General features: G+C 38.9%; 40 protein-coding genes, 1 tRNA gene and 2 pseudogenes. 23 read left to right on the forward strand and 20 right to left on the reverse strand.

The genetic code is table 11. From position 1 onward, the window contains the following. Positions 1–1,205, reverse strand: a 1,205-nt coding sequence (locus PL9631_RS04015; RefSeq protein WP_197046261.1) for an RNA-guided endonuclease InsQ/TnpB family protein, incomplete at its 3' end; no start/stop codon positions are given. 266 nt (positions 1,206–1,471) lie between these two features. Further along, positions 1,472–2,947: a phosphoglucosamine mutase gene (glmM, locus tag PL9631_RS04020; RefSeq protein ID WP_083617302.1), complete on the reverse strand. Its 1,476-nt coding sequence runs from the start codon at positions 2,945–2,947 to the stop codon at positions 1,472–1,474. 196 nt (positions 2,948–3,143) lie between these two features. Here glmM and PL9631_RS04025 point away from each other — a divergent pair, with 196 nt between their 5' ends. The 5 genes from PL9631_RS04025 to PL9631_RS04045 all read left to right on the forward strand — a co-directional run bounded on the left by PL9631_RS04025 (position 3,144) and on the right by PL9631_RS04045 (position 13,063). After that, positions 3,144–4,817: a hypothetical protein gene (locus PL9631_RS04025; RefSeq protein WP_083617304.1), complete on the forward strand. Its 1,674-nt coding sequence runs from the start codon at positions 3,144–3,146 to the stop codon at positions 4,815–4,817. Between the two features lie 46 nt (positions 4,818–4,863). Further along, positions 4,864–6,741 carry a GtrA family protein gene (locus PL9631_RS04030; protein ID WP_083617306.1) on the forward strand — a complete coding sequence of 626 codons (1,878 nt, stop codon included), beginning with the start codon at positions 4,864–4,866 and terminating at the stop codon, positions 6,739–6,741. 6 nt (positions 6,742–6,747) lie between these two features. Beyond that, positions 6,748–8,979, forward strand: a complete 2,232-nt coding sequence (locus tag PL9631_RS04035) for a hypothetical protein (RefSeq protein WP_083617308.1) — start codon at positions 6,748–6,750, stop codon at positions 8,977–8,979. Between the two features lie 236 nt (positions 8,980–9,215). Then, the gene (locus PL9631_RS04040) at positions 9,216–12,284 is read left to right on the forward strand and encodes a type ISP restriction/modification enzyme (protein ID WP_083617312.1); all 3,069 of its coding nucleotides are present in this window, start codon (positions 9,216–9,218) and stop codon (positions 12,282–12,284) included. 509 nt (positions 12,285–12,793) lie between these two features. Beyond that, positions 12,794–13,063, forward strand: a complete 270-nt coding sequence (locus PL9631_RS04045; protein ID WP_083617314.1) for a ribbon-helix-helix domain-containing protein — start codon at positions 12,794–12,796, stop codon at positions 13,061–13,063. Positions 13,064–13,241: 178 nt separating this feature from the next. Here PL9631_RS04045 and PL9631_RS04050 read toward each other — a convergent pair whose 3' ends face one another. The 3 genes from PL9631_RS04050 to PL9631_RS04060 all read right to left on the reverse strand — a co-directional run bounded on the left by PL9631_RS04050 (position 13,242) and on the right by PL9631_RS04060 (position 16,651). Next, positions 13,242–14,453, reverse strand: a complete 1,212-nt coding sequence (locus tag PL9631_RS04050; RefSeq protein ID WP_083617316.1) for a DUF4336 domain-containing protein — start codon at positions 14,451–14,453, stop codon at positions 13,242–13,244. 69 nt (positions 14,454–14,522) lie between these two features. Continuing rightward, positions 14,523–15,224, reverse strand: a complete 702-nt coding sequence (locus PL9631_RS04055; protein WP_083617318.1) for an HAD-IA family hydrolase — start codon at positions 15,222–15,224, stop codon at positions 14,523–14,525. Positions 15,225–15,430: 206 nt separating this feature from the next. After that, on the reverse strand, positions 15,431–16,651 hold the full coding sequence (locus PL9631_RS04060; RefSeq protein ID WP_083617320.1) for an NAD(P)/FAD-dependent oxidoreductase: 1,221 nt from the start codon (positions 16,649–16,651) through the stop codon (positions 15,431–15,433). A gap of 180 nt (positions 16,652–16,831) precedes the next feature. Here PL9631_RS04060 and psaK point away from each other — a divergent pair, with 180 nt between their 5' ends. Continuing rightward, positions 16,832–17,092: a photosystem I reaction center subunit PsaK gene (gene psaK, locus PL9631_RS04065; RefSeq protein WP_456238466.1), complete on the forward strand. Its 261-nt coding sequence runs from the start codon at positions 16,832–16,834 to the stop codon at positions 17,090–17,092. Positions 17,093–17,326: 234 nt separating this feature from the next. Here psaK and PL9631_RS04070 read toward each other — a convergent pair whose 3' ends face one another. The 3 genes from PL9631_RS04070 to menD form a co-directional block, all read right to left on the reverse strand. Next, positions 17,327–18,898: an FAD-dependent oxidoreductase gene (locus PL9631_RS04070; protein WP_083617324.1), complete on the reverse strand. Its 1,572-nt coding sequence runs from the start codon at positions 18,896–18,898 to the stop codon at positions 17,327–17,329. A 149-nt stretch (positions 18,899–19,047) separates the two neighbouring features. Then, the gene (locus PL9631_RS04075) at positions 19,048–20,253 is read right to left on the reverse strand and encodes a hypothetical protein (RefSeq protein WP_156090451.1); all 1,206 of its coding nucleotides are present in this window, start codon (positions 20,251–20,253) and stop codon (positions 19,048–19,050) included. A gap of 171 nt (positions 20,254–20,424) precedes the next feature. Beyond that, on the reverse strand, positions 20,425–22,188 hold the full coding sequence (menD, locus tag PL9631_RS04080; RefSeq protein WP_083617328.1) for a 2-succinyl-5-enolpyruvyl-6-hydroxy-3-cyclohexene-1-carboxylic-acid synthase: 1,764 nt from the start codon (positions 22,186–22,188) through the stop codon (positions 20,425–20,427). Positions 22,189–22,234: 46 nt separating this feature from the next. Here menD and PL9631_RS04085 point away from each other — a divergent pair, with 46 nt between their 5' ends. Beyond that, entirely contained in the window at positions 22,235–25,921 is a 3,687-nt protein-coding gene (locus tag PL9631_RS04085) for a DNA polymerase III subunit alpha (RefSeq protein ID WP_083617330.1), read from the forward strand. A gap of 54 nt (positions 25,922–25,975) precedes the next feature. Here the strand turns inward: PL9631_RS04085 and PL9631_RS04090 are convergent, their stop codons facing one another. Further along, the gene (locus PL9631_RS04090) at positions 25,976–28,384 is read right to left on the reverse strand and encodes an ATP-dependent helicase (protein ID WP_083617332.1); all 2,409 of its coding nucleotides are present in this window, start codon (positions 28,382–28,384) and stop codon (positions 25,976–25,978) included. A 50-nt stretch (positions 28,385–28,434) separates the two neighbouring features. On the opposite strand from PL9631_RS04090, the gene PL9631_RS04095 reads away from it, so the two are divergent. Next, on the forward strand, positions 28,435–29,334 hold the full coding sequence (locus PL9631_RS04095; RefSeq protein ID WP_083617334.1) for a DUF4349 domain-containing protein: 900 nt from the start codon (positions 28,435–28,437) through the stop codon (positions 29,332–29,334). Between the two features lie 293 nt (positions 29,335–29,627). Here PL9631_RS04095 and PL9631_RS04100 read toward each other — a convergent pair whose 3' ends face one another. The 4 genes from PL9631_RS04100 to PL9631_RS04115 all read right to left on the reverse strand — a co-directional run bounded on the left by PL9631_RS04100 (position 29,628) and on the right by PL9631_RS04115 (position 33,596). Further along, positions 29,628–30,722, reverse strand: a complete 1,095-nt coding sequence (locus tag PL9631_RS04100) for a RuBisCO accumulation factor 1 (RefSeq protein WP_083617336.1) — start codon at positions 30,720–30,722, stop codon at positions 29,628–29,630. A 52-nt stretch (positions 30,723–30,774) separates the two neighbouring features. Further along, complete coding sequence (locus tag PL9631_RS04105; RefSeq protein ID WP_083617338.1) at positions 30,775–32,112, reverse strand: hypothetical protein; 1,338 nt, start codon at positions 32,110–32,112, stop codon at positions 30,775–30,777. 37 nt (positions 32,113–32,149) lie between these two features. Then, the gene (locus tag PL9631_RS04110; protein ID WP_083617340.1) at positions 32,150–32,929 is read right to left on the reverse strand and encodes a photosystem II S4 domain protein; all 780 of its coding nucleotides are present in this window, start codon (positions 32,927–32,929) and stop codon (positions 32,150–32,152) included. A gap of 151 nt (positions 32,930–33,080) precedes the next feature. Next, complete coding sequence (locus PL9631_RS04115; protein WP_083617342.1) at positions 33,081–33,596, reverse strand: hypothetical protein; 516 nt, start codon at positions 33,594–33,596, stop codon at positions 33,081–33,083. Between the two features lie 274 nt (positions 33,597–33,870). On the opposite strand from PL9631_RS04115, the gene serA reads away from it, so the two are divergent. The 6 genes from serA (at position 33,871) to PL9631_RS04145 (ending at position 41,023) form a co-directional block, all read left to right on the forward strand. Then, complete coding sequence (gene serA / locus PL9631_RS04120) at positions 33,871–35,454, forward strand: phosphoglycerate dehydrogenase (protein WP_083617344.1); 1,584 nt, start codon at positions 33,871–33,873, stop codon at positions 35,452–35,454. Between the two features lie 237 nt (positions 35,455–35,691). Next, complete coding sequence (gene prmA, locus PL9631_RS04125; protein WP_083617346.1) at positions 35,692–36,582, forward strand: 50S ribosomal protein L11 methyltransferase; 891 nt, start codon at positions 35,692–35,694, stop codon at positions 36,580–36,582. A gap of 150 nt (positions 36,583–36,732) precedes the next feature. Further along, a complete protein-coding gene (gene fni / locus PL9631_RS04130; protein ID WP_083617348.1) occupies positions 36,733–37,770 on the forward strand; it encodes a type 2 isopentenyl-diphosphate Delta-isomerase in 1,038 nt (345 codons plus the stop codon). Between the two features lie 46 nt (positions 37,771–37,816). Next, complete coding sequence (gene sppA, locus PL9631_RS04135; protein ID WP_083617350.1) at positions 37,817–39,640, forward strand: signal peptide peptidase SppA; 1,824 nt, start codon at positions 37,817–37,819, stop codon at positions 39,638–39,640. A gap of 101 nt (positions 39,641–39,741) precedes the next feature. Then, positions 39,742–40,605 (forward strand): Tab2/Atab2 family RNA-binding protein, encoded by an 864-nt coding sequence (locus PL9631_RS04140; RefSeq protein WP_083617425.1) that lies wholly within the window; start codon positions 39,742–39,744, stop codon positions 40,603–40,605. Between the two features lie 88 nt (positions 40,606–40,693). Continuing rightward, positions 40,694–41,023 carry a PDDEXK family nuclease gene (locus PL9631_RS04145; protein WP_083617352.1) on the forward strand — a complete coding sequence of 110 codons (330 nt, stop codon included), beginning with the start codon at positions 40,694–40,696 and terminating at the stop codon, positions 41,021–41,023. Here the strand turns inward: PL9631_RS04145 and PL9631_RS04150 are convergent. Continuing rightward, positions 41,009–42,064 carry an IS630 family transposase gene (locus PL9631_RS04150; RefSeq protein WP_083617354.1) on the reverse strand — a complete coding sequence of 352 codons (1,056 nt, stop codon included), beginning with the start codon at positions 42,062–42,064 and terminating at the stop codon, positions 41,009–41,011. The genes PL9631_RS04145 and PL9631_RS04150 overlap by 15 nt on opposite strands. 78 nt (positions 42,065–42,142) lie before the next feature. On the opposite strand from PL9631_RS04150, the gene PL9631_RS04155 reads away from it, so the two are divergent. After that, complete coding sequence (locus PL9631_RS04155) at positions 42,143–42,508, forward strand: Uma2 family endonuclease (protein WP_083617356.1); 366 nt, start codon at positions 42,143–42,145, stop codon at positions 42,506–42,508. A 16-nt stretch (positions 42,509–42,524) separates the two neighbouring features. Here the strand turns inward: PL9631_RS04155 and PL9631_RS04160 are convergent, their stop codons facing one another. Next, a complete protein-coding gene (locus PL9631_RS04160) occupies positions 42,525–44,012 on the reverse strand; it encodes a glycosyl hydrolase family 57 (protein WP_083617358.1) in 1,488 nt (495 codons plus the stop codon). A 283-nt stretch (positions 44,013–44,295) separates the two neighbouring features. On the opposite strand from PL9631_RS04160, the pseudogene PL9631_RS04165 reads away from it, so the two are divergent. The 5 genes and pseudogenes from PL9631_RS04165 to PL9631_RS04185 all read left to right on the forward strand — a co-directional run bounded on the left by PL9631_RS04165 (position 44,296) and on the right by PL9631_RS04185 (position 49,955). After that, positions 44,296–46,279: pseudogene (locus PL9631_RS04165) on the forward strand (amylo-alpha-1,6-glucosidase). Between the two features lie 20 nt (positions 46,280–46,299). Beyond that, complete coding sequence (locus tag PL9631_RS04170) at positions 46,300–47,019, forward strand: HAD family hydrolase (RefSeq protein WP_156090452.1); 720 nt, start codon at positions 46,300–46,302, stop codon at positions 47,017–47,019. Positions 47,020–47,083: 64 nt separating this feature from the next. Next, a tRNA-Ala gene (locus PL9631_RS04175) sits at positions 47,084–47,156 on the forward strand. Positions 47,157–47,294: 138 nt separating this feature from the next. Next, positions 47,295–49,331 (forward strand): Z1 domain-containing protein, encoded by a 2,037-nt coding sequence (locus tag PL9631_RS04180; protein WP_083617360.1) that lies wholly within the window; start codon positions 47,295–47,297, stop codon positions 49,329–49,331. A gap of 15 nt (positions 49,332–49,346) precedes the next feature. Next, the gene (locus PL9631_RS04185) at positions 49,347–49,955 is read left to right on the forward strand and encodes a Uma2 family endonuclease (protein WP_083617362.1); all 609 of its coding nucleotides are present in this window, start codon (positions 49,347–49,349) and stop codon (positions 49,953–49,955) included. Positions 49,956–49,972: 17 nt separating this feature from the next. Here the strand turns inward: PL9631_RS04185 and PL9631_RS04190 are convergent, their stop codons facing one another. Further along, complete coding sequence (locus tag PL9631_RS04190; RefSeq protein WP_083617364.1) at positions 49,973–51,529, reverse strand: cation:proton antiporter; 1,557 nt, start codon at positions 51,527–51,529, stop codon at positions 49,973–49,975. Between the two features lie 92 nt (positions 51,530–51,621). Here PL9631_RS04190 and PL9631_RS04195 point away from each other — a divergent pair, with 92 nt between their 5' ends. Then, positions 51,622–52,302 carry a potassium channel family protein gene (locus PL9631_RS04195; RefSeq protein ID WP_083617367.1) on the forward strand — a complete coding sequence of 227 codons (681 nt, stop codon included), beginning with the start codon at positions 51,622–51,624 and terminating at the stop codon, positions 52,300–52,302. 74 nt (positions 52,303–52,376) lie between these two features. On the opposite strand, the gene PL9631_RS04200 is transcribed toward PL9631_RS04195, so the two are convergent. The 4 genes from PL9631_RS04200 to PL9631_RS04215 form a co-directional block, all read right to left on the reverse strand. Next, positions 52,377–53,057: an ABC transporter ATP-binding protein gene (locus tag PL9631_RS04200; protein ID WP_083617369.1), complete on the reverse strand. Its 681-nt coding sequence runs from the start codon at positions 53,055–53,057 to the stop codon at positions 52,377–52,379. Between the two features lie 17 nt (positions 53,058–53,074). Then, positions 53,075–53,344, reverse strand: coding sequence for a hypothetical protein (locus tag PL9631_RS04205; protein ID WP_083617371.1), 270 nt, complete (start codon positions 53,342–53,344; stop codon positions 53,075–53,077). 51 nt (positions 53,345–53,395) lie between these two features. Next, a complete protein-coding gene (locus PL9631_RS04210; protein ID WP_083617373.1) occupies positions 53,396–53,764 on the reverse strand; it encodes a DUF2237 family protein in 369 nt (122 codons plus the stop codon). An 83-nt stretch (positions 53,765–53,847) separates the two neighbouring features. Next, complete coding sequence (locus tag PL9631_RS04215) at positions 53,848–55,035, reverse strand: aminotransferase class V-fold PLP-dependent enzyme (protein ID WP_083617375.1); 1,188 nt, start codon at positions 55,033–55,035, stop codon at positions 53,848–53,850. 220 nt (positions 55,036–55,255) lie between these two features. On the opposite strand from PL9631_RS04215, the gene PL9631_RS04220 reads away from it, so the two are divergent. Together PL9631_RS04220 and PL9631_RS04225 are read left to right on the forward strand one after the other, a co-directional pair. Further along, on the forward strand, positions 55,256–56,377 hold the full coding sequence (locus PL9631_RS04220; RefSeq protein ID WP_083617429.1) for a YihY/virulence factor BrkB family protein: 1,122 nt from the start codon (positions 55,256–55,258) through the stop codon (positions 56,375–56,377). Between the two features lie 148 nt (positions 56,378–56,525). After that, positions 56,526–57,576: pseudogene (locus tag PL9631_RS04225) on the forward strand (transposase). The last annotated feature ends 95 nt before the right edge of the window (positions 57,577–57,671 follow it).

Raw genomic sequence — 57,671 nt, forward strand, 5'->3', positions numbered from 1 at the left:
CCACACTTCTCTACGAGTAAGTGTGGGCTTCTAGCATCAACGGGGATAGCATCAGAAGAAACAGAAGTTTGTTCTGGTGACTGACATCCCCTCAGACTAGCAGTATCGCTGGTTCCCAACGACAAAATCCGCAAGGCTTCATTCTTGATATTTACCGCAGCATTGATATCACGGTCATGGGTAGTTTGGCAATGTTCACAAGTCCAACTTCTAACATCAAGCGGTAAACTACTAACTTGATTTAGACAGACGTGACAAGTTTTAGAAGAAGGGAAAAATCGATCAACTTCTTGATAGGTTTTCCCTTCTTTTTCGGCTTTGTACTTGAGCATTGTACCGAACATTCCCCATCCACAATCGCTAATTAATTTAGCTAACTTATGGTTTCTAACCATATTTTTAACCCCTAGATTTTCTACAGCAATCACTTGGTTTTCGTTGACTATCTTGCGGGATAGTTTGTGTAGAAAATCTTCTCGACAACGAGATATTTTAGCGTGGACTTTAGCTACTTTTAATCTAGCTTTTTGTCTACTGTTACTTCCCTTTTGTTTACGAGATAATTTTTGTTGTTTTCGTTTTAAGTTACGTTGATGTTTAGCAAAGTGTTGGGGGTTACTATATTTATCTCCATCACTGGTAATTGCCAAATGGGTTAACCCTAAATCAATCCCAATTGCTTTTCCATTCGTTGATAGATTGGGTGTTTCCTTCCCGTCATCAACTAAGATAGAAGCATAATACTTTCCATCGGGATTCTTTGAAACAGTAACGGTTTTAATTGCGCCTTGAAATTCCCGATGACGCACACAATAAACCAACCCTACTTTACCGGGTAATTTCAGGTAATCCCCTTCCAACTTGACATTTTGGGGATAACTGATTGATTGTCTACCGTGTTTGGATTTGAACCGAGGTAATCTTGCCCGTTTCTCAAAGAAGTTTTTGTAAGATATGGACAAGTTAAGAGCAACAACTTGCAAAGATTGGGAATAGGCATCAGTTAACCAAGGATATTCTTTTTTTAATTCAGGCAATAATCCTTGAATTGCTTTTCTTGATAATCCTTTTCCCGTTTGCTTATAGGTTTCTTGACACAAGTTTAGGGCATAATTCCAATACCAACGACAACAGCCAAAGATTTTTGCTAAGGCGATTTGCTGTTCGGTTGTTGGGTATATGCGATACTTGTATGCTTGAAACATTGTCACTTTCAACTCTTTGATATAATCTAACATATTATTGTTAATTTTGTCGGGATTGACAAACGCAAAATTAACTTGGGGGAGTCCATGTAACGCACGCTGATTTCTGGTTATTTTTTTTGTTTTGTGAAATTCAGCGTGGGACTTATCGCTCCCCCAAACCCCCTCGTCAGTTAAAAAAAGGCAAATAAATCGCTGGAGGATAGGGATTCAATCGAACCTTTTCCTACCAGCGATAAATCATTTATTTAAAATAATATCAACCGTTAAACGGCTAAATATTGCTGAACCACTAATACTAACTGTTCGGCCCAATGGTTAGCTAAATCGGAACTTTTGGCTTCGACCATCACCCGAATTAACGGCTCAGTTCCCGACGCCCTAACTAAAATTCGCCCTTGATCTCCCATAGCGGCTTCTGCGGTTTCAATCGCTTTAACCACGGGTTCGCACTCTTGCCAATGACGCCGTTGATGAACGTCCTCAACCCGGATATTTTTTAACAGTTGGGGATAGGTTTGGAAACTATTATTAACTAATTGTGCTAGAGACTGACCGGAATCTTTAACTAAGGTGGCCAAATGTAGGGCCGTCATTAACCCATCACCACTAATTCCATAATGGTGACAGAGAATATGTCCCGACTGTTCGCCGCCTAACATCGCTCCTGTCCGTTCCATTTCGGCGTGAACGTGTTGGTCGCCCACCGGAGTCCGAATCATTTGGCCCCCGAATTGTTGCCAAGCCCGTTCAAAACCCAGGTTAGCCATCACCGTTGAAATAATTAAATTTTTCGGTAATTGTCCGGCTTTGCTCAGGGCTTGACCCCAAAAATATAGAATATAATCCCCGTCCACCGTCCGACCTTGGCCATCGACGGCTAAAACCCGATCCGCATCCCCATCAAAGGCAAATCCGAGATCGGCATTGTGTTGTAAAACAGTCTCTTGTAAGGCTTGTAGATGGGTAGAACCGCAATTTACATTAATTTGATGGCCATTGGGTTGATCGTGGAGACAAATCACCTCCGCCCCCATTTGTGTAAATACTTGGGCTGCTAAGGGAACTGCGGCCCCCCAAGCTAAATCTAAAACCACCCGCATTCCCTTTAAATTAACGGCTGGAAGTAATGGCCCGTGCAGAGATTGGGCATAATTGTGAATCAGTTCCGGGCGGTAATAGTGTTGGCCACAGTCGCTATAAACCACGGGAAAATCGGAATTTCCCCTAATTCCCGCTTCTATTTGCTGTTGGAGGGCGGTGGAGAGTTTTGTGCCATCTTTTCCAAAAAACTTAATTCCGTTGTCTTCTGGGGGGTTATGGCTGGCGGAAATCATCACTCCCCCAATGGCTTCGGAGGTTAGGGTTAAGTAGGAGACACCGGGGGTGGGACAAACTCCAATATGCCAAACTTCTAAGCCCGCAGCAATGAGTCCGGCGGAGAGGGCCATGGCTAACATATTGCCAGAGGTGCGGGTATCTTGGCCTAATATTACTGGGCCAGGATGGTTGGCTTGCTGTCGGAGAACTTGGCCCGCCCAGAATCCCACTTGTAAAGCCAGGGGCGCGTTCAGCAGTCCGCCTACCCGTCCCCGGATACCATCGGTTCCAAATAATGGGGTGGTGGGGAGTTCCCCAACTTGATCGGCAAAGCCAAAATGGGATATGGTTCGAGGTTGGGCGGTATGGGCTGGTTTTAGCGGAAAACTAAAGTTCTGAGTCCGAGCGGGTGTTGCGACCATAAAATTCACTCCTCTTAATATATATTCACACACTCAATGTGGAGCATAGCACGTCAGGAACGAAGGTCAACGATTTTGACCGATGTGATATATATTACGAGGGTTGAAATTTACTGATTTTATCTGATCCGTTCCTGATCTATTGTCATTCTACAAGATGTAAGGATCAAAATCTGAATTTATTTTGAATACCCTAATGGTCACAAAAATTTCCCCAAAATCCTCTTTTTATTCAGTTCTTTTAATTGGAATTATTGCTATCACTGGGTTGATTGCTTATGCTAATATCCTGAATAGTTTTTTTCTCTCGGATGATTTTGTTTTAATTGCATTATTGTCTAAATTAGGGCCGTTTGGGTTATGGTTCAATCAACAGCATGGTAAATCGTTGTTTTTTCGTCCTCTCTTGGGAGTGATTAGTTTTTTAGACTATAAAATCTGGGGTTTGAACCCTTTGGGTTATCATTTGACAAATTTTGGGTTTCATTTAGCTAATTCTTTTTTGGTGGGAAGTATAGCATTTTTATTCAGTTTAAATTTAAGATTAGATTTAAAATTAAAACGGTTTATTCCTTATTTAGCTGGATTTATTTTTCTATTATTACCTTCCCATTCGGAAGCCGTTTCTTGGATTTCTGCCCGAACAGATGTTATCGCCACCTTTTTTGCTCTACTCTCTTTTTGCACCTATTTAAACTTTAGACACTTTGGTAAACCCATAAAATTATGGATTTCGTTAATTGCCTTTTTAGCCGCCTTATTATGTAAAGAATCCATTGTGAGTTTTCCTGGGTTAATTATCGCCTATGAATTCTATCAATATTCACAAACAAAATCTAAAAAAATTGAGAAATCCTTAACAAATTGTCTACTTTATATCGCAGTTTTAGGATTCTATTTTATTTGGCGATATCTCAAATTAGGAACATTAGTGGGAGGCTATGGAGAAGGAATTCATCTTAAATTTAATCCCATACAAATTTTATATAACTTAATTATTTATCCCTTGCGTAGTTTCTTGTCCGCTCAATTCAACTCTAGTTTAACCTTCTGGATTTCAGCTTTTATCGGTTTGGTTTTAATCTCTATATTTGCCGTAATTGTCAGTTATTATCGTCATCAATTCCAATCTAATATTCCTCAAACCTTACTTTTAATTATTGTAGGATTTTGGATTTGTGTGTTACCCGCTATTAATGTTTCCGTCTCCCCTTTTGATAGTCAAGGAGAACGTTATTTATATTGGGCGTCTAGTTTTACCTCTATTTATATCGCCTTAATTTTTACCATTCTGGTCAGTCATTTTCAACTCTGTTTAATTCTATCCTCAATTTTATTAGTGAGTTTGGGATTATCTCTCAACACTGTTAACCAAAACTGGAAATTCGCCGGAGAAATTTCTAAAAGTCTGTTATCTAGTTTACAAAAAATGCCGATAGAATCCCCGATTATTACCACCATTCCCGATAATTTTAGAGGGGCTTATCTATACAGAACAGGATTAATTCAAGGACTCTATCTTTTTGATCTTGATAATCGTTTTAATGTTCAATTTGAACAGAAATCCACGGATAAACCCTTTGAAACCGTGAGATTTTATAGCAATAATATTTTATTAGTGATGATGAATACCCTGCGAGAACCTAGCGATAAAATTATTGTTAATTCCCCCCAACCTAACCAATATCAATTTCAATTATCCAATCCCCAAACCTTATTTTTTCCCACGCCCAAAAATACATTGGTCACTAAAGACTATCAAGTTAGCGATGTACAACCCCAAAGCTACACCCTGACCCTCAAAAATCCTAGCCGTTTTCAGGATTTATTATTGTATTCGTCGGGGGAGTTTGTTAAACTATCGAATTAATCTTGTATTATAGAGACAATTTATCAAACGATAATATTTAGGTGTGATGGAACCCATTTATATTTTAGGGGCTGGCCCGGCTGGTCTGGCGGCGGCCTATACTTTAACCAAGCAAGGTCAGTCCGTGGTGGTGGTTGAACGCGATGGTCAAGTCGGAGGATTAGCCAAAAGTATAGAATATCAAGGCTTTATCTTAGATTATGGCCCCCATCGATTTTATACAAAAATTGCTCCGGTTTTGCAACTTTGGGATGAAGTTTTAGGGGATGAACAAGTTACAGTTAATCGTCTGACTCGGATTTATTATGGGGGAAAATATTTTAGTTATCCCTTAAAAGCTAGACAAGTTTTATCCGCATTAGGGTTAGTTGAAAGTTTAAGAATTGTCCTGTCTTATTTAGCCGTCCGGTTATTTCCTAAACCCGAAGCTAATAACTTTGCCGAATGGGTAGAAAATAAATTTGGCAAACGACTATCAGAAATATTTTTTGAAGGTTATACCGAAAAATTATGGGGTATTCCCTGTACAGAAATTAGTCCTGATTGGGCTGCCCAACGCATTAAGGGGTTATCGTTATCAAAAGCGATTAAAAATGCTCTTTTAGGCAATGATGGGAAAGTTAAAAATCTGATTGACCAGTTTCAATTTCCCCGTTTGGGTTCGGGTCAACTCTATGAAAAAATTGCTGACTATTTACAACAGCATCAGCAAGAAATTTTATTAAATACGGAAGTTATTCAAGTTCATCATCATAATTCTCAAGTTTCCCATATTACCCTGAGAAATCGTATCACCAAAGAGGAAAATACCGTGGCTTGTGGGGGGGTTATTTCCTCCATTCCTCTCACCCATTTTGTTCAACAATTGCAATCTTCCCCTCCTGAAAAAGTTATTGATGCTGCAAAATCGCTAAAATTTAGAAATACAATTTTAGTCTATTTAATTGTAGAAGGAGGCAATCTTTTCCCTGATAATTGGTTATATATTAATGACCCCCGGGTGCAAGTGGGACGGGTGACAAATTTCGCCAATTGGTCGCCGGAAATGTTAGCTAATACCGAACAAACTCCCCTCTGTTGTGAATATTGGTGTAATTTTGGCGATGATTTATGGCAATGTCCAGAGGATGAATTGAGAATATTAGCGGAAAAAGACTTACGCAAAATTGGGTTATTAAAAAATCAAGCGGTTTCCGATGGGTTTATTGTTCGTTTACCCCGCACCTATCCTATCTATGCAGGAAATTATCAAGCTGCTTTATCGGAAATTCAAGACTATTTACAAACCTTCCAAAACTTACAATTAGTCGGACGTTATGGGGCATTTAAGTATAATAATCAAGACCATAGTTTATTAATGGGAATTTTTGCTGCGGAGAATGTTTTAACTCCGGGTAAACATAATCTCTGGAATGTTAATAGTGATAGCGAATATGTGGAAGAAGCTCACGCAGAAGCCGCCACCACCGCCGCCACGAATACTCGTCTATCCCGCCGTCGCCAAACCTTAAAAACCCTCCGAGAATTTGGCGGCTATTTATTTACCGGGGGCGCGGCTACTATTATTGATGTACTGATATTTTCCCTACTTATTCAGTCGGGACTCTGGTATGTTTTTGCCTTGGGAATTAGCTATTTTATCGGGTTAAGTACCAATTTTTGGCTAAGTCGGCGGTTTGTATTTGGGATTTATTGGAAAAACTGGTTTGTTCAATATGGCGTATTTGCGACGGTTGCTTTAAATAGTTTACTAGCTAATTTAGGGCTATTACAACTATTAATTAATGAGTTAGGATGGCATCCAACCCTATCCCGTTTAGTTAGTGCGGCTTGTGTCGCCTTAATTAGTTTTACTGGACATAAGTTGTATTCATTCTCATCCTCAAATCAATCTAATAATCAAGTTTCTGAACTGCAATCTTAACTGATAATGTCTGAACAAAAACAACAAGCTAAAGTGAATTTAATCGCTATTTTTATAATCACTTTAGCTACTTGGTTAATTCTAGTTCCCTTTATTAATCCGATAAAAATTCCCTTGGGAGACAATACAAAGGGGGTAATTTCTTTAGCCAGTATTGAGAATATTAGTCCCTATACGGACTATCTCAAATATATTATTTTACTCCTAATTCCTCCCTTAATTGCGACTCTGGTTTTAAACCTGAATCATAAACCCCTGGGAATACTTTTAAGGATTCTTAACCATCGTTATACTTGGATAGGAGTTAGTTCTATTCTATTACTAACTTGGTTAATAAATACTCCTTTCAGCCAATTTAGAATTAATTCAACTTTAATTGATTCTTTCCATGAAGGGGAATTTTTAGGGTTTTTACCGAACTTTCTCCAACTTCCCAAACCCTTTATCAATACGGTTTTAATTCATGGGTATGGCGTTGATGTGCTTCCCAGTTGGTTAGCAAAAAATCTCGCTACCCAAAATAATGGTATTGCTTTAACTCGGTTATTCGTAAACTTGGAAAATGTGATCACCTGTTTGGGTTATTTTTGGATAATTTGGGAATTAATTAATTTAGCAAAAATCAATAAAAATAGGTTAAAAATATTCTTAATTTCTTGTATTTTGTTTTGTGTCTTTGATGGAATTTTTTATAAATTTGATGGACGTAGGGGAACCAGTTTTATTATTCAATTGGCGTTAACCTTACGGTTTTTTAGAATAGCGGAAACTCAACCCAACCAAGCCCAATGGTTATCGGTGTTGATTGGAGCATCAATTCCCAGTAGTTTTTTCTATATTTATGACCGAGCAATTTATTTTATAGCTGTTTATTTATTTGCTTCTATTTTATCATTATTTTTACCTAAAAAAACAACTATTTTATGGTTCAGGGGTTCACTCGTTGGAATCGTTATTGCTTCTATTTTTAGTATAATTATCGTAGGTTTTGAGCAAATAAACGCCATTATCTCTCAAGTTTTATATTGGGGAAAATATGGACGCTATATTTCTTTTATTCCCCTTCCTCCCCTAGAATTAACCTGGACTTCTCAAACCTTTTGGTTATCGATGTTTGTTCAAAGTGCGGTTTTAGTTTACCTGATTTTAGACTTTAAAAATCAGGGTTTAAAACTCCGTCCCTTTATTCAAAACAATCATCTAATTATTTTACTTCTGATTCCTGCATCGGTTTACATGAGAATTACCCTCGATAGAAGCGATATCGGACACGCCTATCATGGGGCATTAATTACGGCATTTTTAGTAATTTACCTAATTTATTTAGGATATAAACATCAAATAGAACCGCAGTTATCCCCACTTAATATAACTCCCATTCAACAGAGTTTAACTATTTTTATCTTAATTGTAATTATCTTAACAGAACCCGGTTTTAATGTTTTTAAAGGTATCCAAAAACTGACGCAACTCCCTGAATTTTTATCGACTCCCGACTCTCAACTTTTAAAACCCGATTATTTAGAAGCATGGAATACTCTTAAACCTGAAATTGAACAACAATCTTGCTTTTTTACCTTAACCTCCGAAGGATTATGGTATTATTTATTTGATAAACCCTCCTGTTCTAAATATAGTTATGTTCTATATGCTAAACCTACCGTTGCACAAGAAACAGTAATTCAAGAATTGAATCAAACTAAACCTGATATTTTATTATTAACTAATGAAATATGGTATCAAAATCCTTGGGATGAGGTGTTAAAATCTGAATCCGCTTCTTTGATTTATCAGAATGTGTTAACGACTTATAGACCTTATAAAACAGTTCAATCCCATTGGTTTTGGAAACGCAATAATCAACCATTAAAATTAACTCAAACTCAATCTTTAAATGGTAATATAGAATCCTTTCCTACCCAAAATATTCATCAAAGTGATAATTTATCCATTGGTGGGTGGTCAATTATTCCTGAATCTTCCCAACCTGCGGATGCAGTCTATTTAAGTTTAGGGGAAAATAATCAATTAATTGCTGTTGGTCAAGTTAATATTCCTAGACCCGATGTAGTCCAAATTTTATCTAACCCTAAATATGAAAAATCCGGCTGGATGATTCGAGTTCCAACAGCAATTTTACCCCCAGGGAATAATCAAATGAAAGTCTGGACTTATGACGCTAAAAACAATCAACTCACTCAAATTGGAAAAGGTTTCAATTTAGAAATTCTCCCCTAACCCCGTTGTTGCGCCGTTGTTGCGCTTCAGCGCACTCTTTCAAATAATTTTTATTAATTTGGGATTACCTTAATGGAGAAAGCCCGGTCGGGCTTACTACGGCAATTTTACCCCCAGGAAATAAGTTGTTGCGCTTCAGCGCACTCTTACTCTTTAAAATAATTTTTATTAAATTAAACATTTTATTGAGTTTAATATGAGATAATTAACAGAGAAAATCTGAAAACCTCTTTCCTATGGCGACGCTAAACCTGAAACCCACCCATAAACCCATTAGAGCTTATTATGACGCTTTACAGCAGTTTGCCAGATTGGGAGTTTCCCACGAATTAGCGGTTAAAGACGCCTTTGCAGACCTGTTAAAAGCCTGTTGTCCGCAATTTGAGTTAACCTTAATTCCTGAAAAACAAATTAAATTACCCAACGGTAAAAGTATTCGGGTTGATGGTGCTTTAGTTCGAGATGGAAGTATTAGATATGGCGTTTGGGAAGCGAAAGATAGTCAGGATAAATTAGAGCGAGAAATTAAACAGAAATTTGCGGTAGGTTATCCGAAAGATAATATTATTTTTCAATCTCCTGAACGAGTAATTTTATGGCAAGGAGGAAAACAAATCTGTGATCAAGATATCACAAAACCGCAGATTTTAGTAGATACGTTAAAGTTATTTTTTGAATATCGCACCCCGGAAATAGCCCAATGGGAAATAGCGGCGGCAGAATTTGGGGGACGGGTTAAAGATTTATCCGGTAAATTGATTGATTTAATCGAAACCCAACGCAAAATTAACCCGAAATTTATTCAATCTTTTAGTGAATTTACGGAAATTTGCCGTCAAGCAATTAACCCGAATCTTTCTGAGGCGGCGGTGGAAGAAATGTTAATTCAACATCTGCTAACAGAAAGAATTTTTAGACAAATTTTTAATAATCCTGATTTCACCCGTCGTAATATTATTGCGGTGGAAATTGAAAAGGTGATTCAAGCATTAACGTCTAAATCTTTTAGTCGAGATAATTTTTTAGGGGAAGTTGATTATTTTTATCGCGCTTTGGAAGATGCGGCTCAAACCATTGATGAGTTTAGCGATAAACAGCATTTTCTGAATACGGTTTATGAGAAATTCTTTCAAGGGTTTGCGGTTAAAGTTGCGGATACCCACGGAATTGTTTACACACCGCAACCTATTGTTAATTTTATGGTGAAAAGTGTTGAGGATATCTTACAAAAAGAGTTTGGAAAGTCATTAAATGACAAGGGTGTGCACATTCTTGACCCATTTGTGGGGACGGGTAATTTTATTTTACGGGTGATGCAGGAAATTAAAAAAACTGCCCTTCCCTATAAATATGAACAGGAATTACACTGCAATGAGGTGATGTTATTGCCTTATTATATTGCTTCGATGAATATTGAGCATCAATATTTTGAAGCTACGGGTAATTATAAATCTTTTGAAGGTATTTGTTTAGTGGATACTTTTTCTGATCAAAAGGTGCAACAGTTATCTTTATTTACGCCTGAAAATACCGCCAGGGTTCACCGTCAGAGAAGTTCACCGATTTTTGTGATTATTGGAAATCCTCCTTATAATGCTTGGCAGGTTAATGAAAATGATAATAATAAAAATCGGAAATATGAAGAAGTTGATCGACAAATTCGAGAAACCTATGCTAAAGATTCAAAAGCAACAAATAAAAATTCCCTTTCTGATCCTTATGTTAAAGCAATTCGCTGGGCATCAGATAGAATAGGAAATGAAGGAATAGTTTCTCTTGTAACTAATAATAGTTTTATTAATGCTCTTGCTTTTGATGGTATGAGAAAACATTTAGAGAAAGATTTTGATTTAATTTATCTTATTGATTTAGGTGGTAATATTAGAAAAAATACAGATCCCTCAAAAAGTATTCATAATGTTTTTGATATTAAAGTCGGAGTCAGTATTAATATTTTTATTAGAAAAAATAGATTCAATCAGTCTAAGGATACAAAAATTTATTATGCTAGTGTTGGTGAATTTTGGAGAAAGGAAGAAAAATTAGGATATTTAGATCAGTCGCAAAGCTATAGTAATATTGAATGGTCACTCATTGATCCTGATCAAAAATATACTTGGTTAACAGAAGGATTGCAAGATGATTTTGAAAGTTTTATCCCAATAGGAAATAAAGAAACTAAAGATAAATCAACTAATGAATCAGCAATTTTTAAAAATTATAGTATTGGTGTTCAAACTTCGAGAGATTCATGGGTGTATAACTTCCAAAAAAATAAATTAATTAATAATATAAAATCCATGATTATCAATTACAATACTCAAGTTATTACATGGCATAGTAAAAAAGAATCTCAAAATACAGTAGATGACTTTGTTGACTATGATGATTCTAAAATAAAATGGAGTAGTCGCCTAAAAGAATGTCTTGAATCTAATACAAAAGTAGAATTTAGTTTAGACAGAATTAGATTATCTTTTTATCGTCCATTCTCTGTAGAATTTTTATATTTTGATGAAGTTTTAAATCAACGTCGTGGTCAGTTTTTCTGCATACTGCCGACCTCAGAAACCGAAAAAGAGAATAAATTAATCTGGCTAAAAGTAGGTAGTGAAATTCCTATATTTGCCATAATGGTTAACCGAATAGCAGATAGAATGCCACAAGGTGGTTCTCAATGTTTCCCATTCTACACCTACGACGAAGACGGAACAAACCGAAAAGAAAATATCACCGACTGGTCACTTGAACAATTCCGAAACTATTACCAAGATCCGACTATTACCAAATGGGATATCTTCTATTATACCTATGGATTATTGCATCATCCCACCTATCGAGAACGCTACGCCGCCAACCTAAAACGGGAACTTCCTCGCATTCCCTACGCCCCAGATTTTCGCGGTTTTGCTGATGCGGGACAACAATTAGCAGACCTGCATCTGAACTATGAAGAAAAACCCGAATATCCGCTTAAATTTATTGAAAATGATCAAGTTCCTTTAGATTGGCGAGTGGAAAAAATGAAACTTAGTAAAGACAAAACCCAAATAATTTATAATGAGTTTCTCACCTTAAGCGGTATTCCTCCTGAAGTCTTTCAATATCGTTTAGGAAATCGTTCGGCGTTAGATTGGGTAATTGATCAATATCAAATTAAAACCGATAAACGTAGTGGAATTGTCAATGATCCTAACCGTTTAGATGATGAACAATATATTGTTAGGTTAATTGGTCAAGTGATCACCGTTAGTTTGAAAACTGTTAAAATTGTTGATAATTTACCGGATTTGGGATTAGTTTAATGGAGAAAGCCCTTCAGGGCTTACTACGGTTTTTAATGTTTATGTTAATATATTGGTTAAGCCACAAGGTAGGTGATTTAATCCAAAACTAAATGTTTAAAATCTAACAGTCAGGACTTACGCAAGCACACTATATATAGCGTGTCAAAAGTAGGCGATCGCCCTAAAAAGTCCTAATTATTTATTTTCCCCCCAATGTTGGGGGCTAGGGGGCTAGATGGCTTGAAATGTATACTGTTTAGAATGGATAAATGGATAAGGTTATGAAGGATTGATCAGCAGTTTTAGAGACTATTTCTCAAGCAGCAATATTTGCCCCCTAAATCCCCCAACATTGGGGGACTTTAAGAGGTTGTCCTGTTAAAGCGATCTCGTTTGAGTTACGAGGGCGATGGCAGTACCGCCACCTGTCGGCATCGCCAACTCATTAGTATGCTACATATAGCGTAACTGCGTAAGTCCTGACAGTGCTAGTTGTTATGAATTAACTGGAAAATAAGGAGATAAAAATGCAAATTGCAATCAAGCCAGAGCAAGAAAAATTTATTCTTGAAAAACTCCAACAAGGTAAATATAAAAGTGTGGATGATTTATTAACAGTAGCATTTCAACTTTTAGATCAGCATGATGAAAGAGAAAAGCAACTGATTGAACTCAGGCAAAAAATTGCTGAGGGAAAACAGCAAATTCGTGAAGGAAAAGTTGTTGATGGTGAATTAGTTTTTCAACAACTACAAGAAAAGTTAAATTCTATGGAAGAACGTTTTACAAACCGTTAAAATTGTTGATATAGCAGTCGCCACATCTATTAGGACATTCTTGAAAGCTAAAAGCTGCTCACAGTAAGTATTTACCTATTGCCCATTGCCTATTCCCTATTGCCTCTTGCTATAATTTACCTGATTTGGGATTAGTTTAATGGATAAAGCCCGGTCGGGCTTACTACTTTATATTTTTTTAAACTTTAGGTTTAGATGGGGGTGTAATCTTGAATTTGTTTAAAATAGCGCTAATTTCTAATAATAACTCAAATTCTTTTTCGGGTAATAAATTATTATTAGTATGTTGTTCTAAAAAACTAAATGCCTGCCGAAATTGCTCCGGTGTTGCCATAATTGGGGAATCAAAATGACAGGGAATAATCCGGTTAAAATCCCATTGAGAGACTTGATTTGCCCAATTTAAGGTTTCTTCCGGGGCGCGATTTAAAATTAAAGTTTGTAAAATTGGAGCGACAAATAACTGTCCATTTCTGCTTAATGCTTCAAAGGTTTCTTGCCAATTGGGTTTCCATTTAAACGGATAAATCCCAAAATAGGCTTTTTTTGAACGGTCGGGCGCTTGCCAAGATTCCCGCACGGCATCCCCTAATTCTATGGTATCTAAAACACTGGGACGAAAATAAAAGGAAAATAATGAAATTCTGTGCCATCCTCGGCGACGGGTGATTTCTGTATCTTCTACTTTATGAAAGGTATCATCTTTGGCATGGAATAGGAGGGGATAGGGATCGAGTTGAATAATAGCCGGAGGGGTGTCAGGAATAGAAACAATAGTATCAGTTACTAATAGGGTTTGCGATCGCTTATGAAAAAAAACCACCTCGGCAAACCGTCCAATTCCTAATGCTAAAGGCCCTAAAATTTTATAGTCAAATTCATCAGCAAAGGGTGTATTTCGACTGTCCTGGGGCAGAATATGAGTCCGTTTTGCGGGTAAACCTAACCAACTTAGGGGTAAATTAATCGGAAAACTCCACTGTCCGGGGGCGACAAAAACTTGGGCGTTGGGAAATTTTCGGGCAAAGGGGCCTACAAATACCTTATGTTCAACTCCTGAAATTGTTGGTAAAATAATGTATTTTACCTCCCCATATTCTACGATTAATTCTCTGATTAAACCCAGGCATTCGGGGGTAGGAGCCACGGGGGCATAGACCAACAAACCCCCCTGTTCCAGTTTTACCACGGTCATCCGAATCGGAACCACCACATACAGAATCCCCTGTACCTGCTCAAATGTCCAAATGCTCTGGGGTACGACTTCCGTGCGGAGGGTGCGCCGTTGACTGTAGGGATAAATCGGGACAACGGGCCACAGCGGCCATGAACAGTCCGGCAATGAACGGTTTTGACGGGGTTCTTCTGGGGGTTTCCGAGGGTACTCCACTGTTTTTGTAACTCCTGTGTCCTGTAGACAGACGAGCCTTGGATAGACGCGCCGTGGCTCGTCTCTACTTTAGGATATAGGAATTTGTTCTAAACTTTCATATTCATCTAAAATCCCTTTGGGGGGTTCGTCTCGATGCAATAAAATACCGCGTATTCCTAGGGCTTTTGAACCTTGATAATCGGCTTTAAAACTATCACCAATATGCCAAACTTCTGGCGGTGAAGATTGATGTTTATTTAAGGCAATTTGGAAGATTTCAGAACTAGGTTTAGCGGCTCCTGCTTCGGTGGAAATGGTCACGGTTTGAAAAAATTCCGCTAAATTTAAAGCGTCTAAAACCGGATATAATCGGGAATCAAAATTAGATAATACTCCTAATTCTATTCCCTGGGCTTGCCAAGATTTTAACTTAGGCGGAACATCGGGATAAACAAACCAAGGTTTTTCGGTTTCAAAATAACCATATAGGGCTTGAAAAAAAGCGGAGAAATCCTTAAAATTATCATAGAGTCCGACGGTTTTAAAGGTTTGTTGGGCGATCGCTTTCCACCATTCAAACTCTAAGGAGGGAATTTCACTGGGATCGACCCCGGGAAATGCCATACTCGGAGCCGCTAAAAAACAGTTAAAAAACACTTTATCCAAAATTTCCGCTTCAGCATTGACGCCAAATTGTTGTGCAATAATTCGGTAGGCTTCCCCCACACTATGACGCACACCAAATAACGTCCCAACGGCATCTAAAAAAATCACACGGGGTTTTTCCATTGTCGAATTCTGCGAATTAGTCATATTTACGATTGCTATAGTAAGTCTAAATCAGTTGTATCAATAATTTGAATAGGACTTACGCAAAACAACCATATCTAGTAGGGGCGAACGGCCGTTCGCCCCTACAGATGGTGTATAATTGGGTATTCTGCGTAAGTCCTATAAATTTTAAGATGCGCTTAAGCGCAACAACGGAATATGAGTTATTCTCTATCTCCCATTTTTTGCTCCATTGAAATTAATAAATCCTGCAAGGGTCGGGTCATCCAATTAAACGCTACCCGAATTTGATGGTCAAAGGTGGGGAAGCGATATAAATAGATTAAACGTCTGGTTAAATGGGCAAATTGACCGTCTAATTTTATCCCTAAACCTGTTAAGGTGGCGTTATCTGTTCCTAATGTCATCATTTCGCCTAAATTAATATATCGGAAGGGTAATAATGGTCTTCCTGTTAATAACGCCCAAAGATTCCATCCGGTATAATCAGCTTTTTGAAAAGCGGCTTGGGCAGTGCTGGGAATTTTTTGACCGTCGGCGTCTTGAGTATCTGCTAAATCTCCTAATGCAAAAATTTCAGGATGATCAATCACTTGTAAGGTTGATGTGGTGACAATTTGACCCCGTTGATTGTGTTTTAAAGGCAGCGATCGCACCACCGGAGACACTTGGGTTCCCACCGTCCATAAGACTAAATCCACCGGAATAGTATCAATTTTCCCGCGATATTCTAAGGAAATTTCATCGGCGGTAATTGATTCTACCGTTGTTTCTAAATCTAGCCAAACTTGACGATTAGATAGGGCAGTTTTAGCGGCTTCTCGATTAAATTCGGGAGAGTTTTTTAGAATTTCCTCCGCTTGTTCTACAATTCTAATTCGTCCTTTTGTTCCTAAGCGATCGGCTAATTTACAAGCCAGTTCTACCCCACTATAACCGCCGCCCACAATGGCTATTCTAACTTTATCTTGTTCTAAGGTTTCTAATCGTCGTAACTGTTCTTCTAATCGATAGGCGTCGGCAATGGTTCGGAAGGGAATGGCATAATCTTTCGCCCCCGGAACTAAATCTAAAGGTGTTTCTCCTCCCAATGCTAAAACTAAATAATCGTATGAAATAATGGTATTATCTTCGAGTTTAACCTGTTTACTATTTATCTCAATTTCACTAACTACCCCTTGACAAAATTGCACCTTAGTATCTTTTAATAGGTCTTCAAATGCGGGGGCAATTTCCCAACTTTGGAGTTCATTGGTTAGTAATTCATACAGCAGGGGTAAAAACAAAAAATGGTCATTCTGATCCACAAGAACAATTTCCGGTTGTTCGGATTTTTGCCAAGGAAGTTGACTCAAACGTAAGGCGGTGTACAGTCCACCAAAGCCTCCACCAAGAATACAGATGCGGGTTTGCGGTTCAGTCATATTAAAATTGGGGGTTTGGTGAGTTGGGCTGTTTCTTTAAACTAGGATAGCAATTTTAGTCCGAAAATGTTAAGTATTGCTACAAGGACGAAAATCAATTACCTTTGTTTGGTAAAACATCTTAGCTATAACGATTAATTTCCCTTGAGTACAGTTTAAAAAATTTTAGGAGATCATTCCATGATGTTGTTAGCCGCCACCGTCGCCACCCCCGTTACTCACGCCTGGAGTCCTACCATCGCTATTGTGATGATTGTGTGTAATATTGTCGCGATCGCCATTGGTAAAATTTCCATCCAACAGCCTAATGCTGGCCCTCAATTACCCTCACCTAATATGTTCGGTGGGTTTGGCTTACCTGCGGTTTTAGCAACCACAAGTTTTGGTCATATTTTAGGGGCGGGTGTGATTTTAGGATTATCTAGTTTAGGAGTTATTTAACTCATTTTAGATATAGGGTGCATTCCCATGCACCTAATCGATCCTGATTCAAATTATAACCGAAATAATCCCCCCAGCCTCTATATCCTAGGGGCTATTTTATTTTAATAATAAAGCACTATAGAAATCCCAACCGAGGTTGTAATAATTTACAACTGATAGGAAACAACCGGAAGTATTATCTGGCGTTCCCAATTCGTAATCCGTAATTCGTAATTCGTAATTCGTAATTCCCTATTCATAATCCTGTCCTGAACCATATTTCCACGCTTCTAACCAACGATAATAATAGTATTGTGAGGAAGATGGTAATTTTTTAAACATCGGTTCTAGGGTTTTTCCCAGGGGATATAAACCCGTATAAAGCCCTAAATTCCAGTAGTGAATTGTCCAATCAATTAAACTCATTAACCCCACCTGGGGAATAATTTTAAAAATCAAACCCGGATGAGTTATCGCCGTTTTGGATAAGGTTTGAGTTAAAGCCGAAAACTGTACCACATCTTGCAAGAAAGGTTTTAAAATGGGTTCTCCCAATTGTTCCATACCTTGAAATACGGTAGTTAATAATTGGTTAATTTGTTCGGGGTTAATTGTTTGTTGAATCCCCACACTCATCGACCGTTGAAATAACCAAGTTACGGACAAACTAGGTTGATAGGGTTGCAATAAAGATAAGGCATTTTGACTTAATTGATCGGTAGTTAAGGCTTGATCAATTCCATCCGTTAATCGTTGTAAATGACGTACCATCGCCCCAAATCCCCCAAAACTTAACGGAGATTGATTTCCACTACTATCTCCCACGGCAAAAACACGATTCCAAGGCATTTTTAAGGGACTATTTTTATAACAGGGAAAGAAGCCAAATAATGCCCGTTTAAAGGTTAATTGATTTAACTCAATCTGTTGATATTCGGGTAAAAGTTTCAAATAATCTTCAAACAAAGATTCTAAACTAAACCGTTGGGGGTCAGCATCTAAATAGGTGAATAAATAAGTTGTTCTTCCATCCCTAGCGGGAAACGCTTCCCAAAAATATTGACATTGATTTTTTAAAGAAGTAAATGAGGCAAAAATATCCCCCGTTTGATTATTAGGATAACCCGTCGCACAGGTTCCCACCACCAAACAAACCGCGTCGGGTTTTTGTCCTTGTCTAGCTTGTCGAACTAAGGGGGAAAAATGCCCCATTGCATCTATTAATAAACGGGTTTTGATCATTATTTCTGACCTCTCCCCTGCAAACTGAGAGGAGTTAATGACTTCTACCCCATCAGGATGAATAATAGCCGCATGATAAGCTGTATTTTCTAATAATATTCCTCCGACTTCTAAAAATTTAGTTTTGAGAGTTTCTAATAAATAAACTGGGTCAACTCCAATATTCAGAACATCTTTTACCCAAATATCAGCGCCATTGGGAAAACTTAAACGGGCGGGGTTATATTCCGTGGCGATCGCTGTTTTTAATTCTACTTCCGATAATAAATTTAATTCGATAAAAACCTCTAATTCCTTCCGAGAAATATTCCATTCCTGTTCCCGTCCTTGCAATTTTCCCCGTTCTAATATCGCTACTCGCCATCCTTTCATCGCTAGGGTTGCGCCAATTAAAATTCCCAAAGTTCCGCCACAAATTACCACATCATAATCTACATTTTCTAAAAGTTGACTATCCTGTTTAACGGTATGGGGAAGGGGGAGAGTATTATTTTTCAATCCCGTCCAAAGTTCATCGGCTTTTACCAGACCATTTAAAGGGTTTCCCGGGATTTGAGATAGAATTTCTTCGGTGAGAGACATAGCAGTTACAATATACCATTCTTAATAGGATAATCGATTTTCTTCAATTTTAATCTCAATTAACTTTCATCGGCTAAAATCTTCAAAAATTCTTTTAACTGATTAAGAATCTGATCAATTTCAGGTCAGAAGTTGTCTAGCTAGTTTGACTATTTAGCACGAATAGCAGCTAAACGAGCATAATCCAGATTTTTTTGATACTGAATAACCCGTTGTTGTGCTTTACCATAATTAATATCAGAAGTCGAAACTGCTTTCATATTTTCAATCGCTTTTTCCCATTGACTCGCTACAAATTCCCATTCATCTTTGGATTTAGATGTTTGTCCTAAAAATGCAGCAGTATTAGCTTCATTTAACCCTTGTTGAAAATAAATTTCTGGAGGTTGTACGGATGGATTTTTAGGTTGGGGATTAGCATTTTTTTGACTATACTCTAAATTATTTTGATATTGTTGAACCCGATCTTGAGCAAGCACATAATTTTCCGAAGAATCAGGAACAGACTGCATTAATTCAATAGCATTTTTCCATTCATCTGCAACAGTTTTCCACTCATCGGAAGTTTTAGCCGTTTGTGCTAAATTAGCAGCTTTTGTTGCTGTTTCAATGGCCTCTCCAAAATAATTAGTTTCATCCTGATTTTCTTCATTATTTTCTGGTACAATTTCTTCTGTCGTTTGAACATTTGAGGAAGAAGTTTGTTCAGTGTTTTCAGTAACAGAAGCATCAGAATTTACATTCTGTGATGGAGTAATTTGCGAGAGTTTAATGCCTGAACTAATAATTAAACCTACTAGGAAAAATACAATGGTTTTTGATAAATTATTTTTAGATTGATTACTATTATTCTCTAGTCGGTAGAATATAGTTGCGAGCATAAGCCAAATTATCAAAACGAATAATGCACTTAAGCTAGTAGGATTTTCTAGCATATTAGAAATTACTAGATTAGTTTTCATTCCCATGCAATATGAAATCTCTGCTTCTTCAGATAAATCATAAAAAAATTTACAATTTAATTCTTGAAATTTAAAGAGAATATTCCAAGTGATTAGAGAATTAATAAAAATTATAAATGTTGCTTTTGTTCCTTCCAATAAAAAATTAAACTTAGGCAGCCATTTACCTATTAAAATTTGACTCAAAAGATAAAACAATGAGCATATAACTATTGTTATTAATACACATAAAATAGTAAAAATACCTAATCTTGATAACCAAATAAATCGAGTTGATCCAGATATACTTATAAAAATATCTATTAGAAATGGTAGGATTAAAAAGCCAGGAATTCCAAGCGGAAGAAGAATTAAAGATCTAACCAAAGGAAGCCAAAACGGTTGTGTATTCATAGGAACGAAGTTGAAGTTATTTTTATTAGAGGTAAATGGAAAACAGGATAGAGAGAAGGTGATATAGAAAAAAAGCAGGTAAGGATATTGATCAATAGTTCATAAGGAGCGATCGCTCGAACTTACTATACTCTATAATAGAGGATAAAGTCATAAAAAGAAACCAGGTTTCTAAAACGTTAATCTATCTGCTAATTCTCTTAAATATTGTTGTCGCCATTGGGAATCGGTTTTACGATTTGTTGGAATTTCTAAGATTCTAATTCCTGTTTTGGGGAGAAAATTTAACCGTTGTTGCAATTGTTCCCAGGATTGAATTTGTTCATAATTAATATTATAGGTCGCTGCTAATTGGGCAAAATTAATATTTTGAGGAGTAGTAAAATATTCCTCAAAGGGAGGATTAAATTGAGAAATGGGCAACATTTCAAAAATTCCACCCCCATTATTATTAATTAAAACAATGGTTAAATGTCCGATAAATTTATCTCTAATTAAAAATCCATTAGTATCATGAAGTAAGGCTAAATCCCCAGTTAATAAAATACTACTTTGCTGATGATGGGCAATTCCTAAAGCGGTTGATAGGGTTCCATCAATGCCATTTGCACCGCGATTAAAAAAGGGTTGAATGTTTAAATGGTTCGGACACCAAAAGAATTCTACATCCCTCACTGGCATACTATTGGCAATAAAAATAGGGGTATTCTGAGGTAAAATTTGAGACAGTAACCAAGCAACTTTGGGTTCTATCAAGGATGTAGTCAGGTTTAATTTTTCGTCAATTGTATTTCTGGATTGAGCTTCTAATTCATCCCAAAAATTACTATATACTTTAGATTTTTTTACAATAATTTCCTCTGAATTGTTGGCTTGAGTAATTCCTTTTGAGAGTTGTTCTATTGATATCCTAAGATGGGTGGTTTTTCCATGTAATCCATCTAGGTTTTGATAACTAGGATCTAGGATAAAATAATCTGGTTGTTGTTTTTCTAACCAATTTCTTAGGGTTTTACTGGTGGGTAAATCTCCAACTTGAATCACCACTTCCGGGGCGAGTTTTTCCGCTAAGGTTGAATTTCTCAGAATTAAATCATAGGTTGAAATTAAATAGGGATTGAGGTTAGAATAGTTCCTGACGGGGGATAATCCCTCGGCTAAAACGGGATAATTTAAGTGTTTGGCAAGTTGGGCGATCGCTTGACAATAAGCTAACGGATTTTGAGGTTGATCTACACCACAAATAATAATTCCTTGGGAATAATTGTACCATAGTTTTAAATAATTGGATATATCAAAATCAGATAACATTAAAGTTTTTGATAGATTAATTTTACCAAAAAAATCATCGGTTAATAGGGTTTTTAATGCTTCTGTTTCTGGTTGATAAACGGGATATAAAGGATCACGAAAGGGAATATTAAGATGAACAACGCCACCAATAGGAAATTGCGATCGCTCCCAAGCATAAATTAAGGTTTGTCGCAAATAACGTAACAATCCTAAGTCTAAACTAGGAACGGTTAATTCCGTTTGAAAATTGGGATAATTACCATATAATTTAACTTGGTCAATAGTTTGTCCAGCATGACAATCTCGTAATTCTGGGGGGCGATCTGCGGTTAAAATTAATAGGGGAACTCGGCTTTCTTTGGCTTCGATAATAGCTGGATAAAAATTGGCCCCGGCGGTTCCAGACGTACAAACTAAAACCGTAGGTAAACCGGATTTTTTGGCAATTCCTAAAGCAAAAAAAGCAGCAGAACGTTCATCTAAAATTGGGATAGTTTCAATGCTAGAATGTTGAGCAAAAGCTATAGTTAAAGGGGTAGAACGGGAACCGGGACAAAGAATAGCTGTTTTTAATCCTAATCGAGCCAAAGTCTCTACTAATACAGAAGCCCAAACTGTGTTAATATTACGGAAGTCAATCATTTTATCTCAATTAATTTTAATTTTAATTTAACCAAGGAACTCAACCATGTCTTTTGTAGGTTTACATATTCATAGTGATTATAGTTTACTAGATGGGGCATCCCAATTACCTCAATTAATTGACCGAGCATTAGAGTTAGGAATGCCAGCGATCGCTGTTACCGATCACGGTGTTATGTATGGCGCCATTGAGTTAATTAAAACCTGCCGCAATAAAAACATAAAACCCATTATTGGTAATGAGATGTATGTGATTAATGGTGATATTAAAGTTCAGGATCAGAAGGATAAGCGCCGAAGAAAATATCATCAAGTGGTCTTAGCTAAAAATACCCAAGGTTATAAAAACTTAGTTAAACTAACCACCATTTCACACCTCCAAGGATTTCAAGGAAAAGGGATTTTTGCCCGTCCCTGTATTAATAAAGAACTATTAGAACAATATCACGAAGGGTTAATTGTTACCAGTGCTTGTTTAGGGGGAGAAATTCCCCAAGCTATTTTACAAGGGCGTTATGATGTGGCGCGGGAAGTCGCGAAATGGTATCAAAGGGTATTTGGAGAGGATTTTTATTTAGAAATTCAAGACCATGGTTCTCCAGAAGATCGGATGGTGAATGTTGAAATTGTTAAAATTAGTCAAGAATTAAAAATTAAAATTATCGCTACCAATGATTCCCATTTTATCTCCTGTAATGATGTGGAAGCCCATGATGCTTTACTTTGTATTAATACCCAAAAATTAATTAGTGAAGAAAAACGGATGCGCTATAGCGGCACAGAATATTTAAAATCCGCCGAAGAAATGGCGCAATTATTTCTTGATCACCTACCCAATGATATCATTCAAGAAGCGATTAATAATACTGTAGAAGTCGCGAATAAAGTTGAACCCTATAAGGGTATTTTAGGCGAACCTCGTATCCCTGACTATCCCATTCCTGCCGATCATACGGCGGATACCTACTTAGAAGAAGTTACCTGGAAAGGGTTACTAGAAAGAATGAATGCTAAGACTAGAAGCGAGATTAAACCTCTCTATAAAGAGCGCTTAGAATATGAGCTTAAAATGATGCAACAGATGGGATTTTCCACTTATTTTTTAGTGGTTTGGGATTATATTAAATTTGCCAGAGATAACAATATTGCCGTCGGGCCAGGACGGGGTTCGGCGGCGGGATCATTAGTAGCTTATGCGCTAAAAATTACCAATATTGATCCGGTTTATCATGGTTTATTATTTGAAAGATTTTTAAATCCTGAACGGAAATCTATGCCTGATATTGATACGGATTTCTGTATTGAAAGACGAGATGAAATGATTAAATATGTCACTGATAAATATGGAGACGATAAGGTGGCTCAAATTATTACTTTTAACCGCATGACCTCAAAAGCGGTATTAAAAGATGTCGCCCGGGTATTAGGAATTTCCTATAAAAATTCGGATAAAATGGCTAAATTAATTCCGGTTTCACGGGGAAAACCCGCCCGTTTGAAAGTAATGATTTCCGATCAAAGTCCCTCGCCGGAATTCAAAGAAGCCTATGATAATGAACAAGTTGCAGTTCATAATGAGGCGGGGGAAGAAGTCAATACCATTACTGTTAAACAATGGTTAGATATGGCAATTCGCATCGAAGGTACTAATAAAACCTTCGGAGTTCATGCGGCGGGGGTGGTGATTTCTAAACAGTCTTTAGACGAAATTGTTCCCCTACAACGGAATAATGATGGGGCGGTCATTACGCAATATTATATGGAGGATTTGGAAGCCGTTGGGCTATTGAAAATGGACTTTTTGGGCTTGAAAAATTTAACCATGATTCAAAAAGCGGTTAATTATATTGAACAAAAACATCACTATAAAATTGATCCTGAAAAACTTCCCTCTGATATTGAAAGAAAAGCCCAAGATGCCTATAAAACCCATAAAAAGTTACCTGAAGATGTGCTAAAAACCTATAAATTACTAGAAAAAGGGGATTTAGATGGAATTTTTCAGTTAGAATCTTCTGGGATGATAGATATTGTTAAAAAACTCAAACCTTCCTGTTTGGATGATATTTCTTCTATTTTAGCATTGTATCGTCCGGGGCCGTTAGATGCGGGTTTAATTCCCCAATTTATTGATCGTAAACATGGACGGGATGAAATTAGTTATGACCATCCCCTGTTAGAGCCAATTTTAAAAGAAACCTATGGAATTTTATGTTTTCAAGAACAAATTATGAGATTAGCTCAAGATTTAGCGGGCTATTCGTTAGGTCAAGCGGACTTATTACGCCGCGCAATGGGAAAGAAAAAAGCCGAAGAAATGAATAAGCAACGGGAGACATTTATTGATGGGGCAACTAAAAATGGAGTTGGGCAAAAAATCGCTGAAAAACTATTTGAACAGATGCTTCAATTCGCAGAGTATTGCTTTAATAAATCCCATTCCATGGCCTATGCCTATGTCACCTATGAAACCGCCTATTTAAAAGCCAATTATCCCGTTGAATATATGGCGGCTTTATTAAGTGCAAATAGTGGGGATACGGATAAAATCCAAAAATATATTGAATCTTGTCAAAAATCCCTGGGAATTAAGGTAATCCCACCCGATATAAACCTTTCAGGAATGGATTTTACTCCTTCAGATCAGAGTATTATTTTCGGACTTTCTGCAATTAAAAATGTCGGAGAAGGTGCGATCGAACATTTATTAGAAATTCGTCACGACGGGGGAGAATTTAAGAGTTTTCCCGATTTATGCGATCGCATTAATTTACAAATGGTCAATAGTCGCGCCTTAGAAGCCTTAATTAAATGTGGAGCTTTAGATAAACTCAACCCCAACCGTCGCCAAGCCATTGATCATTTAGATAAATTAATTTCTTGGGCGCAAAGTAAAGCCAAAGATCGGGCTGTGGGTCAACAAAGTATCTTTGATATTTTAGGCGGTGGAACTAATACAAAAAACACCCATGAAGATGCACCCAAACCCGCAAAACTTGAGGATTTTAAGGTTCAAGAAAAACTACAATTTGAAAAAGAGTTACTGGGATTTTATGTCTCGGAACATCCTTTAAAATCTATCTTAAGATCAATTGTTATAGAAGAAAGGGTAACTTTATCAGAATTAACGGGTAAAAAATCTAAGGTTAAAGTGGTGGTTGTGATTACTTCTATTAAAATACATACTACTAAAAAAGGCGATCGCATGGCATTTCTACAAATCGAAGATTTAACCGGACAAATGGAAGCAATTGTTTTTCCTCGAACCTATCAAGAAATTCAGACCTTTCCCAGTGAAAATAATATCGTTTTAATCACGGGAAAAACCGACAAACAGGAAGATAAAATTCAGCTTATTATTGATGAATTACAATTAGCCGATACTCTCCCTCGGATTGATAAAATTTCGCCTCTTTTATTAGAAGATTTACCCATAGAAGAATCAGAATTGATGGTGCTTTTACACCTAAAACTTGAGGAAGTCTATGATTTATCCCGACTTCAAAAACTTCATGCACTGTTGAAAGAACAATCATCAGGTAATCAACAACAAGCCAATATTCCAATTATTGCTACGGTTAAAGGAGAGTTTAAGTCAAGTCATAAAGGGGTTTGTTTAGGTCGTGACTTTTGGATACAGAATGCCGAAGCAACCATTGATTCCTTAAAATCTGCTGGATTTGATGCTGAAATTCAACCCAAATTAGAGCTATTAAGATCAAGTCAAGGCTAAAAAAGTTCGTTGTTGGGCTTTAGCTCCCCAATCTAAAAGCCTAAAGTCCAACAACTAGAATGGCTCTAAAAAATGTTGAGGAAATTGTTGTTTTAAAGCGATAAAAACTGGACAAGATTTTTGTTCTTGCATATTTTCAGGTTTATGCCAACTGTAGGGGGAAAAACGCGATACAGACATCCAAAGAAAACGTTTAGCTCGGGTCATGGCGACATAGAGTAAGCGATATTCCTCTGCGGTTTTTAAATCCTTTGCTTGCTCCCAAGCAGTAGCTATATCAGGGATTAATTCTTGTCCATGAGCAGCGGCTCGAATTTGGGCGCGAGCGACTTCAGAAAGGGTAAATTCTCCTAAAAATTTGGCTTGGGGTAAAACTCTTAAACTCCCAGGAATAGTAGACTCCTGTAAGAAGGGAATAAACACATAATCCCAATCTAATCCTTTGGCTTTGTGCATGGTAATTAATGTTAATTGACCTTCCCGGGTGTAGGGACTTTCTTTGGAGGTTTCTTCATCATCAATATCCACGGGTTCAAACCTTTCAGAACTAACAATATCATTTAAAACATCTAAAATTGTTCCCATGGAATGGTTACCAAAGGTTTTTTGACCGATGCGTTCTGCCAATTTATCCGCCGTGGCTAATTCCGTTTTTTCATATTTTAAAGATAACGCCAAAAAGGAAATCAATTGATAGGGAGGAAGCTCTAAACGAGCTTGCAATAATTGACAACAAAAATAACGACATTGGCGAATTTCTTCAGATTGTGGCGGGTCAAGGGGGCCAGGATAGAGAAATTCTTCGGGATGAATCGCAATTTTATTATAATCTAAATTCGGAATTAAATTGCGATCGCCTAATACTTTTAATGCCAATTTTAAATAATCCGGTGAATGGGGACGATCTAAAAATTGTAATAAAGATAAAATTTCTGCTGGGATTTTAGAGTTTCGTGCCTGTTGGGACGCATCATAAATCCGAATTTTGGTTTTAAACGATTCGGGAATTTTAATATTATATAATTGGGGATAATTGAAAACATTAGAAATAAATTCTCCCTGTTTATTCTCCCTGAGTAAAATTGCAAATTTTCCTTGAGGATCATCTTCAATAATACTCGCAATTTTTTCAATAATTAACTCCACAGTCTGATAAATATCGGCCATTTCCCACAGTTCCAAACCTCGACTGTATGCGGGAGGATTGGCATTAGTTTGGTGGTCATTAAATCCGACTAATCGAATCATTTGCTCCCTAAACGGTTGCTCATTTCCGGCTAATTTTGAACGATTTACCCAGGATAACATATAGTTAGCAGCATCAATAATAATACAACTACTGCGTCCAGCCTGATCCATGGTCGCTAACCGTTCTAACTGTTGACAATCATTACAAAAACGACGAAAATAAATTGGATCAGCCGTGGTAAATGTGGAGTTAATTGCTTGATTTGGATCACCAACTCGAACTAAATTTAAAGTTTTTAATTCAGCAGTAGAATTAGAAGAACTGGCTAAAATTCTCAATAGTTTACTTTGCAGAGGTGTGGAATCTTGAGCTTCATCTTCAAAAACAGCAAATACTTGATTTTGCCAAACTTGACGAATGACTTGATTTTCTAAAACTCTTAATGCTGCTAAAATCATCTCATCATAATCAATTAAATTCAGCGATCGCAATATATTTTGATAATTTTCATATAATCCGGCGGCTATTTCTAAGGTTTCATAATCATCAGGAATTTGTTCGGAAATAGCTTTTAAATCCTGAGGTTGTAGTCCTGAACTTTTGGCTTCTTGAATCACTTTCCAAGCTAAATTCGGTAAAACTTCTGTTCTTAAAACCGATTGACGTCTTAATCTTTCGGTTTCTTCTCCATCAAATTTAACTCCCTCAATTAATCGTTGATAATGGCGAGGATTAGCAGCAATCCACTGTTCGACACAGGTACGGGTAATTCTATTACTGGGAGTTGGTAAAATTAAAGTAAAATTTTCTAAATTTAATTCTGATAATTCTGGATATTTTAAGGCAATATTCAAGGCTAAACCATGCAATGTATAAACAACAAATCCCCCTAAAGGTAATCGCATTTGTTTGAGTTCTTGACTCACTTTTGCCCGAATATTAGCAGCCGCCGAACGGGTGAAGGTGACAATCACTAATTGACGCTGGGAATGGAGTTGATGGCGGGCGATCGCTAATGCCGCTGCAAAGGCCATTCCCGTTGATTTCCCAGCCCCTGGAACCGCAGAAATCGCTAGGGGGCCCCCATTCCAATCGGCCATTTGTTGTTGACCCGGACGTAAACTTTGGTAAATTTCTTTAATTTTTTGATCTCGGAATGCACGAATTTGATCAATATTTTCTAATGGGTTCGTTGTGGGATCAGACAAGGCTATTTGCGGGGTTAGGATAGAATTAACGGCGGAAACCGGATCGAGATCAAAATCGTCTGTCATGCTAGGCTCAATATTAAGTGAATAATAAACGATAATAGGAATATAAGACTATGAATCCTGATCAAATTCGCTCTCAGACTGGATCAAACCTAAGATTTTATTTAGGATTAATTATATCAATTTTAGCCCTATCTAGTTGCAGTGCTGTTAATGAAACTAATTCGGCAAAAATGATCAACTCCCCCGCCAGCGCGCCCGCACCTTTAGCCGCAGCAGATGGTCTGGAAATGGCTAATTCTGCACCACAACAAACGACCACGGAACCCAAAAAACAATCCCAACTGATTAAACGCGCTCAATTAACATTAATCGTACAATCAATTCATCAAACCACAGAATCAATTACGGAAATTATTAAAAAACAGCAGGGGGATATTTTAAAATTTGAAGCTCAGAAATCCCCGGATAATAGTCAGCGTCAAACCGCTTATTTAGAATTTAGAGTGCCCCAACAGCGCTTAGAAACCACTTTAAATGCGTTAGCAAAGTTGGGAACTGTAGAAAATCAAATGATTACGGCGGAGGATGTTTCTGATCAATTAGTCGATGTTCAGGCGCGACTACGAAATTTACGAAAATCCGAAGAAATGATCTTAAAAATTATGGAGCGTTCGGGTTCCGTTGGGGATGTTTTGAAGGCAGCTAATGAATTAAGTACAATTCGAGAATCTATTGAACGTATTGATGCTCAGTTAAGAAATTTACAAAATCAAGTGGCTTATTCGACGATTAATTTAAGGATTGAATCATTAGTTTCCGTGACTCCGGCTCCAGACAATCTAGGTTTAAGAGTCCAAGAAACTTGGGGAAAAGCAACTCATACAATGGGCGAATTTACCTGGTTATTAGTGGGATTGGTTTTATGGTTATTGGCTTTTAGTCCTTATTTATTAATTATTGGAGGGGGAATTTATGGTTATCGTTGGTATCGTCAAAATAGAATGAAATAGGTAATGGGGAATTACGAATTACGAATTACGAATTACGAATTACGAATTACGAATTACGAATGGATAATGGGTGAAAGTTATTAGTGCTTACCTGCTTTATTAATCATTGGTGGCGAATATTTTAGTATTTTATATCAAGTAGTGCGACCGTCCTCGATCGCTGGGAGTGGATTGTTTAAATATTGTTTAAATACTTGAAATTTTCAGGGATTTATTAGATGTAAATAGCGAGCGGGGACGCTCGCACTGGATTTACTTTTGATAAATTTTATAGGAATATCAACCCGTTTTTGCTATTCATCAATTTGCCAAACATCATGAATTTGATCCTCATCCAATACCTTCTTAGGACGCATAATCAAAATCAATTTTCCTAGTAAATGAATCGAGGGAGTTTCATCAAACCATTGCAACTCTAAATTGTCGGATTCTTCAACTAAGAAATAAGAATCAATATCCCATTCCCGTTGAGAGCGATCAATTATGATTAAAACCGGTTCTGTTCTCCCGGGTAAGGGATTAGGTAAATTAGCACTATTTCCTAAAATAGCAACGGGATCTTCTGCATTTCTAATAACTTGCCATCCTGGAACTGCTACCCAAGCCGCATTTCCCGATGATTTGACGATCAGAAATGCTCCTAATTCTTCAATTAAAGGAACCAGATTAAGATCGGATAATGTTAAGGGAAATTCCCCCGCCACAGGAATTAAACGAGGCAAATCTTCTTCGGTTTCTAAACGATAAACGGGTAAACGAGGAGCGGATTTTTTTGCGGTGACAGAAAAATCTGTTAATAGTTGTTCTATTTTTTGTCTGGCACTTTGGGAGTTAGCATATCTTAATCCTTTAGCAATTAAACGCGATCGCTGTTGTAAATCATGCTGTTGTCCTGCGGATTTCCAAGATTGATAGGCTAAAGCATCCCCAGGATGATTAGAAAAACCTTGGGGAAGAATCGAAAATCGAGAGAATTCTTTGATGGCTTTCGCTAATTCTTTGGCTTCATCTGCATCTAATTTGTGTTGATCTGTAAATTCCGTAGCAATTACCCTTTGGGCTTGATTTAGGATACGAAATTCATACAAAATATCACTACCTCGTTGTTGAAAACGGGCTTGAATTTCTTCGGATAAATTGCCCTTAACTAAGGAAGTAAAGACTTGCGATGCTACAATCACTTGATTTTGTTGAATCGGTTCAAAACCTGTTTCTTCAAAAATTTGTTGGGGATTATAACCAGATTTTTGTAGCGTAGCACAGGCTTCGCCCCACTCTACCCAATTTCTTTCTTTACGACGTAATAATTGTACTAATTTAGCAGTATCGATCGCCGGGTCTGGTGTCGAGGAAATAGAAGCAGAAGGATCTTGTGGTATTTGATTCATAATTATAGAGAATTAATCAGTCTCAAGGACGGAATGGGTTCAAAATATCAAGTTAGTTTATATACAACTTATCACGAGTATGTCGTGCTGATCTTAATAAATTTTGGGCTTCGGCGCTGACTGTTGTACCTGCGGGAACCTGTTCTAAGGTACTAATAATATCAGTTAATTGATCAATTAAGGAACCAATATTAGGATCTGTAGAACGGACTGAGGTTTTCCATTGAGCAATGGCAGCTTTTGCCTGTTTAACTGATTCTACCGCGTCTTTTTCCGCTTGTAAACGACTTTCGGCACTCCATAAATTTGATTGATATTCAACTAATTTTTTTTGAGCAGCTAAATAACTAGGATTATCCGTTGAAACTTGTTCTAAACGACGAATTGCTTCTTCCCATAGTTTAATTACTTTTTCCCATTCTTTGGCGCTGTGGGGGGGATTTTGAGAGGATTTTGCAGCCTGAATCCCAAACTGCATCGCCGCATCAATTAAGGTATTTCCTTTAATGCTTCCAGCTATAAATCCCAGTTTTTCTTGGAAATCTCGTTTGGCGGTTTCTAAGTCTTTTTGAGCTAATTTTCCGGCTAGGGTTGAGGGGGGAATTTTATCTAATTGATCAATAGCATTTTGCCACTGGTTAATCATCTGTTGTTGTTCATTTCCCGCGCCCAGTTTGGGGAAGTTTTTTTGAGATTGTTTGATTAATTGTTCGGCTTTTGTATATACTTGATAAGCATTTTGTTCTTGAAAAATTGTAGATTCCATCCGGCCGATATTCTTTCTGGCGCTTTCATATTCATCAAAGGTAAATCGCCAAACACAACCCATAAAAGAACAGTAGGCTTGAGGATAATAACCTAAAAACCAAACCGGAAGTTTATCCAGATGTTTTTGAGCTTTGCCAACTTTTTCAATGCCTAATTCAATATCTGTAATTGCTGTAGCTTGATTAATTAATTGATCGGATTGTTCTACTAAGGACACGGCTTGTCGATAGTTATAATCCATACTAATATAACTGGGAATTAATAAAATAGGAACAGTTTTTGACACGGGAAAGCGAATCATGGGATAGGGTAAATTAGCTATAGCCACAATTCCTACAAATCCCCCTAAAATGGCTGTACCTAAAAGTATTTTAGACCAAATTCCGGGGGGATGATTTGCTTTTGCAGCTTGCTTTAAAACCGATTGATTAAAGTCAGGAAATTGATCGGCTACCAAGTTTTCTAATTCATCTAAAGTCAGGGGTTCACCCGATTGTAACCGCAGTTTTTCCAAACGTTTCAGAATAATTCCCGCCCCAACTTCCCCGACTAAATCTTTCTTAGCATTTTTTTGCAATTCTCTTTTTAGAATTTCAAACGATTGATCATAAAGTCTTACCATTAGTAATATTCTCCTTAAATTATCTAGTATAAACTGATTACTGATAGCGAGTTAATTCAACTCGATATCTTTGTTTTTTAGTAATAGCCATATCTTTAACTTCTAAACGTCCTTTTCCCCGAATAGCAATCAAATCTCCCGATTTCAATTGATAACTCGCTTGGGTAATTTCCTTCCAATTTACCCGCACATCTCCCCCATCAATTAAACTCACCATCTTACTGCGAGACATCCCAAATCCAGCCGAAGCGATCGCATCTAAACGCATGGAAGCTTCTACGGTAGTTAACTCTTTTTTCTTGGGTTCTCTAACCTTTAATTCCCCCGGATCAATTCGTCTAGTTTTCACCGGAACAGATCGAACTTGAGTCAAATTTAACTCTAAGAAATCCGCCAATTCTGGAGTAACAATTGTTTGGGCTCCCCGTTCTCCTAAAACAATAATATCCCCGGTTTTATCTCTGACAATTCCCGTCCCTAACATCGACCCTAAAAAGTCCCGATGGGTCGCCGGGTCAAAGAGAAAATTACCTGAAATTTCTAACACAACAACGCTGACTTGAGTTTGATCAATAGGAAGTTCAGATCGGGCAATTCCTAAGCGTTGGCGTTCCGCTTGGGGGTAGCCTCCCCAGGGGAGCATTTGTACTTCTGTTAATCGGCTAAACACCTTTTCAGACTCAGCGAGTTCCGGGGGAGAAAGGAAATCTGTTAGGGTAATTTCCCAGGTTTTCAGGGCTTGTTCTGCCAAGTCTATCACCCGGGCTAGACTATCTCGATTTTCGATGCCTTTTAGGAGTTCTTCTCTTGGTAACATTAGGGAATTTTAGGTGAGGGAAGATGAAAATTTATGCTATTATTATGATAACGTTTTTAACCAAAATCTAGTGAGAAATTTTACCCTCAAATGATTAAAAACACTGAACAGAAATAAGAACGGATTTAATTCACAATTCCGCCTATTTTAATTATTCATTTTCCCCCACGGTATAACCTTGAATATTTTCCGGTTCTAAGTCTCTTAAAATCCGATTAGCTTTACGCATCAGGGTTTCCGAACCCGTAACCACAACTAAATATTTCCCAGCATTCAGGCGGTTACGGTAGGGTAAAGCATCGCCGCCGCCAACAATTAATCCGACACCACCCCCGGCTAATATACTCCCTAGCCCCCCCGAAATTCCCCCGAGCACCGCACCAATTAAATGATTTCCCAGAACTCCCGCCCAGGCAAAGGTATCTAATCCCGTAATTAAACTAAAGCCAAAACCCGAAACAAATCCAAAGGGAATTAACCAAGTTGCCATTAATTTTACTTGTTTAATGGCGCTTTCATTCGGGTCAATTAAGCCAAATTCATCGGCGGTTTTATAACCTTTTCCTAAAATACTGATTTGATTGGTCGGCACACCTTCTTTTTCTAATTCAACATAGGCCGTTTCTGCGTGAAAGCGATCGGAGAGGACGGTGACCAGATAGTTCATAATTATCGTTGGGAATAGGCAATCAATCTATTATTAGTCTACACTTCTGCGGTGCCCATCTTTTCGCCGCCGTCCCAGCAAAGTTAAATTTTTTCCAATAATTCGCAGTGAATATACCCATTAAGAGTTAAAATAACCTACTACGGTATTAATATAGACCGTTAATTGGGGAGAAAAAATAACCAATGCAGACTCTCCCGGACTTCCCCCTAGCTGATTTTGTCGGGGGGTAATGTTTCCTTTTCAGAAAAATTGCAACCCATTTTCCTAAATCATGTCTAAGGTTCTCGTATCCGATTCTATTGATCAAGTTGGTATAGACATCCTGTCTCAAGTCGCTCAGGTGGATGTCAAAATAGGTTTACCCCCAGAAGAACTGGTGCGGATTATTCCAGAGTATGATGCTTTGATGATCCGGTCTGGAACTCGTGTAACCCAAGAAATTATTGAAGCCGCCGATAACTTAAAAATTATTGGTCGGGCGGGTGTCGGTGTTGATAACGTGGATATTCCCGCCGCTACCCGTAAAGGAATTGTTGTAGTCAACTCCCCCGAAGGAAATACCATTGCCGCCGCCGAACACGCCCTGGCGATGATGCTATCGATGTCTCGCTATATCCCCGATGCTAACCAATCGGTTAAAAGTGGCAAGTGGGATCGTAAAAGCTTCGTTGGCGTAGAAGTTTACAAGAAAACCCTGGGAATTGTGGGTTTAGGTAAAATTGGTTCCCACTTTGCCGCCGCAGCAAAAGCAATGGGGATGAAACTTTTGGCCTATGATCCCTTTATATCCCAAGAACGAGCAGATCAAATTGGTTGTCGGTTAGTGGACTTGGATCTGTTGGTTCAGGAGTCCGATTATATTACGCTGCATATCCCCAAAACCAAAGAAACCTACCATCTTTTTAATGCGGAAGTCTTCGCCAAGATGAAGCCCACGGCCCGCCTAATTAACTGCGCTAGAGGCGGTGTGATTGATGAAGCAGCCCTAGCCGATGCCCTACGAACTGGCCAAATTGCCGGCGCGGCCCTAGATGTCTTTGAAAATGAACCCCTAGAAGCGGATTCTCCCCTGCGGGAATTGGGCTCTAAAATTGTTCTGACTCCTCACCTGGGAGCCTCTACAGAGGAAGCTCAAGTCAATGTGGCGATCGATGTCGCTGAACAAATTCGGGATGTGTTATTGGGCCTGCCAGCCCGGTCTGCGGTGAATATTCCGGGGTTATATCCCGATGTCTTGGAAAAACTCAAACCCTATCTGCAATTGGCGGAAACCTTGGGGAACATGGTGGGTCAGTTAGCTGGGGGACGGATCGATTTTCTCGATGTCCGTTTGCAAGGAGAACTAGCCGGAACTAAAAGCCAAGCGGTGGTGGTGGCTTCCCTGAAAGGGTTACTGTCCCAAGCCCTACGGGAGCGTGTTAACTATGTTAACGCCAGTATTGAAGCCAAGGAACGCGGTATCCGAGTGATTGAAACCCGGGATGCTTCCTTGATGGACTATACGGGATCGCTGCATTTAGAAGCTAAGGGGAGTTTAGGTACTCATTCAGTGACCGGAGCCCTATTAGGCGATCAGGAAATTCGGATCACCAGTGTGGACGATTTCCCCATTAACGTTCCTCCCACCCGCTATATGTTGTTTACCCTCCATCGGGATGTGCCGGGGATTATTGGTAAAATTGGCTCACTTTTGGGCAGCTTTAATGTCAATATTGCCAGTATGCAGGTGGGACGTAAAATTGTTCGGGGCGAAGCTGTCATGGTCTTGAGTCTGGATGATCCGTTACCTGAAGGTATCCTCGCAGAAATTATTAAGGTTTCTGGCATCCGCGATGCTTATACCGTAACGCTTTAATCAGTTATCAGTTATCAGTAATCAGTTATCAGTGAAAGAAGTTGACAGTTGATTAGCTGTTTATGCGGGCGGATAGCCGATGCAAAAAACTCGCGATTAGTCAGTCTCTACACCGATGACTGATGACTAATAACTAATAACTGATACAGACGCGCCAATAGCCTACGACATCGCTGCGCTCGGGCACGTCTCTACACTGATGACTGATGACTGATAACTGATAACTGATTACTGATTATGGCTAATAGTTGGTGGGAAATTAAAGTATTGTGTGATCCGATGCTAGAAGATGCTGTTTTTTGGCGTATGGAAGTATTTGGTTGTCGAGGAACAGCGAGTCAAATTAAAAATAATTCCTGCTTGTTATCAGCCTATCTGCCCGAAGAAAAAGCTCATTTACTAGATTTAGCAGCCCTGGCTTTATTGTTACGTCAAGATGCGTTATGTTTAGAAATGCCAATTCCGGCTGTAACTTGGGATTTGATTGATGAACAGGACTGGTCAAGTAGTTGGAAACAATATTGGGAACCGACACCAATTGGCGATCGCTTTTTAGTTTACCCGGCTTGGTTAGCATTACCCGAAAATCCCGATCGCATCCTATTACGTTTAGATCCCGGGGTTGCCTTTGGAACCGGAACCCACGCCACAACTCAACTGTGTTTAGAATCTTTGGAAATGCGATTAGGCGGAGAACACAACCAGGGGGTGATTGCAGATATTGGTTGCGGTTCTGGTATTTTATCAATTGGGGCAATTTTATTAGGGGCTTCTAAGGTTTATGCGGTGGATAATGATCCGTTAGCGACTCGTTCAACTTACGAAAATTGTGAATTAAACCAAATTTCACCGGAAAGAATTCATATTCAAGATGGCAGTATTGAGCAGATAATTCAAGCAGTAGAGCAACCTGTAGATGGAATTGTTTGTAATATTTTAGCGGAAGTAATTATTGATTTAATTCCTCAATTTAATGCCATATCCAAGAAAAATACTTGGGCAATTTTAAGCGGAATTTTAATGGATCAAGCTAAACCCATTGCCGATACTTTAGAACAACAGGGTTGGGTAGTTGCCACCCTCTGGCGTCGTCAAGATTGGTGTTGTTTTAATATTCGACGATCTTAATTCAGTTATCAGTCATCAGTTATCAGTTATCAGTTTATTACCCATTACACATTACCCTGTTACTGAGCGAAGTCGAAGTATTACCCATTCGTAATTCGTAATTCGTAATTCGTAATTCCCCATTACCCATTCCCTAGCTCTATAACTGATATGCTACCTTCTAATCAAATTGAAAATAGAAAAGCTGATCACCTACGAATTTGTTTAGAAGAAGATGTGCAGTTTCGACAAACAACAACGGGGTTAGAACGTTATGATTTTACCCATTGTTGTTTACCCGATTTAAACCGCAGTGAAATTGATATCACCACATCATTTTTAAGTAAAATATTAGGAGCACCCCTATTAATTTCCTCCATGACTGGAGGCACAGAACAGGCAAAATTAATTAATTGTCGGTTAGCCGCCGTTGCTGAACATTATCAGATTGCCATGGGAGTCGGTTCCCAACGAGTTGCCGTGGAAAATCCCGATGTAGCTGATACTTTTGCGGTGCGATCGCTTGCCCCTAATATTTTACTCTTTGCCAATTTAGGAGCCGTTCAGTTAAACTATGAATATGGTTTAGAACAGTGTTTAAAAACCATTGACTTATTAGAAGCCGATGCCTTAATTTTACACCTCAATCCTTTACAAGAATGTATTCAAACCGAAGGGGATACCAATTTTAAAGGATTATTCCATAAAATAGAAAAATTATGTGCTCAACTTCCCGTTCCGGTAATTGCGAAAGAAGTCGGAAATGGGATTGATGCCGTGATGGCCAAACGATTAATTGAGGCAGGAGTGGCCGCTATTGACGTGGCAGGCGCGGGGGGAACCTCCTGGGCTAAAATCGAAGGAGAACGCGCCCAAGACCCCCTACAGCGTCGTCTAGGGGAAACCTTTGCCAATTGGGGCATACCCACGGCCGATTGTATCACCAGTATTCGAGAACTGTCTCCTGATATTCCCTTAATTGCTTCGGGGGGGTTACGCAGTGGTTTAGATGCGGCCAAAGCCATCGCCCTGGGTGCGAATTTAACTGGGTTTGCTTGGCCGTTTTTGCAAGCCGCCGCCGAATCGGAAGCAGCAGTCTATACTTTAGTAGAGATTTTAAAAGCAGAATTGATCACCGTGCTATTTTGTACCAACAACCGTACCCTAAATGATTTGCAAACATCAGGAGCATTGAAATCCAAACCCTAAACCCCGCAACCGATTAAATGAGATTATCCCCTTTATTAATAATAATATGAAAGATTTTTTTAAATTTACATTTGCCAGTTTATTAGGAAACTTAATTGGACTGGTTTTAACTACCACTCTAGGCATTGGAGGATTAATTTTCCTAGTAATTCTGATGGCAAGTCAAGAGTCGGGGCCATTAGTTAAGGATAAATCCGTTTTAGTTTTTGATTTAGCATTAAGTGTGAGTGATACTGGGCCCAATCCCTCAACCTCTGAAGCCTTACAGGAACTTTTATCAGAAGATATTCCGACTTCAATTCAGTTAAGAACCTTAGTTCAAACAATTGATCAAGCCAGTAAAGATGATAAAATTGTCGCCCTTTATTTACAAGGAACTAATACTCCCATTTCTACAGGATTAGCCAATTTAAAAGAAATTCGTCAAGCCTTACAAAGATTTAAACAGAGCGGAAAAACAATTATTGCCTATGATATTGATTGGACAGCACCCGAATATTATTTAGCTTCCGTTGCTAATCAAGTAGTAATTAATCCCTTGGGTTCTTTAGATATTAAAGGATTGAGTTCCCAAGTCATGTTTTTAACCGGAGCTTTAGAAAAATATGGTATTGGGGTGCAGGTGATTCGGGTGGGTAAATATAAGGCAGCCGTTGAACCATTTTTACTGAAAAAATTAAGTCCAGAAAATCGAGAACAAACTCAAAAACTATTAGGAGATTTATGGGGAGAATGGTTAAGAACTATTGCACCCAGCCGAAAGCTGACAATCCAACAGTTACAAGTTTTTTCTAATACCGAAGGTATTTTATTAGCAGATACGGCTTTAAAAGGAAAATTAGTTGATCGGGTTGCCTATGGTGATGAAGTGATTACAGACTTCAAAAAAATGACTGGGGAATCTAAGGAACAAAGTCAACAATTTCGCCAAATTAGTATCAATTCCTATTCAAAAATTCCTGAAGTTGCTGATATTAATAATGGAAATCAGAATAGTATTAATAAAATTGCTATCGTCTATGCTGAAGGTGAAATTGTGGATGGCAGGGGAACTTCTGGCCAAATTGGAGGCGATCGGTTAGCTAAAGAATTAAGAAAATTACGCTTAGATGAAAAGGTAAAAGCGGTGGTTTTACGGGTTAATAGTCCCGGGGGCAGTGCCACCGCTTCGGAAGTGATTGGCCGGGAAGTGGAACTGATTAGAAAACAGAAACCGGTGATAGTTTCTATGGGAAATTTTGCCGCTTCTGGGGGATATTGGATTGCCATGGGTGCGGATCAAATTTTTGCCCAAGCTAATACAGTTACCGGATCAATTGGGGTGTTTGGATTACTGTTTAATATTCAAGATATTGCTAGTAAAAATGGGATTACCTGGGATATTGTTAAAACCAGTAAGTTTGCGGATATTCAAACGAATAGTCGGCCGAAAAGTCCCGAGGAATTAGCCCGGTTACAAAAGGTAGTTAACTTAATTTATGATCGCTTTATTTCTAATGTAGCTACCCGTCGCAAGTTACCTAAAAATAAGGTTCAAGAAATTGCTCAAGGGCGAGTTTGGTCGGGTGCACAGGCGAAACAGTTAGGGTTAGTTGATGAAATTGGGGGTTTAGATGCGGCGATCACGGCGGCGGCAAAAAAAGCCAATTTAGGAGAGGATTGGACACTCAAAGAACCCGCTAAACCTCGGACATTAGAAGAACGAATTTTAGAGAATTTAGCCGGAGATAACCTAACAAAAATACAGACCCCCGTTGATCCCCTCACCCGTGAATTTCTCAGACTTCAAGAGGAATTATTGATGATTAAAGAAATGAATGACCCGAAAGGAATTTATACCCGTTTACCGTTTAATTTAACGATAGAATAAGTGAGTTGATCCCTAAAAAATGAATCCTTAGCCACAGCTTAACCCTAATTGCTGGTAGGATTTATTTTTAGATGTTAATTACCCACAAAATCCAGTCATTGATGAAATCAACTATTTGGGAACTCGATTTTTATAGCCGCCCCCTGCGGGACGAAGAAGGGAAGAAAGTTTGGGAAGTTTTAATCTGTGAAACCCCGCTCAATATTGAAGATAGCGCCGAGACAATGTTTCGCTACACCCAGTTTTGCCTCAGTAACCAAGTCAACTCGATTTGGCTAAAAGAGGCGATTGAAAATGCGATCGCCACTGCCCCCACGCCCCCCTCTCGGATTCGCTTTTTCCGTCGTCCGATGGCGAATATGATTTCTAAATCCTGTAAAGAATTAGCCATTCCTGCCTCTGCAAGTCGGCGTACCTATGCTCTTTATCAATGGTTAAACGAACGCATAGAAACCTATTATCCCACGTTGGAAAATTATCAAGCGGGGGCTAATCCTTCGGTTCAATTTATGGAGTCTCAACCCCAGCCCCTTCCTGATGCTTTGCAGGGGGATAAATGGGCTTTTGTCACTTTAGAAGCGAGTGCCTTTTCCGACCTGTCAGAATGGGATATTAGCTTTGGTGAAGCCTTCGGATTACCCATGGTTGGGTTAACACCAGAAACCCCAATTCCTGGGTTAATTATTTATTCTTCTCGGGCCACACCTTTAGCCGCTTGGATGTCGGGATTAGAGTTAGCTTATTTACGATTAGATAAGGATTCTCGTCCTAATTTATTATTAGAAACTGGGGAAAATGAAAGTTGGATTTTAGCTAATTTACCCGATGGTAAAACCCAAACAGAAGCCGAAAATTTTGAACTCAGCAAACAAAAAGCTAAAAATGTACATTTTTTAGCAGTTCAATCTAATCCTAATTCTGAATCTTTTGCCGGATTTTGGTTATTACAAGAACTACAGTTCTAATTTGTAGGGTGCGTGTGCTTGGCTTACGCACCATTTTCAAACCCATGTTAAAATAGTCTATACTTTGTTTCTCAGTTAGGATGAAACCATGACAACTCTAGTTTCTATTCCTGAATCTGCTCAGAAAACTCAATGGCAACCGGCGACCTGGGAGGATTATTTGGATTTTGTCAATAATCCTCATTTGCAGGACTATAATATTAGTTTTAATCAAGGCTATTTGTGGATTGATATGGGTAACGAAGGAATTAATCACGCTCGATTTAATGAATTATTAACTTTGGTTTTTGGGTTTTGGTTTGCCCGTCAACCTGATCTGTTAGTTGATCTTTTAGGAGGATGTGTGATTGAAAAACCTAAACAGCGAGCAGCTTCACCCGATAAAGTATTATATATAGCATTTTCAAATGAGGCATGAAAAAGCATCATATTTTTTGATATCAGGAAAATTGAACAACTTGAAATCAACTAAACATTTAAACAATCGCTTCATCAAAGTAAAGTTCTTACAGAAGCGGTAACACCGTCTAAGTAAGCTTTTTAATGATAACCAAATGGCTTCGATAGGATTTTCTTCGGGAGCATAAGGAGCAAATAAATGGCAAGTAACCTTCCATTCTTCTGGGGTTAAACCCTGATTAATTGACTGGAGTAATTCCCGCATTAATTCGCTTCTATGATAGGAGGCACCATCCCAGAAAATAATGATTTGTCGTTCTCGATTAAGTTGAATGAGTTCTTGAATAAATTTAACTGTTGAATCACTATTTCCGGCTTGATAAGCACGCACAATTAACTCGGGGTTTATTAGGTCTAAAGCTCCATAATAGGTTTGCCGATTCTTTTCATTACTCAGGGGGATTTTTAATCTTTCTTGGCTGTCTCCCCATCCATGACTAATCAGATCTCCTTCTAATAGGTGAACCTCGTCAAGAGCATATACAGCAATCTCTCCTGACTTAATTTTCGGCATAAGTTTCTCTAAGATAGACTGGATTTCTTGATTCCTTTTCTTCACAACTTCTGGCTCTTTACGAGGGTTCTTTCTTTCGGCTTTTTGCCAACTCACCTTGGCTTCAGCCAGTAAACTATAATAGCTTGTTGGAGACTGAAAAACCACATCATATTCTTCAATTAAATAACACTCTAGTTCAGACAAGTCCCAATATTTTTGTTCTTGGAGCCAAGTGATTACTTCTTGTTTCTCCTGGCTGGTTAAATAGCTTTTGCTCCCTTGATAAGATAATTTTATTCCTTCTGTCCCGCCTTCAGTAAATCCTTTTTTCCACTTACTAATAAAGCTTTTTGATATATTTAAAGATTTGGCAATTATCTCATAACCCCAACCTTGCAAGGCAAATTTTACAGCTAGTGCTCTCTTTAATTCTCTAGAATCGGGATTGCTTTTAATCAACTCATCCAATTCTTGAATTTCCTTTTTTATTTCTGGATTCTCCATATCATCTTTTTCCTAAACCTAGCTCTAATTTTATCATTCTCTAGGAACTTATGTTTACATCTCATTTGAAAATGCTATATTGGTGAAAATTCTCCCAAATGGCAAGAAGGAGAACCCCGCAGAATTAATTTAGAACAATGGCGAGTTCCCGATTTAGTGGGAGAAATTGCCGATACGACTTTAGCAATAGATTTAGATGAGAAAAAACAACTCTATGCTGGATTAGGAATACCGGAATATTGGGTAATTGATATTAGAGGAAAACGGGCGATCGCCTTTCGCTTACAAGAGAATGGAAAGTATCAAGAAATCAATACTTCTATTGCTTTAAATGGATTGCCGATCGCTTTATTAGAATTAACCTTAGAACAACTCGAAAAAACCAATAATTTTAACGCTGCTTTTTGGTTTTCTCAACAAATTGCTCATTTACAACAGCCTTAATCTCAAATCCCACCCATTAATTTAAAACTTCCATCCCCCGACGATAGAGCTCTCTGGCATAATCTGTCCAGGTTCCTTGTCCCCAATAGCGAAAACAACTGGTTTGTAATAACAAGTTATACAATAATGCTTGTTGATAATCAGATTCCTGAGTAATATTCGGGTTTTCTTGCACTAAGGAATCATACTTTTTATGAAAAGCAATACTTAATTCTTTCATGGGTTCCAAAACATTTTCATACCCTTGCACCCAACTTAAATTATTTGTCCAAGACGCGCCCTCCATTTGAAATTGATGATCGGTTTGTTTTAAACTAGCGATCGCTGTTTCCACAAGTTCCGGTGTTGCTTGATTCGGATCAACCTTTTGCCAAATTTTATGCTGATTAACAGCTTGACAAGCGGGGTAATCTTCTGGGTTAACTCCCGACGCTTCTAATAATTCTAAATATTCTGTGCCATTCATTGCCACAACCCCATTATTTTGATCCCGCAATTCATAGAAAATTCTCAAAAAATCCCGAGGGTATTCATTCATCATTACCCCGCCATTTTCGCCATCAGCAATTTGTGATACTAAAGGCGGAATATTAACCCCAGAAATTGATTTTTTTTCTTTAGTTTTTGCTTCAAAATATGGCTGCATTTGAGCAACTAATTTAGTATCCGATCCCTGGGTTTTAATTAAAGCAATCATACTCAAGGTTTCCCCCTGAGAATTGCGGGCAATTAAACGATTCGGAATATATTTTTGGTCGTGGGGTAATCCTAAACCTTCTAAGGTTTCAACGGAATGTTCCTGAACTAATAACCAACGATAACCGCAGGATTTCAAGGCTTTAATATATTCATATAAGGTATCAGGATGATTGGGTAAGTGCATTTCAGGAGGAGAAAAACCCTTAACTCGCTTTAAAGCATCTTCTCCAAAAATAGAGGCAAAATGATGTTGCCAGGCTTGAATTTGTAGTAAAATATCAGGAATAGGAGTCGAAGGAATTACCGCATGGCTCCACATCGTTCCTAACCATTCTACATAGGGTTGATAGTTGGGATCACAGGCAATTTTTTTCAGATCATTGAGAATATCATCCCGTCCCATTTGGCGTAATCCCCATAACAAATTCCCAGAATAATCCAGCATAATTCGAGGATTACAGCCTTGAGAAATTAATTCAGGAATAAACTCTCCCATCCGACGATAACACCAGGCAAAAACTTCCGCATTATGATTGTCACCCTCTTGGGAGTGTTCAAACATATATTGCAGATTGCTAATTAATTCCCCATTAATACCCCCGGGAATCGTCGGTTGATGAAAATGTAATGCACAGGCAAAACCGGCTTTAATTTTATCTAACTTTAAATTAGTTTGAGACAAAAATATAGGATTATTATGATTAACTAAGGCTTGAATTTCAGCTTCCCAGCCACAAAAATTAGGAAGACCAGAACGTAAGTCTTCTAAAATAGGGAAAGGTGTCAAAACGTTAGATTTTATCATGAAACTAAATCTTGAGCAATTGCCCGAACATAAAAATACAAATTCAATTATACTCTTGAATACAGATCTTAAAAACTTTTAATGCTTGGCAATATTCCCCCAGACTTGAGTAATCTGTTTAATCCGTATTCAACTTAACAAACTGGGGGTTTTGATTTTGACAATAAAACGCTATAATTCAGTCACCAGTTGGCAGTTAGCAGTTTAAGAATTAATAAATTAACTGTATACTCTTTAACTGATTACTGATAACTGATAACTGATAACTGATAACTGATTGGGTATGAGTATTAATTTTGGACGAGAAATCTGTGGTGATTTGACCAGTGCAGAAACACGGGAATGGCTAGTGACTAATGGCATCGGTGGTTATGCTTCGGGAACAATAGCAGGCTTACTGACACGCCGTTATCATGGTTTATTAGTAGCGGCTTTAAACCCCCCATTAGGAAGGACTTTATTAGTTACAAAACTAGACGAAATTGTAGAATATCATGAACAAGTTTATCCCCTTTATACGAATCGTTGGAGTGGGGGCGCAATTAATGGTTATGGACATCATCATATTGAAAAATTTCACTTAGACCGTACCATACCCACCTGGAAATTTGCCTGCGCGGACACCCTCTTGGAAAAACGGATTTGGATGCAGCCCGAGGCTAATATTACCTATGTTCGTTATAGCTTAACTCGGGCTTCTGGGCCAATCACCCTGACCCTAAAAGCGTTCGTGAATTATCGAGACTATCATAGCGATACCCATGCCTGGAATTGGAAAATGCAGGCGGAAGCGGTGGAAAACGGCCTATGTATTACCGCCTTTCCCCAAGCCAGCCCCATTTATTTATTAACTGATCGGGGAACGGTACAACCCACCCATCAATGGTGTTATAACTTTGATTTAGCTAGGGAACACGATCGCGGCTTAATGGATCACGAGGATCATCTTCATATTGCCACGTTCAGCGCTACCTTGCATCCCGGGGAATCCTTCTGTTTTGTTGCGAGTACCGAACCAAACCCGGGTTTAAACGCCGAAGCAGCCCTCGAACTCCGTCGCACCTACGAACGTAAATTATTAGGATATTGGCAAGATAGCTGTCCGAGCAATATTAGGGAAGTACCCGAATGGGTACAACAGTTGGTATTTGCCGCCGATCAATTTGTGGTGAATCGTGCTATTCCTGAAAATCCCATCGGTAAAACCATTATTGCCGGATATCCCTGGTTTGGGGATTGGGGACGGGACACGATGATCAGTTTACCGGGGATTACCATGACCACCGGACGCCTGCAAATTACCCGGGCCATTCTCTATACCTACTCCAAGTGTGTCGAGGAAGGAATGTTACCCAACCGTTTCACCGACACCGGAGAAACCCCGGATTACAATACGGTTGATGCTACCCTCTGGTATTTTGAGGCGATTCGTCAATATTATGACCTCACCGAAGATATTGATATTGTCGAAAATTTGTTTCCGGTTTTGGCCGATATTATTCAATATCATTGTCGAGGAACTCGCTACAATATTCACCTCGATCCGGCCGATGGTTTACTCTACGCCGGAGAACAGGGATCGCAGTTAACCTGGATGGATGCCAAAATTGGGGATTGGGTGGTAACTCCGCGCATCGGTAAACCCGTGGAAATTAACGCCCTGTGGTATAACGCCCTACGAATTATGGGAAAATTTGCCCGTCAAATTGGCAGACCCTATCAGGAATATGATGCCCTTGCCGATCGCGCCTTAGCTCGGTTTGAACGGTTCTGGAATCCAGACTTGGGCTATTGTTACGATGTGATTGATGGGATTTATGGTGATGATGCTTCCCTGCGTCCCAATCAAATTTTTGCCGTTTCCCTCCCCCACAGCGCCCTATCTCCTGACCAACAAAGGGCCGTGGTTGAAACCTGCGGACGGTATTTGTTAACATCATCAGGATTGCGATCGCTGGCCCCGAATCATTTCCATTATCGAGGATATTATGAGGGAAATCCGGTACAACGGGATAGTGCCTATCATCAGGGAACCGTTTGGGCTTGGCTGTTGGGGCCCTTTGTCATCGCTCATTTACGAGTGTTTCAAAATCCTACGGTGGCCCGCAGTTTCCTAGAACCGATCAGCAACCATCTGACCACCGGGGGACTGGGAACAATCAGCGAAATTTTTGATGGTAATGCCCCCATGTACCCCCCGGGGTTGTATTGCCCAAGCCTGGTCAGTGGGAGAAGTTCTGCGGGCTTGGTTAGCCACCGAACGTTAGATCGAGGGTCGTGGAAAATCATGGGTTTAAAGGCAGTTCTATTTGATTTTAATGGCATTATTATTAACGATGAGTCGATCCATGAGCAACTCATTGCCGAACTTTTGTTGAGTGAAAACCTCCGTTCTAAACCCGAAGAAATTCGTAAATTTTCTTTAGGACGGAGCGATCGCGCCTGTTTAACAGACCTATTAACCTATCGAGGTCGCGTTGTTAGTAATACCTATTTGAATCAGTTAATTGAACGGAAATCTATTAGTTATCGCAATTATTTAGAACAATTAGAACAACTTCCCCTCTATCTGGGTTTGGAGAATTTCCTTCAACAGTTACAATTGGCCGATCTAAAGTTAGGAATTGTCACCGGGGCTTTACGGGCGGAAGTGGAATTGGTCTTAACTCGCAGTGGGCTGAAAGATTATTTTCCGGTGATTGTGGCTGGGGATGATATTACCCTCAGCAAACCCGAACCCGAAGGCTATTTGTTAGGCCTGCAACGGTTAAACGAGGCTTACCCGTACCTGAATTTACAGCCGTCGGAATGTCTGGCCGTAGAGGATACCTGTGTGGGGATTATTGCGGCCGGGCGGGCCGGGATGCAGGTCGCTGGTGTTGCCCATACCTATCCCCTCCATATCCTGCAACGCTGGGCCAATTGGGCGGTGGATCGGTTCAGTGATCTGGAATTAGAGCGGATTCAAAAAAATTTTTTAGAGGAACCTTTGCAATCTCAAGTTTAGTTGTGTTACAATAAAAAGTTGGAGTCAGAGATCATTCCTCACACATGGATTCTTTGACTCTTACGGGGAATTAGCTCAGTTGGTAGAGTGCTGCGATCGCACCGCAGAGGTCAGGGGTTCGAATCCCCTATTCTCCATTAATTTTGTTGTACACAACAAACAGCATTAGCTAATTGTTGCCGTTCCTTTTTATTTGACCCTAGGAATGGTAGAATGTATTCTTAAAGTGTAGGTTTTATTTCTTATTCCTATAAGAACTTAATAAGTTGACTATTATGGCACAAATTTCTACCCCCGACGAAGGAGACAATGTTGTTAACCTTAGAGAATATTTACATGATGAAGAAAATATTTCCTATCGTGATTTTGATCAGATTCTTCATACAGCATCTGAAGTTTTAGAAAGATGTATAGATACAACGCAAAATGGTTCTGGATTAATTTACGGTCATGTCCAAAGCGGTAAAACATCTGTTATTCTAGCGACTATGGCTTTAGCCGCAGATAATGGTTTTAATAATTTCATAGTAATGACATCTAATCTGAATGATATCTATGAGCAAACACTTGATAGAATTAAAGGATCACTGGATAGTTTTCAAGTCTTTGGTAAGACAGAAATTAGACAAGCTTCAGGATCTACTTCTGGTTTACCTCTAGCTTTAGTCTGTTCTAAACATCCACGCAGATTGCGAGAATGTTTAAATATTATTCGGCAATCCCACTGGCAAAACCAACCAGTTATTATTATTGACGATGAAGCAGATCAAGCTAGTTTAGATACAAATATTAATGACCAAAATAAGCCTACAAGTGCTGTAAATAAAGCAATTATCGAATTAAGAGATTATCTTAATTCTCATACATACTTACAAACTACCGCTACTCCTCAAGCGTTGCTATTACAAGATAGTCAAAGTGATTTTAGACCAGATTTTGTAGTAATCACTACACCAGGTACAGGTTATGTTGGTGGTAACCACTTTTTTGCTAACAATAATTTCAATAATTCAGATCATATTCGTCTTGTAGAAATGATTGAGCTTGATGAACTGAGGACTAGCAAAAGTATTCCTAATACAGTCATAGAATCAATGTTAGTCTTTTTTCTAGGAGCAGCAATTTTAAGAATACAAGGCAATTCTAGAAGATATACATATCTGCTTCATACTAGCTTTAGACAGACAGATCATCAGTTAGCAGCAGCATTGGTAGATCAATTTAAGAATGACCTAACAAACCAACTTAGACAATTTCCTAATGACCCAATGAGAGGTGTGAATCATACAATCAGAACACAATTACAAGATGCTTACAATGATTTACAGCAAACTTTTCGGACTGTTCCAGCGTTTCAAGCTGTTTTAACAGAAATGGCAAGACTAATTACCTCCACCGAAGTTATAGAAATTAACTCTGATACAGGTGAAGGAATTCGACCTACTCCAACACGAAGACATACCCTCTATATAGGTGGTACAAAAATAGGTCGTGGTGTTACTGTTAAGAATCTTTTAGTTACTTACTATGGTAGAGATGCTCAACAACCGCAAATGGATACCGTTTTACAACACGCAAGAATGTACGGATATCGCCAAAATGAACTGCCGGCTACTCGGATTTATTTACCAGATCATTTAGCTCAGAGATTTGTTGATATCCATAGCAGTGATGATTCAGTTAGAGAGCAGTGCCAAGCAACTAATTTACCTATTCAAACAATTCCTTTAGTGACAAGAGGAATGAGACCAACCCGCCGTAATGTTTTAAATGAAAACACAGTTGATTTAGTCACTTATCAAGGTGGAAGCCAGTATTTCCCACCGCTACCAATATCTGATCCCAAGATTTTAGGCAATCAAACCCAAGAACTTGATACCCTGTTATCTGTGACTAAATATCCTAATCTACAACAACAATACACGGTAACAGTTGATGATATTTTAGAGATTTTGCAATTTAAATACCAAACACCCCAATCAGTTGTCTCTTGGGACGATGATTTGATTTGGCAAGCCATTTCTGCACTGCAAAATCAAGATAAATATCAAAATACTGGCTCATTAGTTATTATTAATCGAAATTCCGATTTAGAGAAAGCTGGGAGCCGAAGTTATCAGCAACTTAGTAACGTTATACCAGGTGGTCAGGGAAATATACCTTATGGTATTAATCCTAATTATCCTGCATTACTAATGACTCGATTAAGGGGTGAACTTAATCCTCCAGGTGGATGGCATGGAGTACCTTTCTGGGTTCCTGTTATCCGATTTCCCGATGGTAACTATGCGTTTTCTGTAAATAAAAGCTGAAATAGAGGTTTTTATATGATTCAAACTATATCGAAGTTAATCAATTTTGATCAGTTTCTGGACTGGAAACCTGAAAGCGGACAATACGAACTACATCAGGGAGTTGTTGTTGAAATGCCAAATCCAACGGGTAAACATTCAGCGATCGCCGGTTTTCTGACTATTGAGTTAGGTTTAGAAATCAGACGACTACAACTTCCTTACTTGATTCCCAAAGAATGTACAATTAAATTTAGCAATAACTCTGGCTACGATCCTGATCTGATTATATTAGATAAACAAGCCGTAGAAGCCAATGAATCTCGATGGGAAAGAGAATCAGTTATTACTCAAGGAGATTCCATAAAATTAGTTGTTGAAGTTGTCAGCACCAACTGGCGCGATGATTACGCCCACAAAATGATTGATTATGAAGCATTAGGCATTGCTGAATATTGGATTGTTGATTATTTGGGGTTAGGAGGTAGCCGTTATATTGGTTCTCCCAAACAGCCAACTTTATCAGTTTATAAGTTGATTGATGGTGAGTATCAAATCAAGCTATTTCGAGACAATGAAAGAGTGGAATCAGTAGTTTTTCCAGAATTAAATGTGACCGCCGGGCAGATTTTCAAGGGTGGGTAAGTATTCATAATTCTGCTTCAATCATCCTCTAGTTTCAGTAATTGTTGGTCAAGGATTTGGATACGCTTTTGGGCAACTGTTTCTGATAAAATTCGTTTCCGCATTGCTTCATTAAGAACCCCTTTTTCCGCTAAGAGTAAACGCCGCCGAATCGCGTCTAATTTACTAATATAATCTCCCTTAGACTGTTCAAAATCTACCGGACGCCGATTATAAAATTCTCGCAAAGACTTTTCGGATCGGGCTATTTTTACCTGATAAGTGGAACGCATTTCTTCATAGACCGATTTAGGTAAAATTCCCGACTTTAATAAACTATCCAATTCATCCTGGGCGGCTTTAGCGGTAATTAATTCCGCTTGCCATTCTTCCACCCGTTGCTGTGTCAAAGAAACCGTTGATAAATTCAAACGTTTAACCACCCCAGGTAAACTTAAACCTTGCCCGACTAAGGAAACTAAAACACTACCAAAAACCAGGGTAATTAAAATATCCCGTCCCGGAAGTGTGGTCGGTAAACTTAAAGCCAAAGCCATGGATAGGGAGCCCTTAATATTCCCAAAAAATAACAAATGTTGCCAACGCAGAGGAATTACCCGGTCAAACCGACTCGCCAACGCTAACAGGGGATATACCGTTAAACCCCGGGCGACTTGGTAAACTAAAACCGCTAACAAAACCGCAGGTAAGGTTTGCCAGAAAGTTACGAGGTTGATTTCTACCCCAATTAATAGAAAAATAAAGGTATTAACAGTAAAACCCGCATATTCCCAGAAACTCAATAGGGTAATCCGACTGGAGGCTGTGGTTTGGCGAGACAGTCCCAGATTTCCAAAAATTAATCCCGCTACGACTACCGCCACCGCACCGGATACCCCTAGCAAATGTCCGACCTGAAAAGTGCCTAATGCTACGGCTACGGTGAGTAATAGACTATTCAGGGGATCATCTAACCGGGCAAATATAGGGATAGTTAAGTAGCCTAAGACCAACCCCACCAGACTCCCGCCAACGGAGCTAAACAGCAGTTGTTGGAAGCCTTCTAGGACAGTAAGGGAACCTGTGGTATAAAATTGGGCAATCAAATCAAAGCACACCAGAGCCGCCGCATCGTTAAACAGGGTTTCCCCCTCCACAATAGTTGAAAGTCTCGACGGGACTGGAATTTCCTTAAAGACGGCAATCATGGAAACCGTATCGGTGTTGGCTAACATCACCCCCATAAATAAGGCGGGTATCCAATCGAGTCCTAGGCCAAATTTCAATAAAACGGCAATAATTCCACCGGAACAAATCGCCCCAGGGCCAGCTAACAGGGCAATGGGTTTAAAGGTGCTGCGGAGACGACTGACATCGGTATTAATCCCGGCTTCAAAGAGGAGAATGGGTAAAAATAGATTGAACACTAAAACCGGATCTAAACCCACGGATTTAGAGAGAAATCCTGAAAAGGGCAAACCAGCCAGCACTAAACCTGTAACGTAGGGAATCCCAATCTTGCGGGAAAATAGTGCCACACCCGTCGAAACCAGTAGGAGAATAATTGAAATCCTGACTAATTCGGTAACATCCACTCTCAATACTGCTCAATAATAAGTCTTTAAATATTAACAATTAACCTTGCCAGACGGTAAGATTAATGTCAACCCAAAATTAAGGCATTGCTATGTATGTTCTAATCGGTGGCGGGGGATTAGTGGGGTTAAGTTTAGCCCAAAAGTTACTAGAACTTGGCCATACGGTGGCAGTAATTGATATTGATCCCACGGCCTGTCGTTATGCCCGGGAAAAAATTGGGGCGATGGCATTTGAAGGGAGTGCGGTGAGTACGGATGTGTTATTGGAGGCCGGAATTCGGAAGGCGACTTCTTTGGCGGCGATGCTCAGAAGTGATGCCCTGAATTTAGCCATGGTCACCCTCGCGAAACATTACGGAGTTCCCCATATTTTAAGTCGGATGCGCCACCCCGATTTTGCCGAGCCGTTGCGTTTGTCGGGCGCTAATCATATTGTGAGTACCGTGGAATTAGGGGTATCTACGATGGTGAATGCCATTGAGTATCCGCAAGTGGAATCGATGATGCACTTTGAGCAAGGACAAATTGAGGTGCTCAAGCTGCCGATTCCTAATCGTTGTCGTGTTGCAGGTCGGAGTGTGGCGGAAATTGCTCAGGATGCACGGTTTCCCGAGAGTTCTCTCATTGTCGGTTATCAACCTCACCCCCACGATGATTTGATGATTCCGAATGGGAGTACGGTTTTAGAACCCGGGTCTACTGTATTAATTGTGACTAAACCGGGATCATTACATCAAATGATTGATTTTATCGGTGTATCTCCATCTTAAAATTCCTTTGTGTCTTCGTGTCTTTGTGGTTAAATTCAGCCTAATCCTTACCTAAATAAAATTGATTAGATTAGTTAAATCTTTAACTCTTTTTGCATTAATCGCTGTTTCAAAGGTTCAGGATCACCCCGACCAACCACTTGACCATTTTCTAATAAAAACGCCCCATCACTATAGTTTAATTCCTCTAAACGGTGTGTTACCCATAGGGCGGTGATGCCGCGGGTTTTTACTAACCGTTGGACTTCAACGACTAAATCATTTTGACTATCGGGATCTAATAATGCTGTGGGTTCATCTAATAATAATACTTGGCAATGTCGGGCTAAGGCTCCGGCGATCGCAATTCTTTGTTTTTGACCCCCACTTAAGGCATAAATCGGACGTCGCTGTAACTCCAATAATTTCACCGCCGTTAAGGCATCTTCTACCCGTTGTTTCACTTCAACCCAGGGTAACTTATCCTCCACTAATCCAAAGGCTACATCCGCCCCTACCGTTGGCATAACTAATTGATGATCAGGATTTTGAAACACAAACCCCACCCGTCCTTGGAGTTGGATTTCTCCCGATTTCGACTCTAATAACCCGGCTAATAGTCTCAATAAGGTGGATTTTCCACTGCCATTAGTCCCTAAAAGCATCCAAAACTGACCTGGAGGAACATCCAGGGAACAGGATTTTAAGACCTGCGCCCCGCTTGGCCAACTAAAGCATAGTTCTTGTACCCGTATCGCTGGACTTGAAGATTCCATGCTCGTTGTTGTTCCCTCTATTCTGCCTTTGCACCCACAAAACCCGGAGGTCTCCCCGCGGCATTTCCTCCGGTTTTATCGGAAATTTGTACCGCAGAAATCTCACTACTGAGAATTGCCAGTTTCTTATCTGTGATTTTATCGCAGGTAAATTCTAAGACCTGGGCATTTCCTCCCCGGAGTGCCTCTAAAATCTGATTGTAAGCCCCTTGGGCATCCTCAGCAGATTTTTTTTGAATCGATAAAGGGGTGGGAGTGTATTTAACAATAATGTCTACGGTGAACATAGGATCTCAAAAACCGTTAATAATTTCAATTTCTTACTATATCGTTTCCAGCTAACCCTGAACCGCATATTGTTGTAACTGATTCAGAGAAACCACTTCTAACGCCCTAGCATGGGTTGATTCTAACACCACCGGGGGCGCGACGCCCGCATCCAGGGCTTCTTGCCAACGGGAGGCACACAAACACCACCGATCCCCCGATTTTAACCCCGGAAACCCAAAGGCCGGGACGGGGGTGCTCAGGTCATTTCCTTGGGCTTTTGTATATTCCAGGAATGCTGGGGTCACTTGGGCACAAATCACATGAACACCCAAATCCTGTCCCCCAGTATAACAAAACCCATCACGATAAAATCCGGTCATCGGATCGGAGCAACACATTTCCAATTTTCCGCCTAAAACATTTCTGGCTTCTTGCATTATTTTTCTCTCAACTTCAATTCACTCTACCTTAAATCATATCCCCGTTGTTGCGCCGTTGTTGCGCTTCAGCGCATCTTAAACTACAACCCCAACAAAATTTCTGCCAAATATTCATATTGAGATAAATGATTATAAATTTGAGCCGAAATTCTCATTAAGGACATAGTTTGATCTTCCCAAGGCATAATTGGCACTTCAATTTGATAGTCTTCCCAAAGTTTTTGATTCAAATCGGAATAATTTTGCCATCTTTCCCCTAAAGGTAAAACCGCCATTGAACCGATCATATCATCAGGACAGGGTGAAATTATTCCTATTTTTTCTGATAATAATTTTCGGGCATTTACCACTAAATTATGATTGGTTTTAATTAATTCTGACCAACCTCCGGGTAACAAAGAACCCATAAATTTAATTGCTTCAGGAATACATAAATAAGCACTAGGATCGGGGGTTCCTGTCCAGTCAAATTCCAATAAAAATCGAGAGCGATCGCTGCGGGTAGAATTAGCTCCATGACTAATAGTTACCGGACGAATTAATGATTGTTTATCCTGTTGTACCGATAAAAACGCGGCTCCCTTGGGTGCAGATAACCATTTATGACAATTTCCCGTATAGTAAGTTGCCCCAATTGCTTGTAAATTTAGCTCTAACATTCCGGGTGCGTGGGCACCATCAACTAAAGTATCTATTCCTAAATTATTTAATTTTTTAATAATCTCTTGAATCGGGAAAATTAACCCGGTTTGGCTGGTAATATGATCGATTAAAACTAATTTTGTTCTAGGAGAAACCTTTGCCATCACCGCATCAATAATTTGTTCCGATGAATGGATAGGAAAAGGAATATCTGCTATAATAATTTTAGCTCCGGTGCGACTGGCAACAAAATCTAATACATTTCGACAGGCATTATATTCATGATTGGTTGTTAGTAATTCATCTTGTTCTGAGAAAACCAGCGATCGCAAAACCGTATTTACCCCCGTTGTCGCATTGGGAACAAATACTAATTCCTCTGGATTTGCACCCACAAAATTAGCTAATTCAACTCTAGCCTGATCGAGTAAAATTTCATATTCTCGGGCATAAAAATGACAAGGTTGTTGTTCAAGTTGTTGGCGAAATTGAGATTGAGCATCTAACACCGGAATCGGACAAGCACCAAAAGCACCATGATTTAGAAAAGTTACCTTTGGATCAAATAACCAATATTGAGAAAAGGGAGAATATTCAGGTTTAGTGTTTAAAATAGCGTCTTTCATGTTTAATTAAATTAACAACTATAGCAATCCTATTTGAGTAATATTTTTTGAAATTTAATCCTTGTGGTAGGGGTAATTCATGAATTGCCCCTACCATAACCTATTTAGGATTGCTATATTTGATCCTAAACCAATTCTGAACTTAAAAAAATCCTATTTTTTTGACAAAATCTTTCCCAAGTCCAGTACATTAGAAATACCGTATCGATCCCAAAGGTTTATGATCCTAGCCAGCTTTTTTGGGTTCTGGCGACATCTAAAATCGGTGAAGTGGCGACCTTGTGCTATTCATACCCATTTAGTTAAACTGATTCAGCGCGGTGCTGATCTCGTCGCGGAGCAATTAATTGTCCTGTTTCCCATCCTCATGAAACAGATTAAAAGAACTCAGCGACGGATGATTCGTTTCTGCCGTTTTTTTCTATATTTGAATCCCACAACCTTTAAAAAACTGATTCAGGCTACCCTAGAACAGCGTCTACCCGGTTTTGCGGCGGAAATGGCTTATCATGCTACCTTAGCATTATTTCCGGCGGTATTAGCCCTATTAATTGCCTTAAGTTCCTTTGAATTATTGCAAACGGAAGTCTACCGAATGGCAACTTTACTGAGTCAAATTGTCCCAGAAGATGTCCAGAATTTAATCGGAAATGGAATTGATCATTTATCTCTAACGCCGAGTTCGGGTTTACTTTCGGTGAGTTTTATAGCTTCTTTGTGGGTCTTTTCCGGTGTAATTGGTGCGGCGATGACCGCCTTAAATCATATTCATGGAGTGGAAAAAACTCATCTTAGACCCTTTTGGAAAAACAAATTAATTGCCCTATCCCTAGCTTTAGGAACCCTATTATTATTAATAATAGCTTCCGCATTGGTATTAGTAAGTGATATGATTGTTGAAGGAATTGCTCGTCAAAGTTGTATGATTGAAACCATCGGAAATTGTGCCTTAGAGGATTTAGCTATTTGCATGATTCAACCGCCAGTACAAAATTGTTTATTAGAATCAAGCCTATTAGAAACCTGGCAAAAACTACGCTGGCCAATTACTTTGGGAATTGTTTCTACTAACTATGCTTTTATTTATCGTTACGCGCCAAATTACCGAAAACACGGAACTCCTCTGATGCCGGGAGCAATTTTAGCCTCTGTATTTTGGGCTTTAGTATCTAATTTATTTCGTTTATATGTTTATTATTTTGGCAAATTTAATATTACCTACGGTACAATTGGTGCGTTTGTAGTTTTGTTACTGTGGTTGCAAATTAGTTCCTTAATTATGCTAGTAGGGGCTCAACTTAATGTTATTGTGGGGGATGAAATGAAATCCTCACCCCCCTAGAAGTACGGTGATTACCAAACATCATACGTAGGGCTTGCTGAAAAAAGGCGAAAAGCCAGAACAGAGGGGAGGTGAAGACAAGAAAAAATGAATCAGGTGCAAGGGATGGGTGTAAAATAACGCAAAAACCTTGCATGAGTCGGTGAAAATGTACCGTAAAGACGAGCAACCAAGGACACCACCCGAAGAGTTCAAACTGCCATTTGAGGGAAAACTCTCAGAAGAGAATCGGTGGGTAATCATGGCCCAATGGATACCGTGGGCAGAATTTGAAGCGGAATACGCAGAATTATTCTCATCTGTTATGGGAGCACCAGCCAAAACATTTAGAATGGCATTGGGAGCCTTAATCATTAAAGAAAAATTAGGGATAAGTGATAGAGAGACAGTAGAACAAATCAAAGAAAATCCCTACTTGCAGTATTTTATTGGGTTGTCCGATGCAATATATTAAACGAAACTTAGGACATATAGACCAAATAATCGCCAATAGAGGGAGGCTGGATGAATTGAATGACAGACAATATAAGAGTTTATTAGTGGTATCAGAAGTTTATCGTCAACAGCAATGGATGTATGATCATAACAAACAAAGTATTTCCGACAGAATCGTAAGTTTAAGCCAACCCCATATTCGTCCAATTGTCCGAGGAAAAGCCGGAACGTCAGTAGAATTTGGAGCCAAATTGTCTGCTAGTTGTCTGGATGAATATGTATTTCTTGACCGGATTAGTTGGGATAATTTTAACGAATCATGTGATTTAAAAGCACAAATAGAGGCTTTTAAAGAATATACGGGACATTATCCTGAGTCAGTCCATGTAGATAAAATTTACCGAACTAGAGACAACCGAGCTTGGTGTAAAGAAAAGGGGATTAGAATGAGTGGCCCCCCGTTAGGTAGACCTCCAGTAAATATTAGTAAAGCTACTAAGAAGCAGGCGTCAGAAGATGAAAAGATTCGGAATTCTATTGAAGGCAAATTTGGCCAAGGAAAAAGAAGATTTAGCCTGAATCGGATTATGAATAAACTAGCTCATACTTCCGAAACGGCAATTGCTATTACTTTTTTAGTCATGAATCTCTCTGTGATTCTTAGACAGATTTTGGGGTCAATTTTTTTATTCCATTACTTTTTTCAAGTCATTGATTATGACAAGTTATCTCTTAACTCATTACCTCGAAAAAAACTTATCTGACCTTCTGACTTCATTAGACATCTCCGAAATAAAAATGGGGAGGGATACTTGATGGTAAAATTAGATTTTACCCCAAGGAGAGATGACTAAATTAA

Source organism: Planktothrix paucivesiculata PCC 9631 (assembly GCF_900009265.2).
GTDB classification, from domain to species: domain Bacteria; phylum Cyanobacteriota; class Cyanobacteriia; order Cyanobacteriales; family Microcoleaceae; genus Planktothrix; species Planktothrix paucivesiculata.

What these genes read in the sequence shown, in the direction of transcription:
- glmM (WP_083617302.1), bottom strand. Translation starts at nt 2,947, where the DNA reads ATGGTCGCAACACCCGCTCGGACTCAGAACTTTAGTTTTCCGCTAAAA.
- PL9631_RS04025 (WP_083617304.1), top strand. Translation starts at nt 3,144, where the DNA reads ATGGTCACAAAAATTTCCCCAAAATCCTCTTTTTATTCAGTTCTTTTA.
- PL9631_RS04030 (WP_083617306.1), top strand. Translation starts at nt 4,864, where the DNA reads ATGGAACCCATTTATATTTTAGGGGCTGGCCCGGCTGGTCTGGCGGCG.
- PL9631_RS04035 (WP_083617308.1), top strand. Translation starts at nt 6,748, where the DNA reads ATGTCTGAACAAAAACAACAAGCTAAAGTGAATTTAATCGCTATTTTT.
- PL9631_RS04040 (WP_083617312.1), top strand. Translation starts at nt 9,216, where the DNA reads ATGGCGACGCTAAACCTGAAACCCACCCATAAACCCATTAGAGCTTAT.
- PL9631_RS04045 (WP_083617314.1), top strand. Translation starts at nt 12,794, where the DNA reads ATGCAAATTGCAATCAAGCCAGAGCAAGAAAAATTTATTCTTGAAAAA.
- PL9631_RS04055 (WP_083617318.1), bottom strand. Translation starts at nt 15,224, where the DNA reads ATGGAAAAACCCCGTGTGATTTTTTTAGATGCCGTTGGGACGTTATTT.
- PL9631_RS04060 (WP_083617320.1), bottom strand. Translation starts at nt 16,651, where the DNA reads ATGACTGAACCGCAAACCCGCATCTGTATTCTTGGTGGAGGCTTTGGT.
- psaK (WP_456238466.1), top strand. Translation starts at nt 16,832, where the DNA reads ATGATGTTGTTAGCCGCCACCGTCGCCACCCCCGTTACTCACGCCTGG.
- PL9631_RS04070 (WP_083617324.1), bottom strand. Translation starts at nt 18,898, where the DNA reads ATGTCTCTCACCGAAGAAATTCTATCTCAAATCCCGGGAAACCCTTTA.
- PL9631_RS04075 (WP_156090451.1), bottom strand. Translation starts at nt 20,253, where the DNA reads ATGAATACACAACCGTTTTGGCTTCCTTTGGTTAGATCTTTAATTCTT.
- menD (WP_083617328.1), bottom strand. Translation starts at nt 22,188, where the DNA reads ATGATTGACTTCCGTAATATTAACACAGTTTGGGCTTCTGTATTAGTA.
- PL9631_RS04085 (WP_083617330.1), top strand. Translation starts at nt 22,235, where the DNA reads ATGTCTTTTGTAGGTTTACATATTCATAGTGATTATAGTTTACTAGAT.
- PL9631_RS04090 (WP_083617332.1), bottom strand. Translation starts at nt 28,384, where the DNA reads ATGACAGACGATTTTGATCTCGATCCGGTTTCCGCCGTTAATTCTATC.
- PL9631_RS04095 (WP_083617334.1), top strand. Translation starts at nt 28,435, where the DNA reads ATGAATCCTGATCAAATTCGCTCTCAGACTGGATCAAACCTAAGATTT.
- PL9631_RS04100 (WP_083617336.1), bottom strand. Translation starts at nt 30,722, where the DNA reads ATGAATCAAATACCACAAGATCCTTCTGCTTCTATTTCCTCGACACCA.
- PL9631_RS04105 (WP_083617338.1), bottom strand. Translation starts at nt 32,112, where the DNA reads ATGGTAAGACTTTATGATCAATCGTTTGAAATTCTAAAAAGAGAATTG.
- PL9631_RS04110 (WP_083617340.1), bottom strand. Translation starts at nt 32,929, where the DNA reads ATGTTACCAAGAGAAGAACTCCTAAAAGGCATCGAAAATCGAGATAGT.
- PL9631_RS04115 (WP_083617342.1), bottom strand. Translation starts at nt 33,596, where the DNA reads ATGAACTATCTGGTCACCGTCCTCTCCGATCGCTTTCACGCAGAAACG.
- serA (WP_083617344.1), top strand. Translation starts at nt 33,871, where the DNA reads ATGTCTAAGGTTCTCGTATCCGATTCTATTGATCAAGTTGGTATAGAC.
- prmA (WP_083617346.1), top strand. Translation starts at nt 35,692, where the DNA reads ATGGCTAATAGTTGGTGGGAAATTAAAGTATTGTGTGATCCGATGCTA.
- fni (WP_083617348.1), top strand. Translation starts at nt 36,733, where the DNA reads ATGCTACCTTCTAATCAAATTGAAAATAGAAAAGCTGATCACCTACGA.
- sppA (WP_083617350.1), top strand. Translation starts at nt 37,817, where the DNA reads ATGAAAGATTTTTTTAAATTTACATTTGCCAGTTTATTAGGAAACTTA.
- PL9631_RS04140 (WP_083617425.1), top strand. Translation starts at nt 39,742, where the DNA reads ATGAAATCAACTATTTGGGAACTCGATTTTTATAGCCGCCCCCTGCGG.
- PL9631_RS04145 (WP_083617352.1), top strand. Translation starts at nt 40,694, where the DNA reads ATGACAACTCTAGTTTCTATTCCTGAATCTGCTCAGAAAACTCAATGG.
- PL9631_RS04150 (WP_083617354.1), bottom strand. Translation starts at nt 42,064, where the DNA reads ATGGAGAATCCAGAAATAAAAAAGGAAATTCAAGAATTGGATGAGTTG.
- PL9631_RS04160 (WP_083617358.1), bottom strand. Translation starts at nt 44,012, where the DNA reads ATGATAAAATCTAACGTTTTGACACCTTTCCCTATTTTAGAAGACTTA.
- PL9631_RS04170 (WP_156090452.1), top strand. Translation starts at nt 46,300, where the DNA reads ATGGGTTTAAAGGCAGTTCTATTTGATTTTAATGGCATTATTATTAAC.
- PL9631_RS04180 (WP_083617360.1), top strand. Translation starts at nt 47,295, where the DNA reads ATGGCACAAATTTCTACCCCCGACGAAGGAGACAATGTTGTTAACCTT.
- PL9631_RS04185 (WP_083617362.1), top strand. Translation starts at nt 49,347, where the DNA reads ATGATTCAAACTATATCGAAGTTAATCAATTTTGATCAGTTTCTGGAC.
- PL9631_RS04195 (WP_083617367.1), top strand. Translation starts at nt 51,622, where the DNA reads ATGTATGTTCTAATCGGTGGCGGGGGATTAGTGGGGTTAAGTTTAGCC.
- PL9631_RS04200 (WP_083617369.1), bottom strand. Translation starts at nt 53,057, where the DNA reads ATGGAATCTTCAAGTCCAGCGATACGGGTACAAGAACTATGCTTTAGT.
- PL9631_RS04205 (WP_083617371.1), bottom strand. Translation starts at nt 53,344, where the DNA reads ATGTTCACCGTAGACATTATTGTTAAATACACTCCCACCCCTTTATCG.
- PL9631_RS04210 (WP_083617373.1), bottom strand. Translation starts at nt 53,764, where the DNA reads ATGCAAGAAGCCAGAAATGTTTTAGGCGGAAAATTGGAAATGTGTTGC.
- PL9631_RS04215 (WP_083617375.1), bottom strand. Translation starts at nt 55,035, where the DNA reads ATGAAAGACGCTATTTTAAACACTAAACCTGAATATTCTCCCTTTTCT.
- PL9631_RS04220 (WP_083617429.1), top strand. Translation starts at nt 55,256, where the DNA reads ATGATCCTAGCCAGCTTTTTTGGGTTCTGGCGACATCTAAAATCGGTG.